The organism is Mesorhizobium sp. M0491 (assembly GCF_040321265.1).
Taxonomy (GTDB): Bacteria; Pseudomonadota; Alphaproteobacteria; order Rhizobiales; family Rhizobiaceae; genus Mesorhizobium.
In genome coordinates, this window is sequence record NZ_JAMYRE010000009.1 from 53,748 (window position 1) to 107,461 (window position 53,714).

General features: G+C 62.5%; 63 protein-coding genes and 2 pseudogenes (2 of these 65 cut by a window edge). 43 read left to right on the plus strand and 22 right to left on the minus strand.

Annotation, left to right across the window (positions count from 1 at the left end):
* Positions 1-141: pseudogene (locus NKI69_RS13465) on the minus strand (quinone oxidoreductase family protein) (it extends 838 nt beyond the left edge of the window).
* Positions 142-238: 97 nt separating this feature from the next.
* Here NKI69_RS13465 and NKI69_RS13470 point away from each other — a divergent pair.
* Both NKI69_RS13470 and NKI69_RS13475 read left to right on the plus strand, forming a co-directional pair.
* The gene (locus NKI69_RS13470; RefSeq protein WP_352721621.1) at positions 239-643 is read left to right on the plus strand and encodes a winged helix-turn-helix transcriptional regulator; all 405 of its coding nucleotides are present in this window, start codon (positions 239-241) and stop codon (positions 641-643) included.
* A gap of 158 nt (positions 644-801) precedes the next feature.
* Entirely contained in the window at positions 802-1,524 is a 723-nt protein-coding gene (locus NKI69_RS13475; RefSeq protein ID WP_352721728.1) for an MBL fold metallo-hydrolase, read from the plus strand.
* Positions 1,525-1,587: 63 nt separating this feature from the next.
* On the opposite strand, the gene NKI69_RS13480 is transcribed toward NKI69_RS13475, so the two are convergent.
* Positions 1,588-2,193, minus strand: coding sequence for an NADPH-dependent FMN reductase (locus tag NKI69_RS13480; RefSeq protein WP_023809763.1), 606 nt, complete (start codon positions 2,191-2,193; stop codon positions 1,588-1,590).
* A gap of 89 nt (positions 2,194-2,282) precedes the next feature.
* On the opposite strand from NKI69_RS13480, the gene NKI69_RS13485 reads away from it, so the two are divergent.
* The gene (locus tag NKI69_RS13485) at positions 2,283-2,651 is read left to right on the plus strand and encodes a winged helix-turn-helix transcriptional regulator (protein WP_164892913.1); all 369 of its coding nucleotides are present in this window, start codon (positions 2,283-2,285) and stop codon (positions 2,649-2,651) included.
* A 150-nt stretch (positions 2,652-2,801) separates the two neighbouring features.
* Here the strand turns inward: NKI69_RS13485 and NKI69_RS13490 are convergent, their stop codons facing one another.
* The 3 genes from NKI69_RS13490 to NKI69_RS13500 all read right to left on the minus strand — a co-directional run bounded on the left by NKI69_RS13490 (position 2,802) and on the right by NKI69_RS13500 (position 4,826).
* Positions 2,802-3,005 carry a hypothetical protein gene (locus NKI69_RS13490; protein WP_081734779.1) on the minus strand — a complete coding sequence of 68 codons (204 nt, stop codon included), beginning with the start codon at positions 3,003-3,005 and terminating at the stop codon, positions 2,802-2,804.
* A 116-nt stretch (positions 3,006-3,121) separates the two neighbouring features.
* Positions 3,122-3,517 (minus strand): acyl-CoA thioesterase, encoded by a 396-nt coding sequence (locus NKI69_RS13495; protein ID WP_013530049.1) that lies wholly within the window; start codon positions 3,515-3,517, stop codon positions 3,122-3,124.
* A gap of 367 nt (positions 3,518-3,884) precedes the next feature.
* Positions 3,885-4,826, minus strand: coding sequence for a phosphoribosylaminoimidazolesuccinocarboxamide synthase (locus NKI69_RS13500; RefSeq protein WP_352721623.1), 942 nt, complete (start codon positions 4,824-4,826; stop codon positions 3,885-3,887).
* 258 nt (positions 4,827-5,084) lie between these two features.
* Between NKI69_RS13500 and NKI69_RS13505 the strand changes: the two genes are divergently transcribed.
* The 3 genes from NKI69_RS13505 to NKI69_RS13515 are packed head-to-tail and all read left to right on the plus strand — an operon-like array spanning position 5,085 to position 8,823.
* Positions 5,085-6,701 carry a GMC family oxidoreductase gene (locus NKI69_RS13505; protein ID WP_352721625.1) on the plus strand — a complete coding sequence of 539 codons (1,617 nt, stop codon included), beginning with the start codon at positions 5,085-5,087 and terminating at the stop codon, positions 6,699-6,701.
* Entirely contained in the window at positions 6,698-7,909 is a 1,212-nt protein-coding gene (locus tag NKI69_RS13510; protein ID WP_352440392.1) for a mandelate racemase/muconate lactonizing enzyme family protein, read from the plus strand. The genes NKI69_RS13505 and NKI69_RS13510 overlap by 4 nt, the downstream gene beginning before the upstream one ends.
* Complete coding sequence (locus NKI69_RS13515) at positions 7,906-8,823, plus strand: NAD(P)-dependent oxidoreductase (RefSeq protein ID WP_352721627.1); 918 nt, start codon at positions 7,906-7,908, stop codon at positions 8,821-8,823. Before NKI69_RS13510 ends, NKI69_RS13515 begins: the two co-directional genes overlap by 4 nt.
* 79 nt (positions 8,824-8,902) lie before the next feature.
* Here the strand turns inward: NKI69_RS13515 and NKI69_RS13520 are convergent, their stop codons facing one another.
* Positions 8,903-9,841 carry a diacylglycerol/lipid kinase family protein gene (locus NKI69_RS13520; RefSeq protein WP_352630010.1) on the minus strand — a complete coding sequence of 313 codons (939 nt, stop codon included), beginning with the start codon at positions 9,839-9,841 and terminating at the stop codon, positions 8,903-8,905.
* A gap of 723 nt (positions 9,842-10,564) precedes the next feature.
* Here NKI69_RS13520 and NKI69_RS13525 point away from each other — a divergent pair.
* The 3 genes from NKI69_RS13525 (at position 10,565) to NKI69_RS13535 (ending at position 12,807) form a co-directional block, all read left to right on the plus strand.
* Positions 10,565-10,999: a hypothetical protein gene (locus tag NKI69_RS13525; protein ID WP_127294990.1), complete on the plus strand. Its 435-nt coding sequence runs from the start codon at positions 10,565-10,567 to the stop codon at positions 10,997-10,999.
* 6 nt (positions 11,000-11,005) lie between these two features.
* Positions 11,006-12,136 (plus strand): hypothetical protein, encoded by a 1,131-nt coding sequence (locus NKI69_RS13530; RefSeq protein ID WP_352440389.1) that lies wholly within the window; start codon positions 11,006-11,008, stop codon positions 12,134-12,136.
* 149 nt (positions 12,137-12,285) lie between these two features.
* Positions 12,286-12,807: a hypothetical protein gene (locus tag NKI69_RS13535; RefSeq protein ID WP_023809774.1), complete on the plus strand. Its 522-nt coding sequence runs from the start codon at positions 12,286-12,288 to the stop codon at positions 12,805-12,807.
* A 33-nt stretch (positions 12,808-12,840) separates the two neighbouring features.
* Here NKI69_RS13535 and NKI69_RS13540 read toward each other — a convergent pair whose 3' ends face one another.
* The 4 genes from NKI69_RS13540 to NKI69_RS13555 all read right to left on the minus strand — a co-directional run bounded on the left by NKI69_RS13540 (position 12,841) and on the right by NKI69_RS13555 (position 16,217).
* A complete protein-coding gene (locus tag NKI69_RS13540) occupies positions 12,841-13,371 on the minus strand; it encodes a dihydrofolate reductase family protein (protein ID WP_352721630.1) in 531 nt (176 codons plus the stop codon).
* Between the two features lie 97 nt (positions 13,372-13,468).
* Positions 13,469-14,101: a hypothetical protein gene (locus NKI69_RS13545; RefSeq protein ID WP_352610454.1), complete on the minus strand. Its 633-nt coding sequence runs from the start codon at positions 14,099-14,101 to the stop codon at positions 13,469-13,471.
* Between the two features lie 17 nt (positions 14,102-14,118).
* A complete protein-coding gene (locus tag NKI69_RS13550; RefSeq protein ID WP_352721633.1) occupies positions 14,119-15,741 on the minus strand; it encodes an FAD-binding oxidoreductase in 1,623 nt (540 codons plus the stop codon).
* A gap of 233 nt (positions 15,742-15,974) precedes the next feature.
* Positions 15,975-16,217, minus strand: coding sequence for a DUF1344 domain-containing protein (locus tag NKI69_RS13555; protein ID WP_013530037.1), 243 nt, complete (start codon positions 16,215-16,217; stop codon positions 15,975-15,977).
* Between the two features lie 12 nt (positions 16,218-16,229).
* Between NKI69_RS13555 and NKI69_RS13560 the strand changes: the two genes are divergently transcribed.
* A complete protein-coding gene (locus NKI69_RS13560) occupies positions 16,230-17,150 on the plus strand; it encodes a YegJ family protein (protein WP_352440385.1) in 921 nt (306 codons plus the stop codon).
* 13 nt (positions 17,151-17,163) lie between these two features.
* Here NKI69_RS13560 and NKI69_RS13565 read toward each other — a convergent pair whose 3' ends face one another.
* Entirely contained in the window at positions 17,164-18,114 is a 951-nt protein-coding gene (locus NKI69_RS13565) for a hypothetical protein (protein ID WP_352721635.1), read from the minus strand.
* A gap of 84 nt (positions 18,115-18,198) precedes the next feature.
* Positions 18,199-19,257, minus strand: a complete 1,059-nt coding sequence (locus NKI69_RS13570) for a CapA family protein (protein ID WP_023809780.1) — start codon at positions 19,255-19,257, stop codon at positions 18,199-18,201.
* 106 nt (positions 19,258-19,363) lie between these two features.
* Here NKI69_RS13570 and NKI69_RS13575 point away from each other — a divergent pair, with 106 nt between their 5' ends.
* The 10 genes from NKI69_RS13575 (at position 19,364) to NKI69_RS13620 (ending at position 29,820) form a co-directional block, all read left to right on the plus strand.
* On the plus strand, positions 19,364-20,626 hold the full coding sequence (locus NKI69_RS13575) for a hypothetical protein (RefSeq protein WP_023809781.1): 1,263 nt from the start codon (positions 19,364-19,366) through the stop codon (positions 20,624-20,626).
* A gap of 35 nt (positions 20,627-20,661) precedes the next feature.
* Complete coding sequence (locus tag NKI69_RS13580) at positions 20,662-20,916, plus strand: hypothetical protein (protein ID WP_155930561.1); 255 nt, start codon at positions 20,662-20,664, stop codon at positions 20,914-20,916.
* A 145-nt stretch (positions 20,917-21,061) separates the two neighbouring features.
* Positions 21,062-22,684: a DUF2778 domain-containing protein gene (locus tag NKI69_RS13585; protein WP_023809782.1), complete on the plus strand. Its 1,623-nt coding sequence runs from the start codon at positions 21,062-21,064 to the stop codon at positions 22,682-22,684.
* A gap of 128 nt (positions 22,685-22,812) precedes the next feature.
* Positions 22,813-25,983, plus strand: a complete 3,171-nt coding sequence (uvrB, locus tag NKI69_RS13590; protein WP_023809783.1) for an excinuclease ABC subunit UvrB — start codon at positions 22,813-22,815, stop codon at positions 25,981-25,983.
* Positions 25,984-26,046: 63 nt separating this feature from the next.
* Positions 26,047-26,355 carry a hypothetical protein gene (locus tag NKI69_RS13595; RefSeq protein WP_023809784.1) on the plus strand — a complete coding sequence of 103 codons (309 nt, stop codon included), beginning with the start codon at positions 26,047-26,049 and terminating at the stop codon, positions 26,353-26,355.
* Positions 26,356-26,491: 136 nt separating this feature from the next.
* On the plus strand, positions 26,492-27,079 hold the full coding sequence (locus NKI69_RS13600; RefSeq protein ID WP_081734780.1) for a hypothetical protein: 588 nt from the start codon (positions 26,492-26,494) through the stop codon (positions 27,077-27,079).
* 252 nt (positions 27,080-27,331) lie between these two features.
* The gene (locus NKI69_RS13605) at positions 27,332-28,858 is read left to right on the plus strand and encodes an ABC-F family ATP-binding cassette domain-containing protein (RefSeq protein WP_023809787.1); all 1,527 of its coding nucleotides are present in this window, start codon (positions 27,332-27,334) and stop codon (positions 28,856-28,858) included.
* Between the two features lie 78 nt (positions 28,859-28,936).
* Positions 28,937-29,215, plus strand: coding sequence for a type II toxin-antitoxin system RelE/ParE family toxin (locus NKI69_RS13610; RefSeq protein ID WP_023809788.1), 279 nt, complete (start codon positions 28,937-28,939; stop codon positions 29,213-29,215).
* Positions 29,216-29,242: 27 nt separating this feature from the next.
* Positions 29,243-29,551, plus strand: a complete 309-nt coding sequence (locus tag NKI69_RS13615; protein WP_023809789.1) for a HigA family addiction module antitoxin — start codon at positions 29,243-29,245, stop codon at positions 29,549-29,551.
* Positions 29,552-29,661: 110 nt separating this feature from the next.
* Positions 29,662-29,820 carry a hypothetical protein gene (locus tag NKI69_RS13620; RefSeq protein WP_023809790.1) on the plus strand — a complete coding sequence of 53 codons (159 nt, stop codon included), beginning with the start codon at positions 29,662-29,664 and terminating at the stop codon, positions 29,818-29,820.
* Positions 29,821-29,836: 16 nt separating this feature from the next.
* Here NKI69_RS13620 and NKI69_RS13625 read toward each other — a convergent pair whose 3' ends face one another.
* Positions 29,837-30,451 (minus strand): glutathione S-transferase family protein, encoded by a 615-nt coding sequence (locus NKI69_RS13625; RefSeq protein WP_023809791.1) that lies wholly within the window; start codon positions 30,449-30,451, stop codon positions 29,837-29,839.
* A gap of 238 nt (positions 30,452-30,689) precedes the next feature.
* On the opposite strand from NKI69_RS13625, the gene NKI69_RS13630 reads away from it, so the two are divergent.
* Together NKI69_RS13630 and NKI69_RS13635 are read left to right on the plus strand one after the other, a co-directional pair.
* Positions 30,690-31,118: a VOC family protein gene (locus NKI69_RS13630; RefSeq protein WP_023809793.1), complete on the plus strand. Its 429-nt coding sequence runs from the start codon at positions 30,690-30,692 to the stop codon at positions 31,116-31,118.
* 75 nt (positions 31,119-31,193) lie between these two features.
* Positions 31,194-31,547, plus strand: coding sequence for a DUF1428 domain-containing protein (locus NKI69_RS13635; protein ID WP_352721641.1), 354 nt, complete (start codon positions 31,194-31,196; stop codon positions 31,545-31,547).
* Positions 31,548-31,691: 144 nt separating this feature from the next.
* Here the strand turns inward: NKI69_RS13635 and NKI69_RS13640 are convergent, their stop codons facing one another.
* A complete protein-coding gene (locus NKI69_RS13640; RefSeq protein ID WP_245273128.1) occupies positions 31,692-33,314 on the minus strand; it encodes a tetratricopeptide repeat-containing sulfotransferase family protein in 1,623 nt (540 codons plus the stop codon).
* 94 nt (positions 33,315-33,408) lie between these two features.
* Here NKI69_RS13640 and NKI69_RS13645 point away from each other — a divergent pair, with 94 nt between their 5' ends.
* From NKI69_RS13645 to NKI69_RS13675, 7 genes and pseudogenes are all read left to right on the plus strand, one after another.
* Positions 33,409-33,819 (plus strand): hypothetical protein, encoded by a 411-nt coding sequence (locus NKI69_RS13645; RefSeq protein ID WP_155930562.1) that lies wholly within the window; start codon positions 33,409-33,411, stop codon positions 33,817-33,819.
* Positions 33,820-34,038: 219 nt separating this feature from the next.
* Entirely contained in the window at positions 34,039-34,245 is a 207-nt protein-coding gene (locus NKI69_RS13650; RefSeq protein ID WP_023809797.1) for a cold-shock protein, read from the plus strand.
* A gap of 144 nt (positions 34,246-34,389) precedes the next feature.
* Positions 34,390-34,659, plus strand: coding sequence for a hypothetical protein (locus NKI69_RS13655; RefSeq protein WP_023809798.1), 270 nt, complete (start codon positions 34,390-34,392; stop codon positions 34,657-34,659).
* Positions 34,656-34,919: a hypothetical protein gene (locus NKI69_RS13660; protein WP_352721643.1), complete on the plus strand. Its 264-nt coding sequence runs from the start codon at positions 34,656-34,658 to the stop codon at positions 34,917-34,919. Before NKI69_RS13655 ends, NKI69_RS13660 begins: the two co-directional genes overlap by 4 nt.
* Positions 34,920-34,958: 39 nt before the next feature.
* Positions 34,959-35,096, plus strand: coding sequence for a hypothetical protein (locus NKI69_RS13665; RefSeq protein ID WP_164482279.1), 138 nt, complete (start codon positions 34,959-34,961; stop codon positions 35,094-35,096).
* Positions 35,097-35,195: 99 nt separating this feature from the next.
* Positions 35,196-35,414: a hypothetical protein gene (locus tag NKI69_RS13670; protein WP_136615974.1), complete on the plus strand. Its 219-nt coding sequence runs from the start codon at positions 35,196-35,198 to the stop codon at positions 35,412-35,414.
* 221 nt (positions 35,415-35,635) lie between these two features.
* A pseudogene (locus tag NKI69_RS13675) lies at positions 35,636-37,116 on the plus strand (EAL domain-containing protein).
* 31 nt (positions 37,117-37,147) lie between these two features.
* Here the strand turns inward: NKI69_RS13675 and NKI69_RS13680 are convergent.
* Complete coding sequence (locus NKI69_RS13680; RefSeq protein ID WP_031212712.1) at positions 37,148-37,564, minus strand: Kazal-type serine protease inhibitor domain-containing protein; 417 nt, start codon at positions 37,562-37,564, stop codon at positions 37,148-37,150.
* A 494-nt stretch (positions 37,565-38,058) separates the two neighbouring features.
* On the opposite strand from NKI69_RS13680, the gene NKI69_RS13685 reads away from it, so the two are divergent.
* From NKI69_RS13685 to NKI69_RS13695, 3 genes are all read left to right on the plus strand, one after another.
* Complete coding sequence (locus NKI69_RS13685; RefSeq protein ID WP_006202520.1) at positions 38,059-38,271, plus strand: cold-shock protein; 213 nt, start codon at positions 38,059-38,061, stop codon at positions 38,269-38,271.
* A 320-nt stretch (positions 38,272-38,591) separates the two neighbouring features.
* Positions 38,592-38,804 (plus strand): cold-shock protein, encoded by a 213-nt coding sequence (locus NKI69_RS13690; RefSeq protein WP_013530020.1) that lies wholly within the window; start codon positions 38,592-38,594, stop codon positions 38,802-38,804.
* Between the two features lie 182 nt (positions 38,805-38,986).
* Positions 38,987-39,415 carry a BA14K family protein gene (locus NKI69_RS13695; RefSeq protein ID WP_023809802.1) on the plus strand — a complete coding sequence of 143 codons (429 nt, stop codon included), beginning with the start codon at positions 38,987-38,989 and terminating at the stop codon, positions 39,413-39,415.
* A 127-nt stretch (positions 39,416-39,542) separates the two neighbouring features.
* Here the strand turns inward: NKI69_RS13695 and NKI69_RS13700 are convergent, their stop codons facing one another.
* The 3 genes from NKI69_RS13700 to NKI69_RS13710 form a co-directional block, all read right to left on the minus strand.
* Positions 39,543-40,181: an MBL fold metallo-hydrolase gene (locus NKI69_RS13700; protein WP_024505622.1), complete on the minus strand. Its 639-nt coding sequence runs from the start codon at positions 40,179-40,181 to the stop codon at positions 39,543-39,545.
* 137 nt (positions 40,182-40,318) lie between these two features.
* A complete protein-coding gene (locus tag NKI69_RS13705) occupies positions 40,319-40,636 on the minus strand; it encodes a hypothetical protein (RefSeq protein WP_023809804.1) in 318 nt (105 codons plus the stop codon).
* 145 nt (positions 40,637-40,781) lie between these two features.
* Positions 40,782-41,675, minus strand: coding sequence for a branched-chain amino acid aminotransferase (locus tag NKI69_RS13710; RefSeq protein WP_023809805.1), 894 nt, complete (start codon positions 41,673-41,675; stop codon positions 40,782-40,784).
* Positions 41,676-41,921: 246 nt separating this feature from the next.
* On the opposite strand from NKI69_RS13710, the gene NKI69_RS13715 reads away from it, so the two are divergent.
* The 4 genes from NKI69_RS13715 (at position 41,922) to NKI69_RS13730 (ending at position 45,870) form a co-directional block, all read left to right on the plus strand.
* Positions 41,922-42,455 carry a MarR family winged helix-turn-helix transcriptional regulator gene (locus NKI69_RS13715; protein ID WP_023809806.1) on the plus strand — a complete coding sequence of 178 codons (534 nt, stop codon included), beginning with the start codon at positions 41,922-41,924 and terminating at the stop codon, positions 42,453-42,455.
* Positions 42,442-43,161: a response regulator gene (locus tag NKI69_RS13720; RefSeq protein ID WP_013530014.1), complete on the plus strand. Its 720-nt coding sequence runs from the start codon at positions 42,442-42,444 to the stop codon at positions 43,159-43,161. The genes NKI69_RS13715 and NKI69_RS13720 overlap by 14 nt, the downstream gene beginning before the upstream one ends.
* Positions 43,162-43,210: 49 nt before the next feature.
* Positions 43,211-44,626, plus strand: a complete 1,416-nt coding sequence (locus tag NKI69_RS13725; RefSeq protein ID WP_023809807.1) for an ATP-binding protein — start codon at positions 43,211-43,213, stop codon at positions 44,624-44,626.
* A 221-nt stretch (positions 44,627-44,847) separates the two neighbouring features.
* Positions 44,848-45,870 carry a glycosyltransferase family 4 protein gene (locus NKI69_RS13730; protein ID WP_352721730.1) on the plus strand — a complete coding sequence of 341 codons (1,023 nt, stop codon included), beginning with the start codon at positions 44,848-44,850 and terminating at the stop codon, positions 45,868-45,870.
* A 78-nt stretch (positions 45,871-45,948) separates the two neighbouring features.
* On the opposite strand, the gene NKI69_RS13735 is transcribed toward NKI69_RS13730, so the two are convergent.
* The 3 genes from NKI69_RS13735 to NKI69_RS13745 all read right to left on the minus strand — a co-directional run bounded on the left by NKI69_RS13735 (position 45,949) and on the right by NKI69_RS13745 (position 47,482).
* Positions 45,949-46,308, minus strand: coding sequence for a tRNA-binding protein (locus NKI69_RS13735; RefSeq protein ID WP_023809809.1), 360 nt, complete (start codon positions 46,306-46,308; stop codon positions 45,949-45,951).
* Between the two features lie 26 nt (positions 46,309-46,334).
* Entirely contained in the window at positions 46,335-46,835 is a 501-nt protein-coding gene (locus NKI69_RS13740) for a type III secretion system chaperone family protein (RefSeq protein ID WP_013893499.1), read from the minus strand.
* A 344-nt stretch (positions 46,836-47,179) separates the two neighbouring features.
* Positions 47,180-47,482: an accessory factor UbiK family protein gene (locus NKI69_RS13745; protein ID WP_023809810.1), complete on the minus strand. Its 303-nt coding sequence runs from the start codon at positions 47,480-47,482 to the stop codon at positions 47,180-47,182.
* Positions 47,483-47,648: 166 nt separating this feature from the next.
* On the opposite strand from NKI69_RS13745, the gene lgt reads away from it, so the two are divergent.
* The 7 genes from lgt (at position 47,649) to NKI69_RS13780 (ending at position 53,445) form a co-directional block, all read left to right on the plus strand.
* On the plus strand, positions 47,649-48,503 hold the full coding sequence (lgt, locus tag NKI69_RS13750) for a prolipoprotein diacylglyceryl transferase (protein WP_023809811.1): 855 nt from the start codon (positions 47,649-47,651) through the stop codon (positions 48,501-48,503).
* On the plus strand, positions 48,500-49,588 hold the full coding sequence (locus NKI69_RS13755) for a class I SAM-dependent methyltransferase (RefSeq protein WP_023809812.1): 1,089 nt from the start codon (positions 48,500-48,502) through the stop codon (positions 49,586-49,588). The genes lgt and NKI69_RS13755 overlap by 4 nt, the downstream gene beginning before the upstream one ends.
* Positions 49,589-49,695: 107 nt before the next feature.
* Positions 49,696-50,490, plus strand: coding sequence for a peptidoglycan editing factor PgeF (pgeF, locus tag NKI69_RS13760; protein WP_023809813.1), 795 nt, complete (start codon positions 49,696-49,698; stop codon positions 50,488-50,490).
* Positions 50,490-51,641 carry a M24 family metallopeptidase gene (locus NKI69_RS13765; protein WP_352721648.1) on the plus strand — a complete coding sequence of 384 codons (1,152 nt, stop codon included), beginning with the start codon at positions 50,490-50,492 and terminating at the stop codon, positions 51,639-51,641. The genes pgeF and NKI69_RS13765 overlap by 1 nt, the downstream gene beginning before the upstream one ends.
* Positions 51,642-51,684: 43 nt before the next feature.
* A complete protein-coding gene (locus NKI69_RS13770) occupies positions 51,685-52,272 on the plus strand; it encodes a hypothetical protein (protein WP_023809815.1) in 588 nt (195 codons plus the stop codon).
* 42 nt (positions 52,273-52,314) lie between these two features.
* Positions 52,315-52,446 carry a hypothetical protein gene (locus NKI69_RS13775; RefSeq protein WP_280940280.1) on the plus strand — a complete coding sequence of 44 codons (132 nt, stop codon included), beginning with the start codon at positions 52,315-52,317 and terminating at the stop codon, positions 52,444-52,446.
* A gap of 63 nt (positions 52,447-52,509) precedes the next feature.
* Complete coding sequence (locus tag NKI69_RS13780) at positions 52,510-53,445, plus strand: ribose-phosphate pyrophosphokinase (RefSeq protein WP_013530002.1); 936 nt, start codon at positions 52,510-52,512, stop codon at positions 53,443-53,445.
* 117 nt (positions 53,446-53,562) lie between these two features.
* On the opposite strand, the gene NKI69_RS13785 is transcribed toward NKI69_RS13780, so the two are convergent.
* A protein-coding gene (locus NKI69_RS13785) for an AraC family transcriptional regulator (protein ID WP_023809816.1) crosses the window boundary here: on the minus strand, positions 53,563-53,714 show its 3' portion. 733 nt of this gene lie beyond the right edge of the window; 152 of the gene's 885 nt are visible here — the last part of the coding sequence; its start codon lies off the right edge, out of view; it ends in the stop codon at positions 53,563-53,565.

A 53,714-nucleotide genomic window follows, 5' to 3' on the forward strand; every position in this document is an offset into this window, starting at 1 on the left:
GCGCATCAGCACTTCGAAGAAGTTGATCCCGGCGGCATGGACACGAATCAGCACCTCACCGGCCTGCGGCACCGGGGTCGGCAGATCGACCACCTCCAGCATCTCGGGACCGCCGAAGCGGCTGAGTTGAATGGCTTTCATGGCAAACTCCGATAGCACTGGCATCGGCAGCGGTTTGCCACTATCTGCGGAGCCTCGACTACACACTCATTTGTCCCCTGCTGACCAGGAGGTGACCATGCCAGATCCCAAGAGAATGCCGATCAAAAGACTGCCGATGCTGCCGGCGGAACGGGCGCTGAAAGTGATCGCGGGTCGCTGGAAGGCGGTTATCCTCTACCATCTCTTCGATGGTCCCCGGCGCCTGTCGGCGCTCAAGACGCTGATGCCGGGCATCACCCAGAAAGTGCTGATCCAGCAGCTGCGCGAAATGGAAGAGCACGGCCTGGTCAGCCGTGAAATCTTCGCCGAAGTGCCATCGCGCGTCGAATATTCGGCGACGCGCCTCGGCCTCAGCCTCGAGCCGATCCTGCTGGCGCTCTGCCAATGGGGCCAGCATCATGCCGACGAGTTGAACGAGGCGGACCGCCTCGCCGACTGCATCATCCGGCCACGGCAGGCGACGCACGCCCACATGGCATAAATCGAATTTGACGGGTGAGTTGCCGACGCGGGCTGCCAGACCGTCGATTTGTCCACAGAACGGATCGGAAAATGCACCGCATAGCTTCGGGCGACCTTTATCAGACCTACGATCTTGGTGACTTGCGCATCACCTCCTTGCGCGATGGCTATGTCGACATGCCGATCGGACGGCTTCGGCAACGCGGCGACAAGCCATTTGGCGATGAATTGCCGCAACAAGTCGCGTTGGTTGGTGGTCAACTCAGGCTTTCCGTCAATGCCTTCGCGATTGACGATGGAAACGGGATCATCTTGATCGATACCGGCGCCTCGAACGCCTGGCATCCCACCATGGGCCGACTTCCCGAGGCGCTGGACGAAGCTGGCATCGATGCAGGACGAGTCCGTACCGTCTGCTTCACCCACACGCATCTCGACCACATCCATGGTCTTGTGCTTGCCGACGGCCGCGACGCTTTCCCGCGCCTGGCGCGCTTGCTCGTTCCCGGGGAAGAACTCGGCTTTTTTCGCGCCGAAGCGCGGCTCGAACGATTTCACGGCACGGCGGAACCCTTCGAAGCCGGAGACCGTATTGGGACACATGTCGACATTGTCGGCGCTCATGGCCATGAAGCGGGACACAGCTGCTTTCGTGTTTCTGCCGGCGGCGAACGCATTTTGATCTGGGGCGACACCGTTCACGTCCCATCGCTTCAGTTCGATCGACCTGAGGTGACATGGGAATTCGACGCCGATCAGGACCAGGCGCGCGAAAGCCGGTTGCGGTTGCTGGCGCTTGCAGCCGACGATCATTGTTTCGTCGCCGGCGCGCATCTGGATTCGCCCGGTGTCGGCCGCGTCGTCCGATCCGGCGCCAGCTTTCAATTCGAGCCGCTATAATTGAAAAAGGGCGGCGCAAGACGCCGCCCCCCGGATCCTTGGGAGGATAATTCGAATTGGCGGTCAGGCCGCCTTGACTTCCTCGGCAACGGCGTCGGCCTGACGCGCCGCCTTGAGCACCTTGGCCCACCACGCAACATCGTTGACCAGCGCGGTGGCGGCCTGGTTCAGATGCTCGAGGTCTTCCAGCTTCTTCTCGCCCTGGCGGACGGCGAGGAAATCGCCCCAGGCGATATGGACGGCCGACTTGACCGGCGCCATCTGCAATTCGACGGCATACAGTCTAAGCTGTTCGACGGCACGCGAGCCGCCGACGCTGCCATAACCGACGAAGCCGGCCGGCTTCTTGTTCCATTCATTGGCGGCGTAGTCGATGGCGTTCTTCAGCACGGCCGTCGGGCCATGATTGTATTCGGCGGCGGTGAAGATGAAGCCGTCGAATTCGGCGACCTTCTTCTGCCAGCGCTGCGCCACTTCGTTCTGCGACGGCGCCCAGGCGGAGGATGCGACCTCGTCGAAGAACGGCAGCGGGAAGTCGCGCAGGTCGACGATCTCGACATCGATGTCGGCGTGCGACTTGGCGATCTTGGCGATCCACTGGGTTGGCACATCGGCGAAACGAGCGGCGCGCGTCGATCCGACGACGATGGCAATTTTGGGTTTGGACATAAGGGCTCTCCTTGCACGAAGTACTGGTATCATTTGGATACCTGCGCTATATGAGATACTGCAAACGCGATGCACAAGAAGGCACTTTTTTGTTACCGAGGCACCCACACCGCTCCGAAGACTGCCGCGCCATCTCGGAAATCCTGCAGCGCGTCGGCGACAAATGGACTGTTCTGGTCGTCGGCAAGCTGGGCGACGGACCGATGCGTTTCAATGAATTGCGCGCCGCCGTCGGCGGCATCTCGCAGAAAATGCTGACCACCACCTTGCGCGGCCTGGAGCGTGACGGCTTCGTCACCCGCACCGTGTTTCCAACCATTCCGCCGCGCGTCGATTATGAGCTGACCGAGCTCGGCCACGAGCTGCTGATCCCCGTCAGCGCACTGAGCGAATGGGCGCGCGCGAACACCATGCGCGTCAAGGCGGCGCGCGAAAAATTCGACGTCACGCACGCCTGAAACCCTTGCGCCGCAAGGGATTCAGCCCCGCACGCAACATCCGGCTTGCCTGATCGGAAGTTCTATCTCGGCTGCGCGGGTCGTTGCCCGAATGCACGGGCCGTTTTGGCTGGTGGATTGCCGCTCATGCAGTCCCCTGACGGCTGCCGCTCAGGCTCCTGATGTGCGGACATCGCATCGCGCGGCGGCACAGGTATCACACCGTGCGCCCTGCTCGCCGGGAGCCTGTTCCCCATGCGTGCAGGCACTGCGCGAGATATCTTCCTTCACCTCCGCGTAAGCGGTCACGCCGAGCAGGCATGTCGTCGCGACCAGGGCTGCCACGAGCCAACCGTTCAGCAGATGTTGACGCATTGTCTCTCCTCCGATTGCAGCAGGATCAGGCTTGGAGGCAACCATCGGATGTCGCGAAACGGGTCTCCAGGCGGGGCACTGTTACAAATGACCAAGCGTGGGAAAAACGGCTCGCGTCAGCCTTCGGCAGGAACCGCTTTCGGCTTGCCCTCGCCATCCAGCGCCACCATGACGAAATCGGCATGGGTGACCTTTTCCATCAGGTCGGAGAGGTAGCGCTGCGCCCAGGCCTCGACCTTGAGCGTCATCGAGGTGCGGCCGACGCGTTCGACATGGGTGTAGATGCACAGCGTGTCGCCGATCTTCATCGGCTTGGCGAAGGACATCTCTTTCACCGCAGCCGTCACCACGCGGCCCTTGGCGCGCTCGGCGGCACGGATGCCGCAGGCGAGGTCCATCTGCGCCATCACCCAGCCGCCGAAAATGTCGCCGGCCGCATTGGCATCCGAAGGCATGGCCAGGGTGCGCAGCGTCAGATCGCCAAGCGGCCGTCCTTCAGCGTAGTGCACCATGCGAGAAATCCTTCGAGACCGGCTGCCCTCGATCCCGTATCGTCACGGCGCCTGAAGGTCAACGCGCCACGGCATGGCCACGAGACTCCGAACTGACAAAAGACCTGCGACAGCCGGGTCGCGGTGTCGGCAGCTTTTTTGCCGGTAGCTTTTCACAATAGGAATTTTTTCTTGACTCAGTGACCTCAGCTATGGTACATTTTTGCCTATGGTGCTGATTTGCGCCAGTGACCCGCCGCACAGGCGGGTTTTTCGTTTGATGCAACCGTCAGCCAACGCCCGGCGAAGGCTCCGTTAACCCGAGTTGGTGGGCTCTGGCATGGCGATGGGTGGAAGACGGCAATTCGCATCACCCGGCGAAGGTCGATCAGAAATAGCGCCTGAGGTTCGTGCGAATACGATCGAGCACACTGTCCCCGGAAAGGTCTGGAGAAAATTCCTTGCCGGTGATCGCCTCATAGGCCTGCGCATAGACCCGCGAAGCCTGTTCGACGATCTCGTCGGGTATCTCTGGAATCGGGTCCTTGTAAGGATCGCATCTGGCCGAGACCCAGGAGCGGATGAAATCCTTGTCAAAACTCTCCGGCCGGCTGCCGCTGGCGAGCGCCTGTCCGTAGCTCGATGCGATCCAGTACCGGCTGCTGTCCGGGGTGTGGATTTCATCGGCAAGAATGATGGTCCCGTCCTTGTCGGTGCCGAATTCGTACTTCGTGTCGGCGAGGATCAGGCCGCGTTCCGCGGCGCGCTGCTGGCCGCGGGCGAACAGCCGCAAGGCGTAGTCCGATACGATATCCCACTGCGCCTGCGTGAGAAGACCCTGCTCGAGGATCTCCGCTTTGGACAGCGGTTCGTCATGGCCGCCATGCGCGGCCTTGCTGGTCGGCGTGATGATCGGCTCCGCCAGCTTTTCATTGTCGCGCAGGCCGTCCGGCAGGTGGATGCCATACATGTCGCGGTCACCGCGCTTGTAGCGCGTCAGGATCGAGGTGCTGGTGGTGCCCGCCAGATAGCCGCGCACGACGATCTCGACCGGCAGGATGTCGAGCCTCGTGCCGACGACGACGTTCGGGTCGGGGTATTCGAGAACATGGTTCGGGCAGATGTCGGCGGTTTCCTCGAACCAGTAGCGCGCCGTCTGCGTCAGGATCTCTCCTTTGTACGGGATCGAAGTCAGGATGGTGTCGAAGGCACTGAGGCGGTCGGTGGCGATGATGATGCGCCGGCCATCCGCAAGGTCGTAGTTCTCGCGGACCTTGCCGCTGTAGTGGCCCGGCAGTTCGGGGATGAACGCGTCAGGGAGGGTTCGCATATGATTTCCTGCCTTCCGCAGAGTGGCCAGAGCATGATTCCGAAAAGTTGCAGACTTTCGGAGAAAATCATGCGCCAAAATAATGCCATCGCATAGGCTGTCGAGAAGGTAGATATCAAGCGCGATTGTCGGGCATCCCCGCAAACCCGGCCAGTTCGACGGTCGCTTTTTTCACAACTGATGCCGGATGGCGCGGCGACTTCGGAATGCCGTCGCGTCTAGGCTGCAGCCAATCTTTCGGAGCCTCCCATTTCCATCATGCAGACCTATGATTTCATCATCGTCGGCTCCGGCTCGGCCGGCTCGGTCCTGGCCGAAAAACTCTCGGCCTCGGGGCGCTTCTCGGTGTTAATGCTGGAAGCCGGCGGCAGCGACCGCCGCTTCTACGTGCAGATGCCGCTCGGCTACGGCAAGACCTTCTTCGATCCTGCCGTCAACTGGAACTACAAGGCCGAGCCGGATCCGGGCCTCGCCGGCAATACCGACCACTGGCCGCGCGGCATGCTGCTCGGCGGTTCAAGCTCGATCAACGCCATGGTCTGGATCAGGGGCGCCCGCGAGGATTTCGATGCCTGGGCCGCCGCCGGCAATCCCGGCTGGGGCTATGACGATCTGCTTCCCGCCTTCAAGGCGCTCGAGGACAACCAGGCCGGTGCCGACCGATGGCGCGGCACGGGCGGCCCGCTGCATGTCACCGACTGTTCGGACGCAGTCCATCCGCTGACCAAACGCTATCTCGCCGCCGGCCAGCAGGCCGGCCTGCCGCTCAACCCGGATTTCAACGGCGCCGCCCAGGAAGGCGTCGGCATCTACCAGATCTCGACCCGCAACGGCCGCCGCATGTCGGCGGCGCGCGCTTTCCTGCGCCCGGCGATGAAGCGCGGGAATGTCCGCGTCGAGATGAAGGCGCTGGCGACAAAAATCCTGTTCGAGGGCAAGCGTGCCGTCGGCGTCGAATACCAGCAGAACGGCGGGATGAAGACGGCGCGTGCCGGCCGCGAAATCATCCTGTCGGGCGGTTCGATCAACTCGCCGCAATTGCTGCAACTGTCCGGCGTCGGCCCTTCCGCCCTGCTTGGGAGCCTGGGCATTCCCGTCGTCCATGCCAACGAAAATGTCGGTGCGCATCTGCAGGACCATGTCGGCATCAACTACACCTTCAAGGGCCGGCTGCCGACGCTCAACCAGACGCTGCGTCCCTGGTGGGGCAAGCTGCTGGTCGGTATGCAATACATCCTGACCCGCTCCGGCCCACTGTCGCTGTCGATGAACAATGCCGGTGGCTTCTTCCGCACCGACCCGGCGGCGACGCGGCCAAACATGCAGCTCTATTTCCAGGCCTTCTCGACCGTCATTCCCAAGAGCGGCGAGCGCCCCATCCTGACGCCCGACCCATGGCCGGGCTTTTCCATCGGCCTATCCAACTGCCGCCCGTCGAGCCGTGGAGAGATCATGATCCGCTCGGCCAACCCACGCGACTACCCCAGGATAACGGCCAATGCCTACTCCACCAATGCCGATGTCGAGGAGATGCTGTTAGCGGTGAAATTCGTGCGCAAGATCGCCTCGATGCCCGCCATGGCCGAGATCATCGAGGAAGAGGTGTTGCCCGGCCCGTCGATCACCTCGGACGCCGATCTGGTCCAGGATTTCAGGAAGCGCTCGGGCACCGTCTATCACCCGGTCTCGACCTGCCGCATGGGGCCGGATCCCGCGCGCGCCGTCGTCGACCCCCGCCTCAAGGTGCATGGTCTGGAAGGTTTGCGCGTCATCGATGCCTCGATCTTTCCCGACAACATCACTGGCAACACCAACGCCGCCTCGATCATGACCGGTTGGAAAGGCGCCGAATTGGTTCTGGAGGACCAAGAATGAGGATCACCGACGTCAAGACCTGGGTTGTCGGCAATCCGCCGCCCGGCATCGGCGGCAAGTATTTCATCTTCGTCAAGCTGACCACCGATGGTGGCGTGGTCGGCTATGGCGAGGCCTACAACGCCACCTTCTCGGCCCATGTTACCGCCCGGATGGTCGAGGACATGGCCGAGCGCTATCTCGTCGGCCGCGATCCGCACGACATCGAGAACTTCTTCCGCCGCGCCTATTCCTCCGGCTTCACCCAGCGCCCCGATGTGTCCGGCATGGGCTGCTTCTCGGCGCTGGAAATAGCCTGCTGGGACATTATCGGCAAGGAAGCCGACAAGCCGGTCTACAAACTGCTCGGCGGACAGGTGCACGAGACGCTGCGCTCCTACACCTATCTCTATCCGCACAGCGGCAGCGTCCACTCCGAGGACGCGCACGGCAAGAACGTCTACAACGATCCAGATCTCGCCGCTGCCTGTGCGCTCGAATATGTCGAGCAGGGTTTCAATGCCGTCAAGCTCGACCCGGCCGGCCCCTACACCGCCTTCGACGGCCACCAGCCGCGCCTCGTCGATATCGACCTGTCCACCCGCATGATCAAGGCGATCCGCGAGGCGGTAGGCACCCGCGCCGACATCCTGTTCGGCACGCACGGCCAGTTCACGGCGTCCGGCGCGCTGCGCATGGCGCGCGCCATCGAGCCCTACGATCCCTTGTGGTTCGAGGAGCCGGTGCCGCCTGATATGCCTGAGGTCATGGCCCAAGTGGCCCGCGCGACCTCGATCCCGATCGCCACCGGCGAGCGGCTGACGACCAAATTCGAGTTCGCCCGCGTCATCGAGAACCGCGCCGCGACCATCCTTCAGCCGGACCTCGGCCGCTCCGGCGGCATTCTCGAAACCAAGAAGATCGCCGCCATGGCCGAGGCCTACCACATCCAGATCGCGCCGCATTGCTATTGCGGACCGATCGTCGGTGCCGCCAACATCCAGCTGGCGGTAACGCTGCCCAACTTCCTCATCCTCGAATCGCTGAAGCAGTGGGACGGTTTCCACGCCACGCTGCTGAAGAAGAAGATCGAGTGGCAGGACGGCAAAATCATCCCGTCGAAGGAGCCCGGCCTCGGCGTCGAGCTCAACGAAGCGGTCTGCGACGCACATCCCTATACGGGCAAGGAATTGCATCTGCAGATGATGCAGACGCCGTTGATGCCGTGAGCGAAAGCTACGCCTTCATCGGTCTTGGCCATCTCGGCGGCAACCTTGCCGCCAGCCTGATCCGCAACGGCTTTGCCGTCACCGTCTTCGACCGTGATCCCACCGCCGTCGAGCGCCTGGTGGCGCTCGGGGCCACAGCGGCAAGCAGCCCCGCCGAGGCCGCCGCACGGGCCGGCAACGCCATCTCCTGCCTGCCCTCTCCGAAGGTCAGCGAAGCCGTGCTGGCGGGCGCCGATGGTCTGCTGGAGGGCCTGCCCACAGGCGGCACCTGGATCGAGATGTCGACCAACGGCCGCGACGAGATTCTCCGCCTCGCGGCCCTCGCCTCGGCCAAAGGCATCGAGACGCTGGAATGCCCGGTCACCGGCGGCGTGCATCTGGCGGCGGCCGGAAAGATCACCGCGCTGGTCGGCGGCGATCCAGCGCTCTATGCGCGCCATCGCCCGGCAATCGAAGCGATGTGCGCGAAATCGTTCTTGATGGGGCCGGTCGGCTCGGCGGCGGTGATCAAGGTGATCACCAACATGCTCGCCTTCGTTCACCTCGTCGCCGCCGGCGAGGCGCTGATGCTGGCCAAGCGAGGCGGGCTCGACCTCGCCCAAGCTTATCACGCCATCGTCGCCTCCTCCGGCAACAGCTTCGTCCACGATACCGAAAGCCAGCTCATTCTCAACGGCTCCTACGATATCGGCTTCACCATGGATCTGGCGCTGAAGGACCTCAGCTTCGCGCTCGCCATGGGCGAACAGTCAGGCGTGCCGCTTGAGCTGGCGTCGCGCGTCAACGCGATTTTTCAGCAAGGCAAGGCCGCCTATGGCGGCGGCGCCTGGTCGACCCAGATCGTCAAACTGTTGGAAGATGCCGTCGGCACCGACCTGCGCGCACCTGGTTTCCCGGCCAAGCTCGAACTCTAACGCCGGCTGGATATTAAGCGATTTCAGCGAGTTGGCTGGATCGGCGGATTCATCTGAATCAATCCGTCAACGGCTTGATTCAGTATCTGAGCGTCAACGCACCCGGCAGGATCTCGAAGGTCGCGGGTATGCGTCCCGGCGACTCGCCGTCTATGTCGACCAGCGCGCCGTTCTTCTCGACATCGCCGAGCGGTTCGACCACCACTTTCCTGCCGCGCAAGATGGTGATCGCTGGATGGTTGCGGTGCCGGCCGCCATAGAGCAGCCGGATGTCCCAGATCAGCTTCAGCTTGCCGGCGGCGCGCAGGATGACGATGTCGAACTGCCCGTCGGTCAGTTCCGCATCCGGCGCGATCATCATGCCGCCGCCGAAGAATTTTCCGTTGGCGACCGCCACCAGCGCCATGCGCGCTTCGACGGGCGCGCCGTCGTCGACCGTGATCCTGACGTCCTGGAAGCGGTAGCGGATGAACTCGACCACGGTGCGCCACAGGAAAAGCGCCTTGGCCGACATCCTGCCCTTGCGCTTGTCGGCATTGACGGCGCGGTCAGTGGCGCCGGAAAGCCCCAGGCTGGCGATGTTGATGAAATGCCGGCTGGCCAGCGCGCCATGATCATCGATGTAGCAGATGCGCCCGGCATCGACCTTGCGACCCTTGGCTTCGGCCAACCGCTTCAGCACGGCATCCACCTCTTTCGGCAGGCCGAGCCCGCGCGCGAAGTCAATGCCGGTGCCGCACGGCAAGAGGCCGAGCTCGGTGGTCCGGCCGCTTTCCTGGAACGCCTGCAGCAGTCCATCGGCCACTTCGCTGGCGGTGCCGTCGCCACCGGCCGCGATCACCAGGTCGAAGCCAATCATCGCGAGATCGATTGCCAGCCTTTCGGCGTCACCTTCCGCCTGCGTTTCGCGCAGCTCGAATTCGCCGAAGTGCTTTTTCAGCGACGCGGCGACCTCAGGCCAGTGCCGTTTCAGCCGGCCCCCACCGGCAATCGGGTTGAGAACCACTCCGACTTTCAAGCAACCCTCCCGCAAGGACATCGAGCCGCTCGGCACCTCGAATCCTTTGCCGGCATTGAAGCCCGCACCGGCCGGCAGGGCAAGGGCCGAATGTCCACCGCTGCCGCCCATCATGGCGGATCGGAAAATCGCATTCCCTGGTTGATCCCCGATAATCCCGCTATCCACAGGCCTCAGGCCATTCCCCAGGCCCCTTACCCGGCGTAGGTTAAACCCATCTCAGGCGGCTACCGATCATCCAGCCGAAAGGCGAAGTGAAAGGCGGATTTCCTGAGGCCCGGACGGCCCGAAGCGAGAGCAGGCTTGCCTGTTTCGAGGGACGGAGCCGAGACCTACGGGGCCGCGGAAAGCGTGCCAACGCCGACGGCGGACCGATGCTGCCATGAAGGACGGCAAAAACCTTCGATGGTGCGCAGGGCAAAGCCCGCAAGGGTGGAAACCAGCGTGGTCCCGAACGGACGCTGCTCTCGGGCGGCGGACTGGCAGGACCGTCAAAATCAAGGCCGGCAAGGCGCGACGACTTTACGGAAGTTGCTGCCGCGACCGTGTCCTGATCTGACAGGGAGGCGCTGGGAGAAATCCCGGCGCCGACTGTCTTTTTGCCCCTCGATATCCTTCGCCGGCGATCTCGCGGGCGCCGCTTCACCGCGCGCTAAAATCGGTTAGTATCGCTGCGTCGTCAGAGTCTGTTTGCAAAGCGGACTCGTAGAGGGGGGATACTTCATGACGCTGATCCAGAAGCTTGCCGTCGCCTATGCTTTCCTGTTTTTCGGCGTCGTCGCCATTGGCTACATACCCGCGTTCAATGACGCTGGCGGCAATCTGTTCGGTCTGTTTTCGCTGCAATGGTATGACGACCTGCTGCACGCCTTCTCCGGCGTCTGGGCGCTGGCCGCCGCCTTCATCTCGCACCGCCAGGCGGTGTTCTATTTCAAGTTGTTCGGTTCGGTCTACCTGTTCGACGGCGTGCTCGGTCTGGTCACCGGTTCCGGCTGCCTCGATGCCGGCATCTTCATCAACGGCTTCCGCTCCCTCAACGATATCGAATTCCCGGCCCGCTTCTTCGCCAACCTGCCGCACCTGGTCATCGGTGGCTTCGCCGTCTATGTCGGTTTCCGGCTGGCCAGGCGCATACACGAACACTTCGCCACGGCCTGATCTGGCATGTTCCTGTTCCGCTGGCTGAAGCGCATCATCAAGACGATCCTGTGGGTGATCGTCCTCGTCATCCTCATCCCGATCGCCGGGCTGAGCTACGGCTTTCTGACGACGTCGTCGCTCGACAAGACGCCGCTGCCCGGAATTGCCGATGGCGCGCCGCCCAAGGCGCTGGCCGACAAGGTCCGCGCCGAGATCCCCTTCTACCAGCGGCCGGAGGAATCGACCTTCCTCACCTATCCGGAATGGGCGATCGTCTACGCCGCGCGCGAATATGCCGGCTTCGTCGACAAGGACCAGCCGAGCGGCTTTCCCTACTGGTCCTATGTCGGCCGCTTCTGGCAGGACTACGCCATGGTCATCCGCGCCAGTTCTGCCTACAAGTTCAACTACGCCAACCACCAGATGCTGGTCATCATCGGCACCAGCCACTCGATCGAGCATATATTGCAGTGGGCCTATGAGAACACGGTCGGCCGCATCACCGAGGCGACGACGGCCAAGCGCACCGCCGCCGACATCTATCAGGCCAAGCTGGCGGCGGACTATGCAGGGTTTCTCGACCAGGTGCCCTGGTATCAGTTCCCCTATGCCGAGAAGCGCGCCGGCCTGTTTGCCGTGCAGCCGGCGCCGGGAGACAGCTCGATCCGGACCAGCGAACGCAAGCTGGCGTTCGGCCTCGCCGACACCATCAAGCAGGGCTATGCCGACCTGATCACCAAGGCGCTCGCCGCGACGATGGACCCTGCCTTGCTCGACGTCCATGTCTGGGCCAAGGGACCCGTCGGCGAAGCCACCCGCAACGAGCCCGACACCTTGCTCGAACGCGACATGGGCGCTGACGGCACCATCTTCGTCACCAGGCGCTATCAGGTCTTCACCGAAATGATCCCGCGCCTGATCGACAAGGGCGTCTCCTTCGTCGAGATCGGCGGCAATGACGAGATCATGGTCACGGTGCTCTCCACCGATACGATCGCCATCCCTGAAGGCATGCGCATCCTGTTCAGCTATCCGCTCCCGGCCGATCAATCCACGCGCCGCACCGGGCTGACCGTCGCCGTGCGCAAGCTGCATCTCGTGCTGCCGGCGCTGATCAAGGCTGGCGCCAGGCTTGAACACGTCTACGACTACTGAGGCCTTTCGGCCACGCCCGGCCAGGATTATGCATTTCCTGGGCTCCGCCACGCCCATTCCACAATCGCGGCCAAATCCCGCCTTGTTCGCGCCCGAAGGAATGGGAAGAAATGGATGGGTTGCCGGGGGCATCTCGAAGGGACAAGACCGTGATCAAGACCGCCCTTGTCGCTATGACCATTGTCGGCTGCGACTGCGACGCCAAGCTTTGCGAATATATCGGCGAGACGCCGGCCAAGTGGTCGACCGTCGCCGAGTGCGAAGCGGCGATGAAGAGCCAGATGCTGCACGAGCGCAATTTCAACTATCCGCTCGTCTCCGGCATTTGCCGCACGAAGGGTTCGTCGTCCTCCTCGCAACTGGCCGCGACCGCGTCGCGCCCGGAGCTGAAGCCGGCCAGCCGCGTTGTCAGAACCGAAAGCCCGCTACCGCCTGAATTGAGCCACCGGCCGAGCGTCTCGGTCGGTTCGCCGACGACGGCCATGGAAGCCGACGCCGCCCGGCCCGTCGCCTATGAACAGGTGGTCGATGGCGGAACCGGCGTGCTCTATCGCACCAAGAACGGCTACGCCGTGGTCAAGACCGATCTCGGCCGCGCCGCCTCGGCGACCGCCGATGCCGCGAAACGCTCCGTGAACTGGCTGGCCGGCTTAGTGCCAAAGGGGCTGTAGTCCTGCTAGCGTCTCGGTTTGACGACCGCTTAATCAGGCAGGCACATAGGTCAACCTGATTACGTCATCGCCGATCAAATCGCTGGCCACAAAGCGAAGCGGCGGCCGGGGGCCGGCGAAGAATGGCTTGCCATGACCGAGCACGAACGGGTGGAGGTAGAGTTGATATTCATCGATAAGACCAAGGTCGGTCAGGCTTCGTGCCAGGTTTGGTCCGGAAACTGAAATCTCCCCGACGAGCTCAGCCTTAAGCCCACCTATCACCGCCTCGACGTCGTCCCCGACAAGTGTGGCGTTGGGGCCAAGCGACTTCAGAGAGCGCGACACAACCCACTTCGGTTGGCTCCGCCACGCCGCCGCGAATTCGTGCGCCTCCGCGCTCCATTCAGGACTGTCTTCGTCCCAATAACGCATGACCTCGTACATGCCGCGACCGTAAACACTGCCGCTCAAATTGCGCACTTGCTCTATCCAGTGACGAAAGATTGTCGGGCCTGACGGCATTTTCTGGTGGTCGACATAGCCTTCGAGGGACTGGTTCATTCTGAAAATGAGCTTCGCCATGCTGCAGGATCTCCAACATCCGGATCGTCAGAATAACTTGAGCCGCCGTTATGCAAAAGTATGGATTCCCCCCCGAAACCCAAACTGAGAGACGAGCCTAGTCCCGCTGCAGCTTGACTTTCAGGCTCTGCCAGAACTTGTCGATAAGCGGCTTTTCGGTCGCTGCATCCTCGCCGGCAACGCGGGTGATGAACAGCAGCCCCCGATCGGCCAGGCCGAAGCCGACGATCTCGAAATCGGCGGTGTCGGTGCGTGTCTTCACCTCGGCGCGAATCCCGGTCAATTCCTTGCCGTCGGCGAGTTTGCGCGTCGTCGGCTCCTGCGTCAGCTTGGCGCCGGCCTGCACCGATTCCTTGGTCATCTCCTGCAGCATCAGCTGGTTGAGCGACACCGGGTTCATCGTGCCATATTCCTGCACGACGACGATCGTGCCGAGAGCCGACGCCATCAGATACTGCGTGATATCATCGCCGAGATCGGTCTTGGTCACCGAAATGCTGCTGGGGTGAACGAAGGAGAAAACGCTGCCGGAAAAGGTGGCGAAGTCGTTGCGCTCGAGCGTCACCTTGCTGTGCTTACCGCCGGGTAGCGTCACATCAGTGCTCTCGCCGGGATCGATATCGATCGTTACCCCGTCGATGGTCAGCTTGAAGGCTTTGAGATCCTCGCCCCCGGCCGGTCCAGCGCACAGCGCGATGAGGGTGAATGCCGCCGCCGATACCATGCGCATGGCTGTTCTCCTGCTTCTTATGCCACCCCGCTCAGCGCCTTGATGGCACGGTAGAAGGTCGAGGAAAACAGTTCCGTAGGGTCATACTGCCGCTTCGCCGCCAGGAAGGCCGGCAGTTCGGGATAGGAGGCCAGCAATTCCCTGGCCGTATAATGCAGCTGGTAAGGCAGGAAGAAGCGCCCGCCATGCTTGATCGTCACGTCGATCAGCGCCCGCGTCAGCGCGCGCATCCTGGCATTGCCGTCGGCATCGGTCGGCTGGTTGATGTAGAGCACTAGCGAATAGGCTGGCTCCGGCGCGTAGGTCAGCGCCACATCCTCCTTGTGGACGATGCGCACCGAAGCATTGAGCACCGGCAGCGTCTGGTTGCGCAGGATCTCGCGCGCTTCCGCGATGAATTCGACATAGGCGGCACGTGGAATAAAATATTCGTGCAGGATGTCGGTCTCTTCTATTTGATCGTTGAAGAGATAGGGCACCGAATCATGCATCGGGTTGTTGCGGGTGACGAGACAGGCCTCGCCCTCGGCCATGGCCGAAGTACGCGCCACCGTGCAGCTTTCGAATTTCGGCTCCAGCGTCTTTTCGGTGAACCACTTCAACTCCTGGAACAGGCTGCCCCATTTCGCCAGGTTGATGATCACCCGCTTCAACCCGACTGAACCCGGCTCGCCGATCTCAGGCTGATCCGCCGGCGGCTGCTCCGCCACCTTGTCGTAACGGTAGACGATCATATCCTCGAGGAAATTGCCGGGCGCCGTCGACAGATGGCCGTAGAACAGGCCGATATTCTTGTTCGGCTCCAGCACCTCGGCGAAGAATTTCGGAAAATCGTCCGATCTGATGATTTCGCGCGAGGTCCAGTAGACGGCGTTTTCGACGATATCGAGCGTCGCCTCCAGCACCACGCCGAACAGGCCATAGCCGCCGACGACGTGGCGGAACAGATCGGTGTTCTCGGTGGGCGAGCAGGTCGTCACCGAGCCGTCGGCCAGCATCACTCGCATCGAGCGGATCGAGCCCGCCACCGACCCTGCCTGGTGGTCCATACCGTGCGCATTGACCGACAGCGAGCCGCCGACCGAGAAGATGTCGGTCGACTGCATCGCCTTCACCGCAAAGCGCGGATGCAGAAGGTTCTGGATGTCGTGCCAGCGCGCGCCCGGCTGCAAGGTCATGGTCTTCGCCGCCGCATCCACGGTCACATTGTTGAACTTTCTGAGGTCGAGTACCAGCGCGTTGTCGTCGAAGGCATGCCCGCCCATCGAATGGCGGATGGCGGCCAGTGAGACTTTCAGGCCATTGGCACGCGCGAAGGCCAGCGCATTGGCGATGTGCTCGTCCTCGCTGACCTCGACGACGCCGTAGACCGGCGTCATCGACAGGCCGCTGGCATCGTTGATGTCGCCGCCTTTTGCCGACCAGGGCAGCGACGCATCGAAGGCCGGCGCATTGTCCAGCGGCTTCAAAGGCAACGCGAAGCCGTCGATATCGGCTATCCGTCCGGCGTTCTTCGGCCCCGAAGGCGCGCGCGCCAGCCGCGCCACGGTGTTGCCGCCCCACAGCACCGCGCCACCTAGGACAGCCGCACCCAGCAGCAATCGCCGCGACAGGCGAAACCCTTTTTGTTCGTCGGCCATGAATATCCCCCGTTGGCCAAGGGATAGCGCGGCTTTTTGGCAAAAACCATAGCGATGCCGCCGGACAGCGTTCCGCCGGCCGGCCCTGGGGTCCAGCCGGAAGACCTCATCCAGGTCGCCCGGCATCGAGGGGCGAGGCATGAAAATGGCCGATCCCCGGAGGGACCGGCCATGAGTGGAACAGGGTTTGAAAAATCCGGTCAGCAGGTCTGCCGACGCACGATGCTCTCGCGTTACGAGGCCTTCTTGATCGACGTCACGATGCCGGTCTTGTCATCGACAGTCACCGCCACCTTGGCGCCGACCTTCAATTTCCCGATCGTCGCTTCCGGTGACAGCTGGTAGATCTTGCCGTCGTCGAGGGTGATCGACTTGGTCGTCGGGTCGACGGCCTGGATCGTGCCCTGAACGGTCGCGGCATAGGCCGTGCCGAGGAAGGCGAGCAGAGCGGCGGTGGTTGCGAGGGTCTTCTTCATGGGGTGCACTCCGTGCTGTTTCACTTTTCCGGGCCGCCTTGGGAAACGACAGCACCGGACGGCCTTAAACTGGAACGGAAGCGCTCGCTCCGCAAATCACGTTGGGTGAATTTTTGCAAACAATATCATAGGCTTAATTCCGACACATTGTCTGCGACCGAGATCATTTCAGGCCGCTTCGGCTCCCCCAATGAGCGGACTTCTGTCCGCGAAAAGAGTCGTTTAGCCGGATTGTGGCGGGCGGTTTCGATCACGGCGCGGCCGCCGCAATCCGTCTCAAGCGGCATCACGAAACAGACTGCCGACCGGTCATCGATACACATTTTGTTTCATGGATCAGCTCAACTCGCCGCTCCGAAGTGGATGAAACTCGCGCTCCGGTTGCAAATCGGGAACGGATGCAGGATGGTGCGCCGTTACGATGAAAGGGGGCCTTCCATGAAACTTGCAGTCCGGACCGCGATGTCCCTGATGCTGGCGCTTGCGCCGGGGTCCGCCTGTGCGCAAGGCGCGGATCCGGGCGATGACAAGACGATTATGTTTACCGAGGACGATCCCGAGATGGCGGCAGCGACAGCGCAGGCGCTCGCCAGCCTGGATGAATTCCTGGCACTGTCCGAGGCTCCTTCCTCCGACACCGACAGGTTCAAATTGAAGGTCAAGGTGCGCGACGGCAACGTCAGCGAGCACTTCTGGGTCATCCCGTTCCGCCGCACTGAAACAGGCTTTGTCGGCATATTGGCGAACCAGCCGGAGCAAGTGCGTAATGTGGTCCTCGGGCAGAATATAGAATTCACCCGAAACGATATTTCCGACTGGGGCTATATGCGCGCCGGCCATCAGGTCGGCAGCTTCACCGTCTGCGTTATGTTCAACAAAATGTCGAAAGAGGAGGCGGACACCATGCGCGACCAATACGGCTTTGACTGCTGACAGCGAGGCCCAACTAATCGATCTCGTCCTTCGCGCCGATCTTGCGCACAAGTGCCGCCGTCGCCAGCATCGCGCCCATTTCCGATATCATCGGCGCGACATGCGTGGTGTAATCGAGCGGCACCGAAATATCCGGCAGCTCGAAGAAGTTCTTCGTCTGCGGCAGCAGCAGGAACCCATCGCTGCCATTGAGCGCGACACGGGCCGGATCGTCCGGCCAGGTTTCGCCAAGCCATTTCAGCGCCTGCGCCAGCCGGCCGCTCACCAGTGGCTGTGCCGCCCCGAGATTGTCGGTGCGGAACTCGTACGCGGCGTCGAGCGCCACGTCGCCACTGGACAGCTCCTGCAGCTTGCTGGCGAATATGCCGCGAAAGAAACTGATGACCGCGTTGGTCCGGCGCGTCGCCACCAATATGCCGGGGAACGGCGCGATGGTCTCGAAGGCGACGATGACGCCCTGAAAGGCCGTCGACGAGCCCTTGCCCGACCCTTCCCGCAGATGCGCCTCGTAGAGCTCGAACGGAAACCCTTCGTAGCGGCCCGCGACGATGTCGTCGAACGCCTGCCGGTTGAACGGACCAACCGCCGTGCGCGGCAACCGGTCGAATGAATTCGGCGTCACGCCATGCTGGTAGCGCATGTCGGCGATGAAGCCGAAGATGATCGGCAACAGCGTCTCGCGGAACGATTGCTGCAGCCGCGTCGCCGGTTTCCTGGCCTGGAAATAGAGCAGGATCGAAGCCGCGAAGCCGATGACATACAGGAACACATGCGGCGTCGAGACCCATTGCTCGTTGGGGTCGGCGACCTTGTTGAACAGCCAGGCGACCAGCACCACGGCCACCAGCACCAGGCCGACGAACACCGGCACCCGCCAGCGCACCTGCCTGACCGCCGACGCCCTCGCCGCTTCATAGGCCGCGATGTCTTTCCGGATGCCGGCGATGACCGTTTCGCTCGGCATGAAATCCGCTGTTTCCACCGCTATCCCCCGCAATCCTGCCTCTGCGGGAGCATGATAGTCGGTTTTGCAGGCGCCGCCAGACGTTTAAGCGGGTACGCCTTGATCGGTTGGTGGAGAAGGGAAGATCGCTTTCAGTCGCCCCTCGACCTTGTCACGCACTCGGCCCTCCAAAGCCTCCACCAACACCAGCCGCTCATGGTCGCCGGCGCGCAGGCGCATGAAGGGATGCAGCCGGTAAGACGCGATCGTCCCGCGCGTACCGGCATCGGCACTGACATCGACAGTGAGGATAGAACCGATGCGACCCGGCCATGGCTGGCGGGCGAAGGCGGTGCCGAGGAAATCGCCAAGTCCATAAGCGACCACCGTCTTGTCGATCCTTTCCACCGGCTGCACGACATGGGCGTGATGGCCGGCGATCAGTCCGACGCCCTGCCCGGCCAGCCGCCTGGCCAGCGCCCGCGTCTCGGCACGCGGAAAATGCCGGAACTCCCAGTCCCAATGCGGCACGGCGCAGAGAAGATCCAAGCCAGCGCGCGGCCAGCCCGTCGGATCGCTGTCCATCGAAACGCGCCCCGCAAACAGTTTTTCATCGGCGTTGCGCCACAGCGTGAATGCGGCGAAGCCGATATCAAGCGGTCCGACCTGGACAGGCACCACCGGGCCATTGGCGGCCAGGCCGACCGTGCGGATGCCGAGCCGCTGCAACGCCGCCACCGTCTCGTCGAAACCGGCGACGCCCTGATCCAGCACATGGTTGTTGGCCAGCGACAGCACGAGCCTTTCTCGCGCAATACCAACCGCCGCCAGCGCCTCGGCCAGAAACAACTCGCTCATCGCATGATGCGTGCCGAGCCTTGTGCCCAGCGCCGCGCTTGGTCTGTCCACCACGGGGCTTTCGCAATTGCCGATCACCAGATCGGCAGCGCCGAGCAGCGCCTTGATCGCCGGATCGCAATCCGGCGCGCTGCGGTTGGCCACCGCCGAGATGTCCCCGACAAAGGCAAGCCGCATTGTCTGCCTCGGCGGCGGATCCATAAGCGTCCCAGCCATCAGCGCAAAGTCTTGCACATCGCCGGCCAGAGACGGCTTCAAGAAACGCGGCAGCCAGGACAGTTTGTAGGAAAACGGATAATTCGACACGCGATGCCCAATTGTTTGCCCTGTGTAGACCGTCCGGCGGGCGGGTTGAAGCGCAGCGCTGCAAATGGTGTATATCTGCGCTGCGCGACAAATATTGGGGGAAAAGATGACACGACTGGCAGGCCTGCTGACCGCTTTCATTTTGCTCCTGCCGCTGTCTTCCGCGTCGGCGGCAATGCCCGAAGCGGCTACCCGACTGTTCGAGGCGAAGAGCGTGGCCGCGCGCGACGCTGCCCTGTCGATGCTGGAGGCCGCCGCGCCAAACGACCCGGCATCCGCCTATGCGGCCGGGGCGGGCGAGTTCTTCACCGCATTGGAGATCCTGGCCACCGGCCTGCACCGCCATGGTTTCGAAAGCCCGCAGTCCTTCATGCTGCCACTGATGCGGTTGCCGGTGCCCGACAATCCCAATCCCGAGCCGCTGACTTACGAGCAGTTCCGCGCCATCCTGGTCGGCTTCCGCGACCGGCTGGAAAAATCCGCGGCGACGTTTGCGTCGGTGCCGGCGAACGCCGATATCGGCATGGCGATCGATCTCACCCGTGCGGGCATAGACCTCAACGAGGACGGCACCATCGCTCCGGACGAGAGCATGGCGGCGATCATCGCCGCGTTGTCCCGTGGCGGCATTACATCGGACGACGCCGTCCCCACGCTCACCTTCCGTTTCGACCGCGCCGACGGGTACTGGCTGCAGGGCTATGCCGAGTTCCTGATGGCCCAGGCCGATTTCTGGCTGGCGCATGATTTCAGGAGCACCTTCGACGGCTCGTTCCACATGCTGTTCCCGCGCGCCAAGCTGCCGTTGCAGGATATTCTGGTGCCGCCGGCCGGCGACATGGGCTCGAGCATCTTCTCGTCGGAATGGCGCATCGCCGATTTCATCTCGATGGTGCATCTCATCAACTGGCCGGTGGTCGAACCGGAGCGCCGGCAAGCGGCGCGCCGCCACCTGCTGGAAATGATCCGGCTGTCGCGCGAGGACTGGAAGGCGATCCGCGCCGAGACCGACAATGACCGCGAATGGCTGCCTGGACCGCAGCAGAAGGGCGAGAACCCGCTCACCGGCCTCGAAGTCGGCGAGGAGCAGGTTCAGGCCTGGCTCGCCGCCCTGACCATGGCCGAAGATCTCCTGGAGGGCCGCAAGTTGCTGCCGCATTTCCGCGTCACCGCCGGCACGGGCCTTGGCATCAACATGAAGCGCTTCTTCGATGACCCGAAAAACTTCGATCTGGTGCTGTCGATCACCGGCCCGGCCATCGCGCCCTACCTCGAAAGCGGCGAGCTCGTCACCAGCAGCGATTTCGACCAGATCCAGCGCCAGTTCGGCGGCGGCGGGTTTCTGACCTTTGCGCTCTGGTTCAACTGAGGGCGGGATGTTGAGGCTCTTCCGCAGGGGAAATCTTGGCAAGACCGGCAACATTTTTACTGGAAACAGGCGCCTTTCCCAAGCGATGTCTGCTGGCAGTCACCTCACTGCAGATGCCGCGCGAAGGCGCTTCGCAAAAATTAGCAGCGGCTGTTTTGCTTGACTCGGCCGCCAAAAACAGGCAGCAAAACCAGGTCGGAAGGGCGACAACACCACTTTCCTGGCCGTGGACGAAGGCTGATTTGGCCAAAATCCACATCTCGTCGTTGGTTTTGAGAGGAATTGATTAACCAACTTTGTCCATATTTTGAAGCAATTGGCAACCAACTACAGACGCGGCAAACGCGTCGGGGACCACCTGGGATCACTCACAGAATGGTCGTCGCGGCTCTCAAGGCCACGTACGGGGAAACCGATTGAAGCGAGATTGGTTGCATGGCGTTGTTGAGTACACATAAAAAAAACCGGGGACAGCGTGAGGGCGGCGAGTTCGTCGATGCTCCGCGTTCCTCTTCCTTCAACGCTGGCCGGGTGGCCCGCTGGGTCGCACTGCCCTGCGTCAGCACTGCCATCGGCCTTTGGCTGATCGGCACCATGGCCGGCCTCAGTTCCGTCGGCGCCTCGCTGTCGGCGACTTCGGTTGGCCTGCCCCAGACGCTGTCCATGCCGGGATCGCTCGCATTTACCGATCCGCTGAAACAGCACTTCTTGAAAGCACCCTTCGTGCTGGCCAATGCCAATGGCGGCACTCAGGCCCTGCATGATCATTCGGTGCAGTGCGGTGCCAGCTGTTTCAAGCTGGCCAGGGTAAGCTCACGGGCGGAAAAGTCCGAACGCCTTGTAGCGCAGGCAAAGCCGATGCCAGCCGCCGTGAAGTCGAAGGCGCAGGAGCGCTTCGAACGCATGGAAGCGTCGCTTTCGCCGATGAAGCTGGCCGCTGCCTTTGCCGACGCCGGAAAGCCTGCCGCCACTGCCAACACGCGCCCGGTGATCTCCACCGTCGCACCGCGAATTGCCGAGGCGTCGCTGGTGCCGTCCGTCCAGGTCACGGCCAGCCTGTCCGATAACATGCCAGTTCCGGCGGCCGAACGTTTCGCCCGGCTGGATACCGGCTCGGTGGTCGTGCAGACCGCACCGCAGCCGATGGGCTTTGCCCAATCTGATACGCCAGACAATTCGCAGTTGGCACTTGCCCTCGTGCAGTCGCTGCCGGTCGACGCCGGGGCGTTTGCCTCACCGCTGCCGATCGAGGAATCGTCAGCCGATGTCGCGGTTTCCCCCGTCGAAACCCAGCAGGATCAACCCGGTGATGCCGCCTCGCTGCCGGACGCGCTGACCAACGACGTGCCGTTGCCGACCCGCCGCCCGCAATTCGACCCGCCGCAGCCCAAAATCGTCCAGCAGCAGCCTAAGCCCGTTCAGCAGCCCAAATCTGTTCAGCAGCTCAAGCCCGCCCAGCAATCGAAGCCGGCACGCGAGACGGTCCAGCAGGCCCAGCCGGCGAAACCGACGCGGCAAGGCCGGCCAGCCGATGGCGGCGATGTGCTGGCCTATGCTAAGCCCGACACGCCTTCGGGCGGCCTTGGCAAGGCGTTCAGAAATCTGTTCAACTCGCCGGGATCCAGAAGCGGAGCCGGAAATGGCGTCGCCGTCTACGATATCAGCGCCGGCACCGTCTACATGCCTGACGGCTCAAGGCTCGAGGCTCATTCTGGCATCGGCGCCATGACGGACCAGCCGCGTTATGCCGACCAGAAGAACCGCGGACCGACACCGCCCAACACCTACAATCTGTCGCTGCGCGAGACGCGCTTCCACGGAGTGGAGGCCTTGCGCCTGACACCGGCCGATGGCCGCAACAAATACAATCGCGACGGCTTTCTGGCCCATACCTACCTGCTTCGAGGCCGCTACGGCCAGTCGAGCGGTTGCGTCGCCTTCAAGGACTATGCGCGCTTCCTCGCCGCCTACAAGAAGGGCAAGATCAAACGCCTTGTCGTGGTGCCGCGCCTGAACGGGTCGGCGACGCAGGTCGCATCAGCCGCCAGGGGCGTGTAGCGACAAGAGGCTTTCGGCCGCACCTTCCCGCCTGCTCCTGACAGCCTGCTGTCAGGAGCAGCGCTGTTCGGCACGCCTCTCCCCACCGCGCTCTTTCCATTTTGGCCAGGAAATCCCATATTCGGGACATGGCCAAATCCCCCGATAAGAAAACGCCGCCGACGGCGAACGACGACCGCGCCGCGCCGAAGCGGCGCAGCCCGCTGACCGATTTCCTCGACGCCTCCGAGCCGCTGCACAAAGGCGGTTTCGCCGAGATGCCGCAGCCGGAGCTCTCTGGCACGCCGCTGACCGGTTCGATCGCGGATTGGGCCGAGCAGATCGAGCAGGAAGCCGAAAACGAAGGACGTCTTGTCGGCAAGGGCGACGGCGGCAAATCGCCGAAGCCGTCGAAGAAGATACCCGAGCGCTCAAGCTCGCCGGGACGCAGTTCGCGCGGCACCTCGATGGGTGGCGCGGCGTCAGCCAGGGAGCGCACGGCAGCCGGCCTCAACCCGGTCGCCGGTCTCGACATCTCGCTGGAAGACGCCGAGACGATGGCCTCGGGCAGCGTCACCGCTACCGTCGCCGCGCTGTCGGCGCTGATCGAATCCGGCAATCCGCTGCACAAGGACGGCGTGCTGTGGACGCCGCACCGCCCTGCCCGCCCCGAAAAATCCGAAGGCGGCATTGCCATCAAGATGGTTTCGGATTTCGAGCCGGCCGGCGATCAGCCGACCGCGATCAAGGATCTGGTCGAAGGCGTCGACAACAACGACCGGACCCAAGTGCTGCTCGGCGTCACCGGCTCCGGAAAAACCTTCACCATGGCCAAGGTGATCGAGGAGACGCAGCGCCCTGCCTTGATCCTGGCGCCGAACAAGACGCTGGCGGCGCAGCTCTATTCCGAGTTCAAGAAATTCTTCCCGGAAAACGCCGTCGAGTATTTCGTCTCCTACTACGACTACTACCAGCCGGAAGCCTACGTCCCGCGCACCGACACCTTCATCGAGAAGGAATCCTCGATCAACGAGCAGATCGACCGCATGCGCCATTCGGCGACGCGTTCGCTGCTCGAGCGTGACGACGTCATCATCGTCGCCTCGGTGTCCTGCATCTACGGTATCGGCTCGGTCGAGACCTATACGGCGATGACCTTCCAGATGCAGATCGGCGATCGGCTCGACCAGCGCGCGCTGCTCGCCGATCTCGTCGCCCAGCAGTACAAACGGCAGGACATCAATTTCGTTCGCGGCTCGTTCCGCGTGCGCGGCGACACGATCGAGATCTTCCCGGCCCACTTGGAGGATCGCGCCTGGCGCATTTCAATGTTCGGCGACGAGATCGAGCAGATCACCGAATTCGACCCGCTGACCGGCCAGAAGACCGGCGAGCTGAAAAGCGTCAAGATCTACGCCAATTCGCACTATGTGACGCCGCGCCCGACGCTGAACCAGGCGATCAAGTCGATCAAGGAAGAGCTCAAGCACCGGCTGGTCGAACTCGAGCGCGCAGGCCGCCTGCTCGAGGCGCAGCGGCTGGAACAGCGCTGCCGCTTCGACCTCGAGATGCTGGAAGCCACCGGTTCCTGCGCCGGCATCGAGAACTATTCGCGCTATCTCACCGGCCGCCAGCCGGGTGATCCGCCGCCGACGCTGTTCGAGTACATTCCCGACAACGCGCTGGTCTTCATCGATGAAAGCCATGTCACCGTGCCGCAGATCGGCGGCATGTATCGCGGCGACTTTCGCCGCAAGGCGACACTGGCCGAATACGGCTTCCGTCTGCCGTCCTGCATGGACAACCGGCCGCTGCGCTTCGAGGAATGGGATGCCATGCGTCCGCTTTCGGTCGCCGTCTCGGCGACCCCTGGCGGCTGGGAAATGGAGCAGGCCGGCGGCGTCTTCGCCGAACAGGTCATCCGCCCGACCGGCCTGATCGATCCGCCGGTCGAGGTTCGCCCGGCCAAGACCCAGGTCGACGATGTCGTTGGCGAAATCCGCGACACCACCAAGGCCGGCTACCGCACGCTGGTCACGGTGCTGACCAAGCGCATGGCCGAGGATTTGACCGAATATCTGCATGAGCAAGGCATCCGCGTCCGCTACATGCACTCCGACATCGACACGCTGGAGCGCATCGAGATCCTGCGCGATCTGCGCCTCGGCGCCTTCGACGTGCTGGTCGGCATCAACCTGCTGCGCGAAGGCCTCGACATTCCCGAATGCGGCTTCGTCGCCATTCTCGACGCCGACAAGGAAGGGTTTCTGCGCTCGGAAACCTCGCTGATCCAGACCATCGGCCGCGCCGCCAGAAACGTCGACGGCAAGGTCATCCTGTATGCCGACCAAGTCACCGGCTCGATGGAGCGGGCGATGGCCGAGACCAACCGCCGCCGCGAAAAGCAGGTGGAATGGAACGAGGCCAACGGCATCACCCCGGAATCGGTCAAGTCGCGCATCTCCGACATTCTGGATTCGGTCTACGAGAAGGACCACGTCCGCGCCGACATTTCGCAGTTCACCGACAATGCCGGCGCCATGATGGGCAACAACCTCAAGGCCCATCTCGACGCGATGGAAAAGCAGATGCGCGATGCCGCGGCCAATCTCGACTTCGAGAAGGCGGCTCGTATCCGCGACGAGATCAAGCGTCTGCGAGAGATGGAACTGTCCATCTCCGAAGACCCACTGGCCAAATACGCCGATATGGAAAGTCCTGCCTCAGGTCGCGAAAAGGGCAAGCACAACAAGGGCGTGGCCAAACATCGGACAGCAGAGGAACAGGAGCGTTTCCGCAAGTTCGACGAAGCCCGTGCCGCCGAAGAGGCGGCCAAGGCTGCGCGGCCCAACCTCTTCCGCAAGCCTGATCTCGACGAGATGGGCGCCGATGGCGCCGTACCAGTGAAAAAACCGCTGTTTTCGAAACCCTCGATCGACGACATGGGTCCGGGCACCGACATGCCGACGCCGGCCGGCGCGGTGTCGCGCTCGTTGTTCAAGAAACAGTCGGCCGAAGAGGCGCATGGCTCCGATTTCGGCATTCCCGGCGAGCCGGTCAAGCCGCTGTTCAAGAAGAACTCGCTTGATGAGATGACCGTGCGGCGCACGGAAAAGCCGGTCGAGGGAAAAGTGCCGGCAAAGCCACAGCCGATCTCCCCCCAAGTGGGGGAGATGTCCGGCAGGACAGAGGGGGGCACAAAGGAACGCGACGGCAAACCAATCGTTCGCCAGCGCGCCGGCATCGGCTCGTATGAAGACGCGGGAGATGCCCGCCGCGAAAAGCGTCGGCCGGGAAAGACAGGTAGGCCGGGGCGGTAGGAAGCTGCAGCATCGAGCCTGCGATCGGTTGCGGATTTCAGATGCCGCCGCTTAGAATAGGTGATGGTCGTCGTTCGCAGACTTGATGAAGAGGAGTTCAAGGCTTGCTTTGCCGAGCCGATGACGAATATCACCGCGACGGCGAATGCTGTCGTAGACATATGGCCCTATGTCGACGCGCTAAATCTGGACGAAGTCGGCGTGCCCTATTTGAACGACGTCCACTATGTTTACCGGGACGTTCAAAACCGGTTTGATCAAGTTTTGATTGGCACCGGCAGGTTCAACGCCCTGCTTGTGATCGTTGTCGATCTCGGCAGAAGCGCGGTGTTCGGCATTTCCTACTCGATCTCAACAAAGAATATGGACTAAGCGGCGGTTACTTGAGACCTGTCTGATCCGGCCCTTTGACCTGTGAAGCTCAATCAATCAGCTGGGTAGCACAATGGTCAGGGCAGGCGGAATATGCTCCCTGCGACGGGATATCCAGCCAACCAAGGTTTGATCGATGCGACAGCGAGGCAAACTCCATATTCTCCCCCTAATCTTAGGTAGCAAAGACACGCCTTTGCGGGCCGGAGCTGATCTCGGTCCGGTCGAGAAACACCTTGGCTTTCCTAAATGGTTGTATGTCTATCAGGATCAGCCGTGCGGCTTTCTTCTGGGTTATGGCGATCTGGAAATCGACATTTTGACCAGGCGCAATCGAGCACGCGTCCATCGCATCAGCATCAAACTTTGGGACATGCCTGATGTCCCCAAGCCTTTGCCTTTGAAATGGAGCGGCAACAGCCAAATCGATCTCGATGGCTTTAGCCCGGCAATGACGATTTCGGCCGCCAGGACGCTCCTCGCAGGTCTAGGACTGCATGCCGAGGAATATAAGGTGGAAAGCGTATCTGAAACTGTCCGCCGGCTCGTGCTCCCCCACGCCGAGCTTCATTTCTTCAAGGGACCGGAAGAACCGATCCTGATGGAGTTTCACTTCCTGACACCGCAGGAAATCCAGGGAAATAAGGGGGACTGGGTAATCCGCCGCGAGACTAAGGCCGGCCTGCAGAGGACACACTTGCCAGCGGCCCCACCTTTGGTGTAGCCAGTCCACACACTCGAACGTTTTGAAAGGAGGGCTCACGTGTTTACGTTTCATCGTCACCATCGTCAGCGTGGCCCGATTTCTGCCCTGCGAGCTTGCTTGCAGGGCTGACCAGGGACGGTCCGGGTTTTCCCGCTTCGATTTTTTGGTCTGCCCTTCGTGGTTTTGCAACGCCGAGCCTGATGGCCAGCCTGCGCACCGTCAAAGTGCATTGAACCGGACTTTTCCTCCGGCAAGACCAGAGAAATCAAAATGGCCCTGATCAGCCTCAAATCCCTCGGCGTCACCATGAGTGCGCCGCTGTTTGCCAATCTCGACCTCACCATCGGCTCCGGCGACCGGCTCGGCATTGTCGCCGCCAATGGCCGCGGCAAGTCGACCTTGCTGAAATGCCTGACCGGCGAGATGGAGCCGACCTCCGGTGACATCACCCGCACGCGCGGCCTGCGCGTCGGTCATGTCGAGCAATCCGTTGCCCCGGCCCTTCTCACCCGCAGCTTCCATCAGGTAGTGGCCGACGTCTTGCCGCCCGAGCAGGCTGAAAGCGAGCTGTGGCGCGTCGACGTGGTTCTCGATTCACTCGATGTGCCGGAGCCCATGCGCGAGCGGCCAATGCAGGCGCTGAGCGGCGGCTGGCAGAGACTGGCGCTGATCGCCCGCGTCTGGGTGACAGATCCGGACGTGCTGCTGCTCGACGAACCGACCAACCATCTCGATCTGGCCCGCATCAGCCAGCTCGAAACTTGGCTGAACACGCTGCCGCGCGAAGTGCCGGTCGTCATCGCCAGCCACGACCGGGCCTTCCTCGACGCCACCACCAACCGGACGCTGTTCCTGCGCCCTGAACAGTCGCCGGTGTTTGCTCTGCCCTACTCCCGCGCCAGACAGGCGCTCGACGACGTCGATGCTTCGACGGAGCGCAAGTTCCAGCGCGACATGAAGGTGGCGCAGCAATTGCGCCGACAGGCGGCCAAGCTCAACAACATCGGCATCAATTCGGGCAGCGATCTGCTGACGGTCAAGACCAAGCAACTCAACCAGCGGGCCGAAAAACTAGAGGAAGCGGCGAACCCGGCGCATCGCGAGAAGTCGGCGGGTGCCATAAAACTGGCCAATCGCGGCACTCACGCCAAAGTGCTGATCACGCTCGACGACGCGGCTGTCGAAACACCCGACGGCACACTGCTGTTTCAGACCGGCAGGCGCCATATCTGCCAGGGCGACCGCATCGTGCTGCTCGGCCGCAATGGCGTCGGCAAGTCGCGCTTCGTCACCTTGATCCGCAATGCCATCATCGAACCGGACACGTTGCGGAATGTGAAGGTGACGCCGTCGACCGTGCTCGGCTACAGCGACCAGGCGCTGTCCGGCATCAGCGGCGACGACACGCCGCTGGCGATGGTCTCGCGCCGCTACGATGTCGGCGAGCAGCGCGCACGGTCCTTGCTGGCCGGCGCCGGCGTGGTCATCGAGATGCAGGAGAAAAAGATCGGCGTGCTGTCCGGCGGCCAGAAGGCGCGGCTGATGATGCTGGCCCTCAGGCTCGCCGATCCCAACTTCTATCTGCTCGACGAGCCGACCAACCATCTCGACATCGACGGCCAGGAAGCGCTGGAAGCGGAACTGCTGGCACATCAGGCAAGCTGCGTGCTCGCCTCGCACGACCGCTCCTTCATCCGCGCCATCGGCAACCGCTTCTGGCTGATCGAGAAGCGGAAGCTCACCGAAGTCGAAGACCCGGAGGATTTCTTCCGCTCGGTGGTTGAAACGGCAGGATGAGGCCAACGGAGTCGACTGGCATGTAAATTATTTGCTTACAGACCTTGTTTTTTGTAAGCAATCTGTTTACATATACCGATGATCAAGTCCTTCAAGAACAAGGCGCTGTCGGACCTCTTTCAAACTGGAAAGACCGGCAAGATCGACGCCAAGATGCACAAGCGCATTCTTGTCCGGCTTGACCGCCTGGAAGCTTCGGAGAAGCCGGAGGAAATGAACCTTCCCGGCTTCGATTTCCACCCGCTGAAAGGCTTCGATCCAATCCGCTACACGGTCCACGTCAACGGCCCGTGGTGCATCACATTCGAGTTCGACGGCAAGGATGCCGCCCGCGTCGATTTCGAGCAATATCACTGAGGCGGCCAGACTGGAGAAGTTCGACTTATGACCGTGCACGAGCCGACGCGTCCTATTGAGCGTTGTCCCTCCCACCCAGGAGCGCTGCTTGAGGACATTATCCCGGCAACTGGCAAGACCAAGGTGGAAATTGCAAATCTGCTCGGGATCTCCCGGCAGCATCTCTATGACATCATCCGCGAAAAGAAGCCGGTTTCACCGGCTGTGGCCGCTCGCCTTGGCAAGCTGTTCGGCGACGGAGCCGCGATCTGGCTTCGAATGCAGGCGGCTTTCGATGCCTGGCACGCAGAGCGTGAGGTTGATGTTTCAGCGATCCCTACGCTCAGGGTTGCGTAGGTCCGTACGGCAGCATTCGAATAGACCATCAGACGGTCGGATAGCCTCAGCCAGCCCCGTCCTTGGGATGCCGACACGATGATGCCGGCGCCAACCCAGGGAGAATTATCATGTCGGTTCTTTCATCCATCGGTCGCATCGCAACCCGGTATGCGGCAGCGCGCGCTCGTCACCGCAGCGAGCGCATCCTGCTTTCACTGCCTGCCTCGCTGCGCAAGGATATCGGTTTTCCGGACGTCTTCGACGCGCAGAACGGCCGCCGCCCCTGACCTCGCGAGGCGCCAGTCAGTCATGCGTATCGCCTGAAAGCGGTGTCGCCTGCATCGATACGCGTTTTTCGAAAGCCTCGAACCAGTGCGTCAGCCGCGCCCGCGAGCGAAAAGGCGGCAGGTGTCGGAACGCCATCCAGGACAGCGTGGTGGCCAAGGCGATGTGGCCGACATGGAGCGGTGCCTCGTCGTCCAGCGTACTTTCGATCCAGTCGTAGCTCGCCTCGATCTTTTCCCGGTATCCGTCGGCGAGAGCGCTATAACGCAGCTGTTCGGGTCTTCTTTCCGTCTCCCAGCGCAAAGCGATGCCTGTCTGCGCGAGGCCCTGGGCGACCGACTGCAGCCGCAACGCCTGCCAGCGCGCTTCGCCATCTTGCGGCAGCAGCTTGCGGCCGTCATGCAGCGTGTCGAGATAGGCGCAGATGACATCGGAGTCGAAGATCGGCGACGCGTCGGGCCGCAGCAGCACCGGTACTTTGCCGAGGGGATTTTCGGCGTAGACGCGAGCATTGTGCAAGGTCGGACTGGTCTCGTGATGAATGACCTCGAGCCGATCGGCAATGCCGGCCTCATGAGCGAAAACGAGCGCTTTGCGCGCAAAGGGTGAATGGGTCTGATAGTAGAGGATCATTGTCATCTCGGGGCTGAAGCGGCGTTCGCGTGATCCATCTGTTCTAGCCCGCGAGCAGCGAGAATTGCGCTCTGATTGGGGGCCGCCGACGCAAGTTCGTTTCACGTCTCTCGTTCAGCTGCCGGCTGCCTGGCCAGTCCAGGGCCGGTCGGCCAAAAAAAATCTCCCGGCCATGTAGGATCGCCGCCGCCTCATCCGTCCTTTGGCTCGCAACGCCAAACGCAAAGAGGAACAACAAATGACTGACCAGACCCCCGTTCAGCCCGCGGCCAAAGTGCTCGGCGGATTGACCCCCTATCTGCAGTTGGATGGCGCCTTCAAGGCTGCCGAATTCTACAAGAAGGCCTTCGGCGCGGAGCAGGTCTTTGCCTATCCGGCGGACGAAAAAGGCCGCACCATGCACATTCACCTCTACATCAACGGCTCGACGCTCATGCTCTCCGATTTCTATCCGGAAAACGGAATGCCCGCCGTCAAGCCGCAGGGTTACACAATGCAGCTTCACCTCGGCAGCGACGATATCGAAGCCTGGTGGAAGCGCGCCGTCGATGCCGGCTGCGAAGTCGCCGTGCCGCTCCAGGTCATGTTCTGGGGTGATCAATGGGGCAATATGCGCGACCCGTTCGGCGTCGAATGGGCGATGAACGCGCCGGTGAAGAAAGCCTGATCTGCCGCCGATGGCCCGAGCCCCTCACCGGCCAGCGCCGGTGAGGCCCCGTGAACTTCCAGGAGGAGATCCAAAATGTCCTATGTCGATGGTTTCGTACTTGCCGTATCCAAGGCAAAACTCGATGACTACAAGAAGCTGGCCAACCTCGCAGGGCCTATCTGGAGGGAACATGGCGCGCTCGCCTATGTCGAATGCATCGGCGACGACGTGCCCTATGGCGAGGTCACGTCCTTCCCGCGTGCCGTGCAGGCCAAGGACGACGAGATCGTCGTCTTCGCCTGGGCCGTCTATGAGTCGCGGGAGAGCCGCGATGCCGTCATGGCCAAGGTGATGGCCGACTCGCGCTTGAAGGCCGATTGGGCGGACATGCCGTTCGACGGCAAGCGCATGATCTTCGGTGGCTTCAAGCCATTCATTGAGCTTTGAGCAGCCGGTAGCGATTAGAAGAAGCCTCAGCTTCGTCATCCTAGGGCGAAGCAGGAGCGAAGCTCCGTCGCGAAGCCCCTAGGATGACGACGCGGGTGCTTAGGCCAATCTCTAAGGCCACGCGATCAGCTAGATAGCGTTGCACTAATCCAGCTTGTCCAGCAACGGCTTGAGCCGGTCTCCATAGCGCTTCCACAGATCGACCGACCCCTGATACATCGGCTGGCGCACCTGTGCGGCTGAAGCCGTGCGAACCGGTCGGTCGGTTTCGTGGAACGATAGTGCCGCATCGTCCCAAGGCAGGCCGAGATGAGCGATCAATGCCCGCGTCTGTCCGTCCTGGTCGGCGACAAAATCCTCGTAGCGTACATCATGCACGACGCCCGGCAGCACCGTGTGCCAATGCTTCATGATGTCGGTGTAGAGATTGTGGAAGTCGGCGAGCTCGCCGAGATCGTAGCCATAGCGATGGCTGTCGCCGCGGAAATGCACCTTGTAGATCGACAGGCAGGTGGCCGCTGCATCGCGCGCGCAGTGGATGATCCTGGCCTTCGGCATCATCATGTGGATGAAGCCGACAAGCAGGAAGTTGCCTGGCATTTTGTCGGTGACGTGACGCATGTTCGTATAGCGGGCATGCAGCATGTCGAGATAGGCTTGGCCTGCCTCGGCAAAATCCGCATCGCCGGTATCCGATACGCCCCATGGGAAGCCACCCGGCATGGTCGCCGGGAACTGCCTGCCGACCGCCTTCTTCAAGATGCTGAGCTCGCCTGCGCCGTAGACCTGCGGATGGCTGGCAATGATCTGCTCGACCAGCGTCGTGCCCGAACGCGGCATGCCGACGACGAAGATCGGCGTGTCGTCGCTGATTGAGCTGGGCCTGTGCTTCTCGAAGAAGCCGGCATCGAAGGTGGCCTTCATCGCCTCGAACTCGGCCCGCGTCCTGGCCTGATCGTAGTCGATGCCTTTGCGGCGGATCGCATTGCCTTCGGCGAAATAGTCGAAGGCCCGGCCATAATCCCTGAGATCGTCATTCGCCTTGCCGAGTCCGAAAGACAGCTGCATGCGTGCCAGGCTGTCCTGCGGCGCCTTGGCATGCTGGGCCTCCATGCCCCCAAGCTCGCTGTCGCGCTCCTTCTGGCGCTTGACCTGCGTCAGCATCAGCCAGGCTGTGGCCATGGCGGGATTGATCGCCAACGCCTGCCGGAACAGGTCGGCCGCCTCGTCAAGCTTGCCCTTTTCCATCAACCCGACGCCGAGCCCGTGCAGCAGGTCGGCATCCTTGGGCCGGATCGTCAGCGCTTCGCGGAAGACGGCGAGCGCCTCATCCAGCCGCCCGGCTTCCTGCAGGGTTTCGGCAAGCCCGATGCGGGCGCGCACATGAAATGGGTTGCGTGCAACCGTGCCGCGATAAATCTCTTCGGCCTCTTCGAACTGGCCGACCTGCTTCAGCGATGAGCCTAGATTGTCGCGCGCCGCGAGCTGGTCCGGCCGCAGATCCACCGCCCCGCGGAAGAAATCGATGGCCGCAGCAGGGCGGCCGAGGTCGCGCATCACCGTCCCGAAATTGTTGAGGAAATCGGGATTCGTCGGCTGCAGGCTCACCGACCGTTCGATGAGATCCAGCCCTTCTTCGCTGCGCCCGGTCTGGTGCAGCAGCAGTCCCAGGAAATGCGCGGCGGCGGCGTGCTTGGGCTGACGCGCCAGCACCTGCCGGTAGATCGTCTCAGCCTCTTGCCGGCGCCCGGCCTGATGCAGTTGCAACGCCTGCTGCACATACTGGTCGAGGCCCAGCGGCGGCTGTCCGCCTGCGCCAGACCTGGCTCCCGCACCCGCCGCTCGTCTTTGATCTCTGTTGATGGGAAACCTGCCGTGTTTTGTCCGCCTGTGGCGATCTAAGCCATCGGCGCCGCAGGTTCAAGGCTTCGCCTGCTGTCTCGTCCTTTCGTCGGTGCGGAAAGATCAAATCAGGCGATTGGTCTCGGCAACCTGCCTGGCACGCCGGACCGTTCCATCGGTGTCGGCGATCCTTCGCTTTGCCGCCTCGTCACTTCTGACAGTCAGCCGCGGCGACAGGACAACCATCGGCTTTGCCATTACCGGCTTTGCGACCGGCGTGATCGTTACGGGGGTGCCTATTGGCGTCTTTACGGACATCACGAGGTCTCCTTCTTCAATTCACAAGAAAAATGAAAATACCGGGAGAATTATTCCCGCTAAGCTTCAAACAGTTTTTGAATTGTATGAATTTGTATCATCATTTTTCTGATAGTTACAGCGCGCAATTTTTTGAATGAAACCCAATTTTATTTTAAAACGCCTTGATTAAATTACAACAAAGGCCTATTTGTACAGGATCGCTTTGGGCCAGAATTGGCATCTCGCGGCGTCAGAGGTTCTCGACCCGCCAATCTCATTCCAAATCATCGATACGGGGCGCGCGGCATATTCGCTCCGCGCGACCATTCTCATTCTTCGAAAGACCGACATGAACACCGGAACCGTGAAGTTCTACAATGGCCAGAAGGGCTTCGGCTTCATTCAGCCGACCGATGGCGGCAAGGACGTCTTTGTCCATGTCAGCGCACTGGAGCGCGCCGGCTTCCCCGGCCTCGCCGAAGGCCAGAAGCTGCAGTTCGAGTTGGAGCGTGACACCAAGGGCCGCGAGTCGGCCGCCAATTTGCAATTGATCTGATCCGGCCGAATTCGATGAACGCTGACCACGGATGTACTGGCAGCTCTCGAAAGCGGCTTATTTCCAGCGACTGCCGGAAATAGGAACGCGGGGCTCGTCCCCGCTTTTTTGTTTTCAGGACCGCTGCTTTGCATAGGTAAGACAATGCCGGACCGCACCACCCACTCCATCGCGCACTTCACCGCACCTTTCGTGCTCGGCGGACTGGAAGGGCAGCTGCCGGCCGGCGACTACGACATCGACCACGACGAAGAGCTGATCGAGGGCATGTCGCGGCTTGCCTGGCGCCGCGTCGCCACTTTCATCCATCTGCCGGCAAGGGCAGCGAAAAACCCGCCCACCAGCCAGCTTGTCGCCATCGATTACCTCGAACTCGAAACAGCGCTGAAGCGCGACAGGGAGAATGCAGCATGATCCGTTTCCAGCAGAATGCGCGCCCGCGTACCGACACGCCCGCGCACCAGTTTTCGATCGGTCAGACCGTGCGCATGAAGAGCCGCACCGGCCTCGTCCAGAAGACCGCCGAACTGTTCCAGATCAAGAGCAGGCTGCCGGTCAAGGATGGTTCGCCGCAGTACCGCATCCGCAGCGAGCAGGAGACCTATGAGCGGGTCACCACCGAAGACAATCTCGAACCGGCAGATCCGGTTGTTGCCGGCAACCCGCTTATCTGAGACCCCACCGCCAAGCCAACACTGAAGCAGGAGCACGACATGTCCAAAGGTCAACAGCGAAGCAACCGCGAAACGCGCAAGCCGAAGAAGGACAAGGTCGTGGCAAAGCCCGCCTCCCCGTTCGGCTCCTCGGTCAAGCAGGCGGAGAGCAGCCTGAAGCCGAAGTCGAAGGGCTGACAAACTGGAGGGCGCGCCTCGTGCGTCCTCTCCGTCGTCCCTCTGTGGGGGACGAATTGACTGAACAGGCCCGCGCAATGCTCTGCCACGGAGGCGCGCTTGAATTTCGTCATCGAGTTCTACCGGTCGCGCGACGCCGACGAAGCCACTCTCGACAAGGTATCACTGGAGGCGCCGAACCTGCGCGCCGCGCTGCAGGGCGCCACCGCGCTGTTCCACACGCTGGCCATGCCGCAAATCCCCGATCGCCTGCGCATTTGCGACGACAATGGCAGCGAGCTTTATGCCGGCCCGGCCGACGGCGCCTATCCGGTTTAGAGCAGCGGTGCTGCCCAACGACTCCATTAAAGTTCACGTAAGATCGAGGCCCTAAGATCCGCCTGAACCGGGCCGCTGCCGCGATTGGTGGCCGAGACGTTGCGGGCGACCACCCACGATCGCCGCTCATACCAGAAGGCAGGAGGCGCATGGACAGGTCGCGCATCATCGTGACGGCGGTGGTGTTGGCCATGCTGGGCGCCATCGTGCCAATCGCGGCTATGTTTCATCTCGCTTGGATTCAGGCCGTCCAAAAGGAACATGAGCGGCTGCAGCTGTTCGCCAGCCGCGCCATCGCCAGGGCCGACATCTCGCTCAAGGATGCCACCGCCGCTTTGCGGCAGATCGACCAGTTCACCGGCATCCGCTGTTCGGCGGACCATATAGCCCGCATGCGGCAACTCACCATCAACACGCGCCCGATCGAAGAAATGGGCTATTTCGAAAACGGCCTGCTTAAATGCTCTTCCTGGGGATCGACCGAAGCGCGCGTTGCGCAATCCACCCCTGACTTCACCACCAGGGACGGCATTGCCGTCACCGCCCGCATGCAGCCGGTGATGAGCGAGGACCATTTTCTGATGGCGCTGCGATACAGGGATCACAACGTCCTTGTCGATCCGGTACGCTTTGTCGACGTCATCGTCGATCCCGGTGTCCAACTCGCCTTGACGACGCAAACGGGCATCCTGCTTGGAGCACTAAACGGCCCTGATCCCGCCCGCGTCGAGAAGATCATCGCCGGCCCCAGCAAAGGCATCGATGACGATCTCCTGTTTGCCACGGCGCGCGAGACGGGCTGGATCGCTGTCGCCACCGAACCGACAAGCCAGATCCTGGGCAGCGTTCGCCAGCAGCAATTTCTGCTGCTCCCGCTCGGCGCCTTCATGGCCGCCTTCATCATCGGCATGGTTGTGTGGCTGTCGCGAAGGCGGCTTTCGCCCTTGGGAGAATTGCAGATCGCCGTACGCAAGCGCGAATTCATCGTCCACTATCAGCCGATCGTCGAACTCAGGACCGGCAATTGCATCGGGGCGGAAGCGCTGGTGCGCTGGAAGCGGCCGAACGGTTCCCTGGTCCGGCCCGATCTCTTCATTCCGCTGGCGGAAGAGAGCGGCCTGATCACGGCGATCACCGATCAGGTCATCGCGATGGTTGTGTTCGACCTGAACAGGCTTCTGGTCGCCGACCGCTCGCTTCACATCGCCATCAATCTCAGCGCAACCGATGTCGGCACCGCGCGGGTCCTGCCTATCATCGAAAACGCGTTGCAGCACACCGGGATCCGGCCCCAGCAAATCTGGCTCGAGGCGACAGAGCGAGGTTTCGTCGATATCAACTCGGCCCGCTCGACGCTCGTTCGTGCCCGCGAACTTGGCCACGCAGTGGCAATCGACGACTTCGGCACCGGCTATTCCAGCCTGTCCTATCTCGAGGGGCTGCCGCTCGATGCGCTCAAGATCGACAAATCGTTCATCGATACGATCAGCACGAATTCCGCCACCAGTTCGTCACCCCGCATATCATCGACATGGCCAAGACACTAAAGCTGAAGATCGTTGCCGAGGGCGTGGAAACGCAGGCGCAAGCCGACTATCTCGCGGCGCGCGACGTCGACTACGCCCAGGGCTGGCTTTTCGCCAAACCCATGCCCGCGTCCGAGTTCATCGCCTACTGTCGCCAGGTGAAGCCGACGGCTTGACGCCTGTCGTCCTCAACAAGGCGCAGCGTTCTCAGCACGGCCCGTCGCCAACGACGCGATAGTCCGCGGCGCGGGCTTCGCAGGAATTGGGGAAGGTGCGCATCTCGCCATGACGGCGGCCGCAGACCGGAGCATATTCGCGGGTGCAGAACGTCTGCTCTTCACCGCCACCGCCACCGCCACCGCCGCCGTCGCGGCACGGGCCGTCGCGCACGATGCGGTAGCCGGCCCGGTCGGCAAGACAGGCATTGGCGAAGGTCTGGCGGTCGCCGCCGCGGCGGGCACAGACCGGCTCGTACTGCTTGCTGCAATATTGCGGTTCGGGCCGTGGCGGACGCGGGCGCGGCCCTGGTCCCTCATCGACGACGACGGTGCAGGCGGCAAGAATTGCCGACAGCAACAGGATGGCAAAACCCTGCCGCGAAAAGATTGCCGCCAGAAATTTCATGATGATCTCCCACGATCGCGTCTCCGGTTATCGATCCTCGCCATTCCCTTGCCAAATGCAACCCCCCGTTTGGGCCCCGCAACGACGACGGCGCCTGGCCCGCAAGGGGGGGTAGCGCGCCGCCGATGTCTGGCCCATTCGTGGGCTGGCTCTGGCCGATGACCCGACCGGCAAGCAAGCCTATGCCGAGCCCATCGATGCCCAAGTCAGTCGATCCTTGCGTCGGGATGCGCCCAGTGTGGCGGCCCGCGGCGGTATCTTGCAACCATCACGTTTCCGTGCGATAAATTCCGTGTTCGGGCATTTGCGACCCGGAGAGCGGAACGTTTTGGACGACCTTTCCCCGATACTGTGAATCTCTGACGGCCCCGTTTTCGGCGGGGGGTTTGACCATGCGCCAATGCATGACTGCCGAAGCAACCACCGGGAACTGCCCTTTGCGCCAGGCGGCGGGCGGGACCACCAAAGACTGAACGGGTGAAGGAGTTTCCCCAATGGCCCAGACCGGCACCGTTAAATTCTTCAACGCGACCAAAGGCTTCGGTTTCATCACGCCCGATGGTGGCGCCAAGGATGTGTTCGTCCATATCTCCGCGATCGAAGCCTCCGGCTTGCGCACGCTCGTCGACGGCCAGAAGGTCACCTTCGACGTCGAGCCGGACCGCATGGGCAAGGGCCCCAAGGCCGTCAACCTCCGCGCAGCCTGAGCCATCGGCGCGCCGCATGTCACTCGGACGTGCGACGGAGGCTCCATGCCTGCACCTGGCCTGGAGAGGGATCTGAATTTTGAAAGGCGCGGCGATCTTCGTCGCGCCTTTTCCTTATCGAAGGCGCGGGCCGGTGATGTCGCCCAAGCCGCCAGGTTCTGGGCAACGACTTGCATAAAAACAAAGACCCAAAGCGCGCCGCAACGTGCTTTAGACGCCCGCAAAACTTTCCCTTGCCGATGACGCTAAAATAAAGGACAAATTTCCACTCGGGCATTTGCCGGCCCGAGACTGGAGTTTATGGGACAAAGGAGCTTCCCATGCCGCAGACCGGCACCGTCAAATTCTTCAACCATGCCAAGGGCTTCGGCTTCATCACGCCCGATGATGGAGCGAAGGATGTTTTCGTCCATATTTCAGCCGTGCAGGCGTCCGGTCTTCCCGGTCTCGAGGATGGCCAGAAAGTGTCGTTCGACACCGAGCCGGACAAGCGCGGCAAGGGTCCCAAGGCCGTCAACCTGTCGGTCGGCTGAGCCGGCTTCAAACCGGCGATCCCAGGCAGATCGCTCCCTTGAGAGCCTATGATTTTTGACGTCTGTTTTGAATAGACACGTAAAAATCCGTTCAGCCCCCGTTCAGCCACGGTCGCATATTAGTCTTCGGTAAAGCCGGACCGCATCCCCGAACTACACGGGCCGGCACGAAGGAGATCGACATGAACCGAATTTTCAAAACCGCCGTCCTGGCCGCTGCCGTGGTCGCTACCACGCTGACGGCCTTGCCCGCCGCCAATGCACGCGACTGGCGCCGTCATCATGGCCATCATGGCAACGGCGATGCCATTGCCGCCGGCGTGCTCGGCCTCGCGGCCGGCGCGCTGATCGGTGGTGCATTGGCCAATGACCGGCCGCCGCCCGGCGCTGACCGCTACTACGATGACGGTTACGATCGTGACGTGGTGATACGCCCGGCCCCGGTGCGCCGCTACTATGCGGAGCCGCGGGTGGTCTACGCCGATCGTTATGCCGAGCCGTGGACGCGTGACTGGTACGAATACTGCTCGGACCGCTACCGCAGCTTCAATTCCCGTACCGGAACGTTCACCGGCAATGACGGCGAACAGCATTTCTGCACTGCCAATTAAACCAAGGGCTTCCCTGCCCCCAAAACAGAAAAGCGCTGACCGCAAGGCCAGCGCTTTTTTGTTGTGGTCCCTACAATGTCAACGGTCGCTTGAGGCTGATGAAAACAGCTACGGTTCCGAGCCTGGTTCAAGTCAAAAAAGGGTTGGTCCGCCTCTCCTCGCCAAAACGTCCGCCGGGACCGTGGCCACAGATGAAGCCGATGTCGTCGCCGAGCGGCAGGAGCTTGTCCTTGATCGAAGCGATCAGCGCCGCGTGGTCGCCGCCCGGCAGGTCGGTGCGGCCGACCGAGCCGCGGAACAGCACGTCGCCGACATGGGCGAACTTGGCCGCGCGGTTGTAATAAACAACGTGACCTGGTGCATGGCCGGGGCAGTGCAGCACCTCGAACACATGGCCACCGAACGACACGGTCTCGCCTTCGGCCAGGAACCGGTCGGGCACGCAGTTACGCGCTCCGGCGATGCCGTAGCGCTTGCCCTGGTTTTCCAGATTGTCGAGCAGCGACTTGTCGGCCTCATGCGGACCGATGATCTCGACGCCGAGCGCCTCCTTCAACTCCATTGCGCCGCCAGCATGGTCGATGTGGCCATGCGTTATCCAGATAGCCCCGGCTGAGATCGCATTGTCCTTCAGCACCGCCAGCACCTTGTCGATATCGCCGCCAGGATCGACGACGACGCCATGCTTGTCATCCATGTCGAACAGGATGGTGCAATTCTGCTGGAACGGTGTGACCGGCACGATGCCGGCATTGAGCTGACCCATGATCGTCCTTTCGATGTTCACGGGTGATGTAGAGGCGCGGACAAAGGGCGTCCACCCTCGAAAGACGAACATCGGTAGCTCCGAAAACGGAAATGGGCGGCCGAAGCCGCCCATTTGAAAAGACCGAAACGGCCTGCCTACTTCTTCATGGCGCCCATGACCGCGCCGAGAATGGCGGTCAAGATCGCGCCGCCGCCGGCGCCGCCGACGATGTTCTGCAGGTTCAGCGCGCTGCCGAGACCGCTCGTTGCTGCTGCCGCAGCCGCCGGATCGACCGCACCGCCACCCAGCAGGCTGCCGAGGATCGCCGCACCGCCGACGCCGCCAATGGCTCCGCCCAGGATTTTGGGAAGCTGACCCATCGCCGCCGTCTTGAGCGCCGCACCGACCGCCTGACCACCGATGACGCCAGTAATCACCTGTATGATGATCGGAAGAAGCGTGTTCATGTCCATATGATTAGTCCCTCCATAGCTGTCAGCCTCCCGGGCCGACACCATCATGAGACGCCGAATTGGACGAAAGTCAAATGCAGAAACGCTGAAATAAAAGGGGCGGCCCGAAAACCGCCCCTACTTCCTAAAAAAGCTGTGACTTTCGTTATTCTGCGGCGATCGCGTGCTTGGGCTGAACGGCCGCAGAATAGTCATTCATAAGATTCTTGGCTATTTCGCCGACCTCGAATCGGTAAGGCCCGATCTCGGAAACCGGCGTCACTTCCGCTGCCGTCCCGGTCAGGAAGCACTGCTCGAAGCTTTCCAGCTCTTCCGGCAGGATGGCGCGTTCAATCACCTCCAAGGCGCGATCCTTGGCCAGCCCAATGACCGTGCGGCGGGTGATGCCGTCGAGGAAGCAGTCGGGCTTGGGTGTGTGAATCTTCCCCTCCTTGACGAAGAAGATGTTGGCTCCGGTCGCTTCGGCGACCTGGCCACGCCAGTCGAGCATCATGGCGTCGGCATAGCCTTTGGCCTCGGCGGCGTGCTTGGACATGGTGCAGATCATGTAGAGGCCGGCGGCCTTCGACTTGGAAGGCGCGGTGCGCGGGTCGGGCCGGCGCCATTCCGCCACATCGAGACGGATGCCTTTCAGCTTCTGCGCAGGATCGAAATAGCTCGGCCATTGCCAGATGGCGATGGCGCAGTTGATGCGGTTGTTCTGCGCCGAGACGCCCATCTGCTCACTGCCGCGCCAGGCAATCGGCCGGACATAGGCGTCCTGGAAACCCTGCTTCTTGAGAAGCGTGGAAGAGGCGTCGTTGAGCTCGGCCACCGAATAGGGGATATTGAAACCGAGCAGGCGTGCCGATTCATGCAGGCGCTCGGTGTGTTCGTTGAGCTTGAAGATCTCGCCGCCATAGGCACGCTCTCCCTCGAAAACGGCGCTGGCGTAATGCAGCCCGTGCGTCAGCACATGGATCTTGGCGTCACCCCATTGGACGAATTCGCCGTTCATCCAGATGAAGCCATCGAGTTGATCGAAGGGAACGGATGCCATGGTAACCTCCCACGGGCGGCAGCCCGGATAGTTGTATCGTTGTGTGTTTCGTGTCGGCCGCCCAAAGCGGCTTTTATGGTGGAGCGTAGGCGGATAATTGCGCTCTGGCAAACTTAGGAAATTCCGGAAAAACCGGCTTCCCTTGCCTTTTCGTTCGCAATCCGCCCAAAAGCTTGTCAAAAATTACCATTGCAGGGAAATTACGTCAATAGTACTGACATAATCTCTCTTTCCCACGGAGAAATAATGACGGATCGAAGCCCAGCCGCCGGAAAACCGATCAGGACCGCGATGTCGGTCGAGGACGGCATCGACTTCGCCATCATCGAACTGCTCTTCTTTGCCTATCGCGACTTCACCTCCGATCCGGACCAGATCCTGGCCGACTACGGCTTCGGCCGTGCCCATCACCGGGTGCTGCATTTCGTCAACCGCAGGCCTGGCCTGACGGTCGCCGAACTGCTCGACGTGCTGAAGATCACCAAGCAGAGCCTGGCCCGCGTGCTCAAGCAATTGATCGACACCGACCATGTCGTGCAGTTGCAAGGTCCGCGCGACCGCCGCCAGCGCGAGCTTTACCCGACGGCCAAGGGCCGTGCGCTGGCGTTGGCGCTGGCGCGGCCACAGTCGCGCCGCATCCATGCTGCATTGGGAGATTCCGGAATAGCCGAACGAACCTTGGTGGAACGGTTCCTCGAAGCGATGGTCAATCCGGAACTGAGGGCGCAGATCGACGTTGGGTCCGCAAAAATGTCAGGGAAAAGCCATGGAGAGCACTGAACGGGTCGATCACGCGGCCGCACCGGACGACGACGCGCCACACCTGCTTGTGGTCGACGACGACACCCGAATCCGCAATCTTCTCAAGCAGTATCTGACCGAAAACGGCTTTCGCGTCACCGTCGCCGGCAATGCCGGCGAAGCCAGGCGCAAGCTTGCCGGCCTCGACTTCGACCTTCTGGTGCTGGACGTCATGATGCCGGGTGAGACGGGCGTCGACCTGACCAAGTCGCTGCGGGCCGAAAAGAACGTACCGATCCTGATGCTGACGGCCCTGTCGGAGACCGACAGCCGCATCTCAGGGCTTGAGGCCGGCGCCGACGACTACCTGCCGAAGCCGTTCGATCCGCGCGAGCTGATCCTGCGCATCAACAACATCCTTCGCCGTGGTGGCCCGGCGACCACGCCCAAGGTCGAGCAGTTGGTCTTCGGCCCCTACACCTTCCAGATCGCCCGGCGCGAATTGAAGCGTGGCGGCGAGGCGCTGAAGCTGACCGACCGCGAACAGGAGATCCTGGCGATCTTCGCGGCAAGGGCCGGCGAGACGATACCCCGCCACGAGCTTGTCGGTGACGATTCGGAGGTCGGCGAGCGCACCATCGACGTCCAGATCAACCGGCTGCGCCGCAAGATCGAGCGCGATCCGTCCAACCCGGTCTGGCTGCAGACCGTGCGCGGTATTGGGTATCGGCTCAGCGTGGAATAGAATGCCGCCTGCGGCCTGTTGAGCGGCTGCGGGCAAGCGAAATGAGCGAATGGCAACCACGGAACTGGAACAGCCGGGCAATGGCGGCTTGAGCGCACGCGCCGCGCGGACGCTGAAGGCGGTGCCGCGCGCCTGGAACCGCTTCTGGCGCCTCGTCTCGCTCTATATGCCCAAGCGGCTCTATGCCCGCTCGCTGATCATCGTCATCGCGCCGATGATCCTGCTGCAATCGGTCGTCGCCTTCGTCTTCATGGAACGTCATTGGGCAACCGTGACGCAGCGCCTGTCGCAGGCCACCGTGCGCGACATTGCCGCCATCATCGACCTGATCGAGACCTATCCGCGCGATGCCGACTACACCAACATCATCCGCATCGCCCAGGACCGCATGCAGCTGAAGGTCGACCTCTTGCCGCCCGACCCACTGCCCGCGCCCGGTCCAAAGCCGTTTTTCTCGATTTTGGATGATGTTCTCTCGTCCGAGATCACCCGCCAGATCAACCGCCCGTTCTGGATCGACACGGTCGGCAACTCCAACATCGTCGAGGTGCGCGTGCAGCTCGAGGGCAAGGTGCTGCGCGTCTTCGTGCGCCGCAGCCAGGCCTATGCCTCCAACACCCACATCTTCCTGATCTGGATGGTCGGCACCTCGCTGGTGCTCCTGATGATCGCCATCCCCTTCCTGCGCAACCAGATCCGGCCGATCCTGATGCTCGCCGAAGCCGCCGAAAGTTTCGGCAAGGGCCGGCCGATGCCGCGCGACTTCCGGCCGCGCGGCGCCGAGGAGGTTCGCCGCGCCGGCTTTGCCTTCATGCAGATGCGCGAGCGCATCGAGCGCCAGATCGAGCAACGCACCGCCATGCTGACCGGCGTCAGCCATGACCTGCGAACCATCCTCACCCGCTTCAAGCTGCAGTTGGCGCTTTCCGGCGGCAAGGCCGAGACCAAGGCCGCGCTCGACCAGGACATCGACGACATGCAGTCGATGCTCGAAGGCTATCTCGCCTTTGCCCGTGGCGAGGCTTCGGAAGACGCCGGACGGTTCGATCTCGAGGCCTATTTCGAGAAACTCGACGAGGAGGCCAGGCTGCGCAAGCGCAAGCTGTCGACGACGCTTGCCGGAGACCCCGACGTGCATGTGCGGCCGAACGCCTTTGCCCGGCTGATGTCCAACGTGATCGGCAACGCCTTCCGCTATGCCAAGACGGTGGAAGTCAACGCCACCCATGGCCGCGGCTCGCTGCTGGTCACCATCGACGACGATGGTCCGGGCATCCCCGCTGACCGGCGCGAAGACGTGTTCAAACCCTTCGTGCGGCTCGACGAGGCCCGCAACCTCGATGCCAGCGGCACCGGGCTCGGCCTGTCGATCGCCCGCGACATCGCCCGTTCCCATGGCGGCGACATCACCCTTGAAGACAGCCCGCTCGGCGGACTGCGCGCTGTCATCAAGGTTCCCGCATAACGGGGCACGATTCCGAAAAGTGGAAACCGGCTTCATCCGCCCGTCATGAAACCATGATCAAGAGCGTGCATGAAGCGCGCGACCTCAATCGATTCGGCCTTGCCGCCTCACTTCGACCCCGTGCCCGTCCGGGTGCGCTGGAGCGAAGCGAGAGCAGCGGGCTGGTCGCCGTTCCGGCATCGTCTCAAGGCAACCGTCGACCTTTCCTGCAAAGGGCCGCCATGCGCATATTGATGGTCACCGATGCCTGGCGGCCGCAGGTTAACGGCGTTGTCCACACGCTGGAGCGGCTCACCGAGACGCTGAAATCCTTCGATGTCGCCGTGGATTTCCTGACGCCGAACATCTTTCGCACCCTGCCCTTGCCGACCTATCCCCACATCAGGCTGGCGCTGACCACGCCCGGCCATGTCGCGCGCCTGATCGACGCCGGCAGAGCCGACCACATCCACATCGTCACCGAAGGACCGCTCGGCATCATGGCGCGGCGCTATTGCCGCAATGCCGGCAGGCCGTTCACCACCAGCTATCACACGCGCTTCCCCGAATATCTCAGCGCACGGCTGCCGGTGCCGGAAAGCTGGGCCTATCGCTGGCTGCGCGATTTCCACAATTCCGGCCAAGGCACGCTGGTCGCCACCCAGTCGCTCGCAGACGACCTCTCAGCGCGCGGCTTCACCAAGCTGCGGCCGTGGACGCGCGGCGTCGACACCGACCATTTCCGGCCCGACAAGAAGAAGGATCTCGGCTTCCCCGGCCCTGTCTTCCTCTGCGTCGGCCGCGTCGCCATCGAAAAGAACCTCTCCGCCTTTCTCGACCTCGACCTGCCGGGCAGCAAGGTGATCGTCGGCGAAGGCCCCGAGCTTGCCAGGCTCAAGGCAAAATATCCGCAAGCGCATTTCCTTGGCCATCGCCCCAACGACGAACTGGCCGAGATCTATGCCTCGGCCGATGTCTTCGTCTTCCCGAGCCGCACCGACACGTTCGGCAACGTCATCATCGAGGCATTGGCCAGCGGCACGCCGGTTGCCGCCTATCCGGTGACCGGGCCGGTCGACATCGTCGGCGACGGCTTCGGCGGCGCGGTCTCCAACGATCTGCGCGAGGCCTCGCTTGCCGCGCTCAATGTAGACCGTGCCGAAGCCCGCGAACGTGCCATGCGCTATAGCTGGAAAGCCTGTGCGGAGATGTTTCTCGATACGGTCGAGGAAGCACTGGGCACAACGCGCAAGCTGGCGGCCTGACTCAAGGCTGGCGGCATCGTACTGTTCGACATCAGCAGGACGGAGGGAGCGCGAAGGAACGACGGTCGTTCCTCTAGCCTAAAACAACCGCCCGCCATCCGGCACCTTGCGCTCAATCGCTCCGAGCACCACAGCGCCCTCTTCGTCGGGAAAGCCGAGCGTCAGCACTTCCGACATGAATGGACCGATCTGGCGCGGCGGGAAATTGACCACCGCGAACACCTGCCGGCCGATCAGCGTCTCCGGTGTATAATATTTGGTGATCTGCGCCGACGATTTCTTGATGCCGATGCCGGGGCCGAAATCGATCTTCAGCTTGAATGCGGGCTTGCGCGCCTCGGGAAACGGTTCGGCCTCGACGATCGTGCCGGCGCGGATGTCGACACGATCGAAATCGGCAAAACTGATCTCGGGCTTGCGCTCGCTGTTCGAACTCATCTTGGTCTTGTCTGCCTCACGGGGACTCAGGCGTTGCCGTAGGTCTCGAACAGCACGCCGGCCAGGGCGTCCTTGGCCGAGGTTCCCGACCAGACGACGAACTGGAACGCCTGGAAATAGCATTCGCAGGCTTCCAGCGCCGACGACAGCAACACTTCGACCTGCTGGCTCGACGGCTCGACCCCGCCGGCCAGCAGCAGCGACTGGCGGAACATAATCGCGCCCTCCTGCTCCCAGAGGTCGAAATGGCCAAACAGCATCTGCTCGTTGATCAACGACAAGAGCCGCATCACTTCCAGCGCGCGGGTCTCCGGCACCTTGATGTCGAAGGCACAGGCTAGGTGCAGCGCTTCGAAATCCTCCATCCACGAAAAGGAGACGTGATAGTCGGTCCAGCTTCCGGCAACCGAGATCGAAATCTCGTCGTCGCCTGCCCGCTCAAAGGACCAGTCGTTGTTGTGGGCCACCTGCTCGATAACATCCACCGGATGGATTTCGCGGGAGAATTCGAGTTCGAGAAGTTCCATGGAATGCTTCCTGTCGTTCTGTACGAGCGCCGCCACACGCTCCGCGGGAGGGCACACACAACGAACAATCTTGTCTAGAACTCGGACGGCCAGGACTTTCCTGCGCAAAAGACGACTTCTCGACGCAAAGACCCCAGACCGGACCCCACCGCCCGGTCGCATGACCCTGCTCCGAATCATGCAACAAATTCAGTCTATTGATCGGGAGTCGCGTGAACAGCCCAATTTTTCGCACTGCGTCATTCGCATGTGGAAAGCCGCTGTCACAAAGATTCATGCAATGCCGTTAAGCGATTCACGGCAAAGCGCTTTTCAGGATCGGGCTATGTGGAAAAGTTTAACGATTATTTTTTTGTGCGGGGCTTGGCCGCCGCCGCCGGTGCGGCGTCACCGGCCAGTTCCGCAAGCTTCGCCTCGAGCACCTCGATACGGGCGGCAAGGCGGGTGTTTTCTTCCCGGGCCTTGGCGGCCATCTCGCGCGCGGCCTCGAACTCTTCGCGCTGCACCACGTCCATGGTGTTGAGGATGCGTTCGGCCTGGCCTTTGAAGGCGGTCTCCACCTCCCGGCGCACGCCCTGGGCAGCGCCGGCGGCATCGGTCATCAGCTTGGCGAATTCATCGAGAATGCGGTTCGGTCCGGTCGACATGGCAAATCCTCGCTTGCTCGAAATGAGGTAATGGCGCCGCGCGTCGAATGCAAGCATGTTGCGCCGCGCTGCGGCATCAAGTCGAGGGCGCCCACCTTGCCTTGACCCTGCCAAAACCCTGCCGCATGGTCCGCGCGCAAACACGTTCGCAACCGAGAGTTCCCCGTTGAACGAATATTTCCTGCTGCCTCTGGCCTCCCTACCCTTCCCCAACATCAACCCGATCCTCATCCAGATCGGGCCGCTGGCGGTGCATTGGTATGGCCTCGGCTATATCGTCGGCATCCTGTTCGCCTGGTGGTATGCCAAGCGGCTCGCCTCTAATGCCAAGCTATGGCCGAACGGCGTCCTGCCGATGAAGCCGGAGGATCTCGACGACTTCATCGTCTGGGCGGCCATCGGCGTCGTGCTGGGCGGCCGCACCGGCTATGTGCTGTTCTATGATCTGCCACGCTACATCGCCCACCCGCTCGACATCTTGGCGGTCTGGCAAGGCGGTATGTCGTTCCATGGCGGCCTGCTTGGCGTCATCCTCGCCATGACGCTGTTTTCCATCAAGCGCGGCATCCGCATCTGGTCGCTGTTTGACGTCGTGGCGGCCGGCGTGCCGGTCGGCCTTGGCCTGGTGCGCGTCGCCAACTTCATCAACTCCGAGCTATGGGGGCGCCCGACCGACGTGCCCTGGGCTTTCGAATTCCCCAATGGCGGGCCGTTTGCCCGTCACCCGAGCCAGCTCTACGAGGCGCTTCTCGAAGGCGTGGTGCTGTTCCTCGTGCTGCGCATCCTCACCCATTCGCGCCTCAAGCTGAAGACGCCGCGCTTCGTCGGCGGCGCCTTCATCTGCGGCTACGGCCTGTCGCGCATTTTCGTCGAGTTCTTCCGCGAGCCCGACCAGCAGCTCGGCTACCTCCTCGGCACCAACTGGCTGACCATGGGCATGATCCTGTCGACGCCGATGGTGCTGGCCGGTATCTGGGCGATGCTGACCGCCAGGCCGGTGGCGCAGCCGCAGCCGGCATGACACGGCTGAAAACCCGCATCGTCGACCTGATCGAGGCATTGGGGCCACTTCCGATCAACGAATACATGGCGCTGTGCCTGTTCGACCCGGCGGACGGCTACTACACGACGCGCGAGCCTTTTGGTGCGGGCGGCGACTTCATCACCGCGCCGGAAATCAGCCAGATGTTCGGCGAACTGGTCGCCGTGTGGATGTACCAGGCGTGGCAGGCGAGCGGCCGGCCGCTGCCGGCCACCATCGCCGAGATCGGCCCCGGCCGCGGCACGCTGATGAAGGACATGTTGCGTACGCTGTCGCGGCTCGATCCTGATCTGGCCAGCGGCGCCACCTTCGCCATGATCGAGACCAGCCCGCGCCTGACCGAGGTGCAGAAGCAGACGCTTGGCGCCACACCCTTCGCGGTTGGCTGGCATGAAACCATCGAGACCTTGCCGCAGCAACCGCTGTTCATCGTCGGCAACGAACTGTTCGACGCCGTGCCCATCCGCCAGTTCGTCCGAGCCGGCACCGGCTGGCGCGAGCGCATGGTCGGCCTCGACGAGACCAACGACCTTTGCTTCTTCGCCGGCGCCGGTTCGGTCGACCCGACGCTGCTGCCCGCCGATGCCACTCAAGCGCCGCAAGGCGCGATTGCCGAAGTGGCGCCTGCCCGCACCGCGCTCATGGCAACGATCGCCGAGCGCATATCCAGGCATGGCGGCGTTGGCCTGTTTCTCGACTACGGCCATTTCCAGCCGGGTGTCGGGGACACGCTTCAGGCCTTGCGCAGCCACGATCACGAAGATGTGCTGGCCAATCCCGGTGAGGCCGACCTCACCTCCCATGTCGATTTCGCCGCCCTTGCCATGATCGTGCGTGCACATGGCCTCGAAGCTCATCTGACGACACAGGGCGACTTCCTCCTCGGCATGGGTATCCTCGAGCGCGCCGGCCGGCTTGGCGCCGATGCCGGCCAGGCGGCGCGCGAAAGGATCGCCGGGGACGTCGAGCGCCTCGCAGGGCCGCAAGCCATGGGCGAGCTGTTCAAGGTGCTTGCGGTACTGCCCCGCGGCGTGGCGGTTCGGCCCTTCGCCGGGGCGGATTGACTTTTTACCGCCACCCCTCCCAATCTCCCGTCCGCGCTTTGCAGCGCCTGTTCTCGACCAAGCACCTTCTTCTTGACGAAACCGCCCACACGGACAACAACGCCCGCATGCTGAATCAGACCAAACCGGATCCCGTTCGGTCGCCGCTGCTGGACAAGGCGCGGGCACAAGGCATTCGCCACGGCTATTTCACCCGCGTCGGCGGTGTCTCCGGCGGCATCTACCAGGGCCTCAACATCGGCACCGGATCGAATGACGACCCGATGCTTGTGGCGCAGAACCGCGCCCGTGTCGCGGCATGGATGGGCGTGCCGGCGAGCCATCTGTTAACCGCCTGGCAAATCCATTCGCCCGACGTCATCATCGCCAGGGAGCCCTTTGCCGGCGAGCGGCCCAAGGCAGACGCCATCGTCACCGACCGACCGGGCATCGCCATCGGCGCTTCGACCGCCGATTGCGGTCCCGTGTTGTTCGCTGATGCCCAGGCGCGCATCATCGGCGCCGCGCATGCCGGCTGGAAAGGCGCGTTCACTGGCGTGCTCGAAAACACCATCCTGGCAATGGAAAGCCTCGGCGCCCGGCGTCAAAACATCGTCGCCGTGCTGGGCCCCTCCATCGGCCCGCAAAACTACGAGATCGGCCCGGAATTCGTCGCCCGCTTTGTCGAAGCCGACGCCGAAAACATCCTCTATTTCGCGCCGTCCGCCAATGCCGGCCATGCGATGTTCGACCTCAACCGCTACACGGTTGACCGGTTGGCCAAGGCCGGCGTGACGGCTGAGGGCCTCGACCGCTGCACTTACGCCGAGGAGGGCCTGTTCTACTCCTACCGGCGCACCACGCATCGCAAGGAGCCCGATTACGGCCGGCAGGTTTCGGCAATTGTCTTGGAGAGGGAATAATGGCGCTGCATTTTGAACGATCTGAATTTGACGCGCGGCGCGACCGGCTGATCATCGAGATGGCCGAAAAGAAGCTCGACGCCATCCTGCTGTTCGCGCAGGAAAGCATGTACTGGCTGACCGGCTACGACACGTTCGGCTTCTGCTTCTTCCAGTGCCTGGTGGTGAAGGCCGACGGTTCGATGGTGCTTCTGACCCGCTCGGCCGACCTGCGCCAGGCGCGTCAGACCTCGATTATCGACAACATCGTCTTGTGGACGGACCGCAACGGCGCCAATCCGGCGGTCGACCTGCGCAATCTGCTCAACGAACTCGACCTGCTCGGCGCCCGCATCGGCGTCGAATACGACACCCATGGCCTGACCGCGTTCAATGGCCGACGGCTCGACGAACAGTTGCAGACCTTCGGCCAGATCGCCGATGCGTCCGGCATTGTCGGCCGTCTGCGCCTGTTCAAGAGCCCGGCCGAGGTCGCCAAGGCCGAGAAGGCCGCCAATCTTTCCGATGATGCGCTCGACGCGGCGCTGCCGCTGATCAAGCAAGGCGGCGACGAAGCCCTGATCCTGGCCGCCATGCAGGGTGCGATCTTTGCCGGCGGCGGCGACTATCCGGCCAACGAATTCATCATCGGCTCCGGCGTCGATGCGCTGCTGTGCCGCTACAAGGCCGGCCGCCGCAAGCTCACCAAAAATGACCAGCTGACGCTCGAATGGGCCGGCGTCTTCAACCACTACCACGCACCGATGATGCGCACGGTGCTGACCGGCAAGGTGTCGAAGCGCCATCAGGAACTGTTCGACGCCGCCCGCGCGGCCCTTCTGGCTGTCGAAAAGGCGATGACGCCGGGCAACAGCTTCGGCGACGTCTTCGATGCGCATGCCCGCACCATGGAGGCGCACGGCCTGACCAAGCACCGGCTGAACGCCTGCGGCTATTCAGTCGGCGCCCGCTTCACCCCGTCCTGGATGGACATGCCGATGTTCTACCAGGGCAATCCCGAACCGATCGCGCCCAACATGACGCTGTTCGCCCATATGATCATCATGGACTCCGATACCGAGACGGCGATGACGCTTGGCCGCACCTACCTGACCACCGAATCCCAGCCCAAGCCGCTGTCCCGCCATGATCTCGACTTGATCGTACAGTGAATCCACAGTGGGAGGCGTTCTTCGCCAAGGAGTTAGAAGGCAAATGAGACGATCGCATGTGACGACCGTGTCATTGCTTGTGGCATTGGCTCTTGCCGCCTGCACCAACGCAAAGGACGTGCTCGAACCGTCGGCGATCACGCCGCCGGCGACGTCGACCCAGACGCTGCCCGCCACCAGCACGGCGGGCGCTCCCGCAACCACCGCCGCACCGGTCACATCAGCCCAAAGCGCTGCCATCCTGTCGAAGACCCGCCTGCAGATCGCGCCGATCGTCGGCGCTTCGGTGGAAGCCGCGACACCTCTGACGGCGGAGTTGCAGACCCGCGCCAGGCAGCGCGGTATCACGCTCGCCGGCAGCGCCGACCAGACCGTGACACATGTGCTGAAGGGCTATTTCTCGACGATGTCGGAAGGCGCCGACATCACCGTCATCTACGTCTGGGATATCTATGACCCCGCCGGCAACCGGCTGCACCGCATCAATGGTCAGCAGAAGGCTCCGTCGGTCAATTCCGGCGCCAGCGCGGGCGGCGACAGCTGGAAGGGGGTCTCGCCGGCCACCATGCAGACGATCGCCGATCAGACCATCGACCAATTCGCGGCCTGGCTCGGCGGCAAGGCGGGCTAGAGGCATCGGACCCAAAAGTGGAGACGGTTTTGGGAAAATCCGATGCCCGACGAGAAGAAGGGGCAGCGCAAGTCCGCTGCTCCCTGTTGCAGCCCGGCGATGGCGCGGAGCTTTCTTGAGTTTAGCCGGCGGATTCCCGATCTCGGCGCTTGCAATACCGGCGCGGGCCGCTAAAAGCCCGGTTAAAGGGCGCAAGCGAGTCCGTCAGGTCTCATCATCCTCCACCAGGAACCGTGCATGAAACTCTTCGCGGGCAATTCCAACAGGGTGCTGGCCGAAGCGGTCGCCCGGTACCTCAACGTCCCGCTGGGCAAAGCCACGGTCAGGCGCTTCGCCGACCAGGAAATCTTCGTCGAAATCCAGGAAAACGTGCGCGGCGAGGATGTCTTCATCCTGCAATCGACCTCGTTCCCAACCAACGATCATTTGATGGAATTGCTCATCATGATCGATGCCTTCATGCGTTCCTCGGCCAAGCGCATCACGGCGGTCATCCCCTATTTCGGCTACGCCAGGCAGGACCGCCGCGCCTCCGGCCGCACGCCGATCTCGGCCAAGCTGGTCGCCAACATGATCACCCGCGCCGGTGTCGACCGCGTTCTGACGCTTGACCTGCATGCCGGCCAGATCCAGGGCTTCTTCGACATTCCGACCGACAATCTGTTTTCCGTGCCGGTGATGGCCCGCGACGTGAAGGCCAAATACAAGCAGCTCGGCAACGTCGTGGTGGTCTCGCCCGACATTGGCGGCGTGGTCCGCGCCCGTGCGCTGGCCAAGCGCTTCGATGCGCAACTGGCCATCGTCGACAAGCGCCGCGAGCGTCCCGGCGAATCGGAAGTCATGAACATCATCGGCGCGGTCGCCGGCAAGGATTGCCTGCTTATCGACGACATCGTCGATTCCGGCGGCACGCTGTGCAACGCCGCCGATGCGCTGCTGGCCAACGGCGCCACCAGCGTGACCGCCTATATCACGCACGGCGTGCTGTCGGGCGGCGCGGTTGCCCGCATCAGCGGTTCGAAGCTCCAGGAACTGGTGATCACCGATTCCATCCAGCCGACGCAGGGCGTGCTCGATGCTCCCAACATCCGCGTCATCTCGATCGCCGACCTGATGGGCGAAGCCATTTCGCGCACCGCGACCGAAGAATCGGTGTCGAGCCTGTTCGACTAGAGCAATTCCAGGAAAAGTGTGAAGCGGTTTTCCGTCTAGAACCGCGTCAAAACAAAGAGTTAGAGCAGATCGCCGTTTCCGTGAAACGGTGAGATGCTTCTAGAACAGCACCTGCCGTTACGGCGCAGAGCTTTCCAACCGAACCGGCCCGATCAGGCGACGAGCGACCTCGACGCTCTCTCGTGCGCCGCGCATATAGCCGCGCGGCGAGGTCCCCAGCATGCGCTTGAACATGGTGATGAAGGCCGGCACGCTGTCATAACCGAGAT

Excerpts from the sequence above, each read along its gene's own strand:
- NKI69_RS13470 (WP_352721621.1), top strand. The coding sequence starts at position 239 with ATGCCAGATCCCAAGAGAATGCCGATCAAAAGACTGCCGATGCTGCCG.
- NKI69_RS13475 (WP_352721728.1), top strand. The coding sequence starts at position 802 with ATGCCGATCGGACGGCTTCGGCAACGCGGCGACAAGCCATTTGGCGAT.
- NKI69_RS13480 (WP_023809763.1), bottom strand. The coding sequence starts at position 2,193 with ATGTCCAAACCCAAAATTGCCATCGTCGTCGGATCGACGCGCGCCGCT.
- NKI69_RS13490 (WP_081734779.1), bottom strand. The coding sequence starts at position 3,005 with ATGCGTCAACATCTGCTGAACGGTTGGCTCGTGGCAGCCCTGGTCGCG.
- NKI69_RS13495 (WP_013530049.1), bottom strand. The coding sequence starts at position 3,517 with ATGGTGCACTACGCTGAAGGACGGCCGCTTGGCGATCTGACGCTGCGC.
- NKI69_RS13500 (WP_352721623.1), bottom strand. The coding sequence starts at position 4,826 with ATGCGAACCCTCCCTGACGCGTTCATCCCCGAACTGCCGGGCCACTAC.
- NKI69_RS13505 (WP_352721625.1), top strand. The coding sequence starts at position 5,085 with ATGCAGACCTATGATTTCATCATCGTCGGCTCCGGCTCGGCCGGCTCG.
- NKI69_RS13510 (WP_352440392.1), top strand. The coding sequence starts at position 6,698 with ATGAGGATCACCGACGTCAAGACCTGGGTTGTCGGCAATCCGCCGCCC.
- NKI69_RS13525 (WP_127294990.1), top strand. The coding sequence starts at position 10,565 with ATGACGCTGATCCAGAAGCTTGCCGTCGCCTATGCTTTCCTGTTTTTC.
- NKI69_RS13530 (WP_352440389.1), top strand. The coding sequence starts at position 11,006 with ATGTTCCTGTTCCGCTGGCTGAAGCGCATCATCAAGACGATCCTGTGG.
- NKI69_RS13540 (WP_352721630.1), bottom strand. The coding sequence starts at position 13,371 with ATGGCGAAGCTCATTTTCAGAATGAACCAGTCCCTCGAAGGCTATGTC.
- NKI69_RS13545 (WP_352610454.1), bottom strand. The coding sequence starts at position 14,101 with ATGCGCATGGTATCGGCGGCGGCATTCACCCTCATCGCGCTGTGCGCT.
- NKI69_RS13550 (WP_352721633.1), bottom strand. The coding sequence starts at position 15,741 with ATGGCCGACGAACAAAAAGGGTTTCGCCTGTCGCGGCGATTGCTGCTG.
- NKI69_RS13555 (WP_013530037.1), bottom strand. The coding sequence starts at position 16,217 with ATGAAGAAGACCCTCGCAACCACCGCCGCTCTGCTCGCCTTCCTCGGC.
- NKI69_RS13565 (WP_352721635.1), bottom strand. The coding sequence starts at position 18,114 with ATGCCGAGCGAAACGGTCATCGCCGGCATCCGGAAAGACATCGCGGCC.
- NKI69_RS13575 (WP_023809781.1), top strand. The coding sequence starts at position 19,364 with ATGACACGACTGGCAGGCCTGCTGACCGCTTTCATTTTGCTCCTGCCG.
- NKI69_RS13585 (WP_023809782.1), top strand. The coding sequence starts at position 21,062 with ATGGCGTTGTTGAGTACACATAAAAAAAACCGGGGACAGCGTGAGGGC.
- uvrB (WP_023809783.1), top strand. The coding sequence starts at position 22,813 with ATGGCCAAATCCCCCGATAAGAAAACGCCGCCGACGGCGAACGACGAC.
- NKI69_RS13595 (WP_023809784.1), top strand. The coding sequence starts at position 26,047 with ATGGTCGTCGTTCGCAGACTTGATGAAGAGGAGTTCAAGGCTTGCTTT.
- NKI69_RS13600 (WP_081734780.1), top strand. The coding sequence starts at position 26,492 with ATGCGACAGCGAGGCAAACTCCATATTCTCCCCCTAATCTTAGGTAGC.
- NKI69_RS13605 (WP_023809787.1), top strand. The coding sequence starts at position 27,332 with ATGGCCCTGATCAGCCTCAAATCCCTCGGCGTCACCATGAGTGCGCCG.
- NKI69_RS13610 (WP_023809788.1), top strand. The coding sequence starts at position 28,937 with ATGATCAAGTCCTTCAAGAACAAGGCGCTGTCGGACCTCTTTCAAACT.
- NKI69_RS13615 (WP_023809789.1), top strand. The coding sequence starts at position 29,243 with ATGACCGTGCACGAGCCGACGCGTCCTATTGAGCGTTGTCCCTCCCAC.
- NKI69_RS13620 (WP_023809790.1), top strand. The coding sequence starts at position 29,662 with ATGTCGGTTCTTTCATCCATCGGTCGCATCGCAACCCGGTATGCGGCA.
- NKI69_RS13625 (WP_023809791.1), bottom strand. The coding sequence starts at position 30,451 with ATGATCCTCTACTATCAGACCCATTCACCCTTTGCGCGCAAAGCGCTC.
- NKI69_RS13630 (WP_023809793.1), top strand. The coding sequence starts at position 30,690 with ATGACTGACCAGACCCCCGTTCAGCCCGCGGCCAAAGTGCTCGGCGGA.
- NKI69_RS13635 (WP_352721641.1), top strand. The coding sequence starts at position 31,194 with ATGTCCTATGTCGATGGTTTCGTACTTGCCGTATCCAAGGCAAAACTC.
- NKI69_RS13645 (WP_155930562.1), top strand. The coding sequence starts at position 33,409 with ATGGGAAACCTGCCGTGTTTTGTCCGCCTGTGGCGATCTAAGCCATCG.
- NKI69_RS13650 (WP_023809797.1), top strand. The coding sequence starts at position 34,039 with ATGAACACCGGAACCGTGAAGTTCTACAATGGCCAGAAGGGCTTCGGC.
- NKI69_RS13655 (WP_023809798.1), top strand. The coding sequence starts at position 34,390 with ATGCCGGACCGCACCACCCACTCCATCGCGCACTTCACCGCACCTTTC.
- NKI69_RS13660 (WP_352721643.1), top strand. The coding sequence starts at position 34,656 with ATGATCCGTTTCCAGCAGAATGCGCGCCCGCGTACCGACACGCCCGCG.
- NKI69_RS13665 (WP_164482279.1), top strand. The coding sequence starts at position 34,959 with ATGTCCAAAGGTCAACAGCGAAGCAACCGCGAAACGCGCAAGCCGAAG.
- NKI69_RS13680 (WP_031212712.1), bottom strand. The coding sequence starts at position 37,564 with ATGAAATTTCTGGCGGCAATCTTTTCGCGGCAGGGTTTTGCCATCCTG.
- NKI69_RS13685 (WP_006202520.1), top strand. The coding sequence starts at position 38,059 with ATGGCCCAGACCGGCACCGTTAAATTCTTCAACGCGACCAAAGGCTTC.
- NKI69_RS13690 (WP_013530020.1), top strand. The coding sequence starts at position 38,592 with ATGCCGCAGACCGGCACCGTCAAATTCTTCAACCATGCCAAGGGCTTC.
- NKI69_RS13695 (WP_023809802.1), top strand. The coding sequence starts at position 38,987 with ATGAACCGAATTTTCAAAACCGCCGTCCTGGCCGCTGCCGTGGTCGCT.
- NKI69_RS13700 (WP_024505622.1), bottom strand. The coding sequence starts at position 40,181 with ATGGGTCAGCTCAATGCCGGCATCGTGCCGGTCACACCGTTCCAGCAG.
- NKI69_RS13705 (WP_023809804.1), bottom strand. The coding sequence starts at position 40,636 with ATGGACATGAACACGCTTCTTCCGATCATCATACAGGTGATTACTGGC.
- NKI69_RS13710 (WP_023809805.1), bottom strand. The coding sequence starts at position 41,675 with ATGGCATCCGTTCCCTTCGATCAACTCGATGGCTTCATCTGGATGAAC.
- NKI69_RS13715 (WP_023809806.1), top strand. The coding sequence starts at position 41,922 with ATGACGGATCGAAGCCCAGCCGCCGGAAAACCGATCAGGACCGCGATG.
- NKI69_RS13720 (WP_013530014.1), top strand. The coding sequence starts at position 42,442 with ATGGAGAGCACTGAACGGGTCGATCACGCGGCCGCACCGGACGACGAC.
- NKI69_RS13725 (WP_023809807.1), top strand. The coding sequence starts at position 43,211 with ATGGCAACCACGGAACTGGAACAGCCGGGCAATGGCGGCTTGAGCGCA.
- NKI69_RS13730 (WP_352721730.1), top strand. The coding sequence starts at position 44,848 with ATGCGCATATTGATGGTCACCGATGCCTGGCGGCCGCAGGTTAACGGC.
- NKI69_RS13735 (WP_023809809.1), bottom strand. The coding sequence starts at position 46,308 with ATGAGTTCGAACAGCGAGCGCAAGCCCGAGATCAGTTTTGCCGATTTC.
- NKI69_RS13740 (WP_013893499.1), bottom strand. The coding sequence starts at position 46,835 with ATGGAACTTCTCGAACTCGAATTCTCCCGCGAAATCCATCCGGTGGAT.
- NKI69_RS13745 (WP_023809810.1), bottom strand. The coding sequence starts at position 47,482 with ATGTCGACCGGACCGAACCGCATTCTCGATGAATTCGCCAAGCTGATG.
- NKI69_RS13755 (WP_023809812.1), top strand. The coding sequence starts at position 48,500 with ATGACACGGCTGAAAACCCGCATCGTCGACCTGATCGAGGCATTGGGG.
- pgeF (WP_023809813.1), top strand. The coding sequence starts at position 49,696 with ATGCTGAATCAGACCAAACCGGATCCCGTTCGGTCGCCGCTGCTGGAC.
- NKI69_RS13765 (WP_352721648.1), top strand. The coding sequence starts at position 50,490 with ATGGCGCTGCATTTTGAACGATCTGAATTTGACGCGCGGCGCGACCGG.
- NKI69_RS13770 (WP_023809815.1), top strand. The coding sequence starts at position 51,685 with ATGAGACGATCGCATGTGACGACCGTGTCATTGCTTGTGGCATTGGCT.
- NKI69_RS13775 (WP_280940280.1), top strand. The coding sequence starts at position 52,315 with ATGCCCGACGAGAAGAAGGGGCAGCGCAAGTCCGCTGCTCCCTGTTGC.
- NKI69_RS13780 (WP_013530002.1), top strand. The coding sequence starts at position 52,510 with ATGAAACTCTTCGCGGGCAATTCCAACAGGGTGCTGGCCGAAGCGGTC.